Annotated in this window: 52 protein-coding genes (1 of these 52 running past the window's edge); 23 read left to right on the top strand and 29 right to left on the bottom strand. The window is 73.9% G+C overall.

Annotation, left to right across the window (positions count from 1 at the left end; all coding sequences use genetic code 11):
- Positions 1 to 473 carry the 3' portion of a VOC family protein gene (locus tag AC07DU_RS22275; protein WP_392056717.1) on the top strand. The gene continues 274 nt to the left of window position 1, outside the view, so only the last 473 of its 747 coding nucleotides appear in the window; its start codon lies off the left edge, out of view; the stop codon is at positions 471 to 473.
- A gap of 57 nt (positions 474 to 530) precedes the next feature.
- Here the strand turns inward: AC07DU_RS22275 and AC07DU_RS22270 are convergent, their stop codons facing one another.
- Genes AC07DU_RS22270 through AC07DU_RS22260 form a run of 3 tightly spaced genes read right to left on the bottom strand, consistent with a single transcriptional unit; the run spans position 531 to position 4254 of the window.
- Complete coding sequence (locus AC07DU_RS22270; RefSeq protein WP_479113084.1) at positions 531 to 2630, bottom strand: xanthine dehydrogenase family protein molybdopterin-binding subunit; 2100 nt, start codon at positions 2628 to 2630, stop codon at positions 531 to 533.
- Between the two features lie 53 nt (positions 2631 to 2683).
- The gene (locus AC07DU_RS22265) at positions 2684 to 3679 is read right to left on the bottom strand and encodes an FAD binding domain-containing protein (RefSeq protein WP_479113082.1); all 996 of its coding nucleotides are present in this window, start codon (positions 3677 to 3679) and stop codon (positions 2684 to 2686) included.
- Positions 3676 to 4254 carry a (2Fe-2S)-binding protein gene (locus AC07DU_RS22260; RefSeq protein ID WP_479113080.1) on the bottom strand — a complete coding sequence of 193 codons (579 nt, stop codon included), beginning with the start codon at positions 4252 to 4254 and terminating at the stop codon, positions 3676 to 3678. Before AC07DU_RS22260 ends, AC07DU_RS22265 begins: the two co-directional genes overlap by 4 nt.
- 163 nt (positions 4255 to 4417) lie before the next feature.
- On the opposite strand from AC07DU_RS22260, the gene AC07DU_RS22255 reads away from it, so the two are divergent.
- The gene (locus AC07DU_RS22255) at positions 4418 to 4606 is read left to right on the top strand and encodes a DUF6381 family protein (RefSeq protein WP_453285891.1); all 189 of its coding nucleotides are present in this window, start codon (positions 4418 to 4420) and stop codon (positions 4604 to 4606) included.
- Positions 4607 to 4680: 74 nt separating this feature from the next.
- On the opposite strand, the gene AC07DU_RS22250 is transcribed toward AC07DU_RS22255, so the two are convergent.
- On the bottom strand, positions 4681 to 6051 hold the full coding sequence (locus tag AC07DU_RS22250) for a M64 family metallopeptidase (RefSeq protein ID WP_479113078.1): 1371 nt from the start codon (positions 6049 to 6051) through the stop codon (positions 4681 to 4683).
- Between the two features lie 139 nt (positions 6052 to 6190).
- Here AC07DU_RS22250 and AC07DU_RS22245 point away from each other — a divergent pair, with 139 nt between their 5' ends.
- Positions 6191 to 7570: a helix-turn-helix domain-containing protein gene (locus tag AC07DU_RS22245; protein WP_479033787.1), complete on the top strand. Its 1380-nt coding sequence runs from the start codon at positions 6191 to 6193 to the stop codon at positions 7568 to 7570.
- Here the strand turns inward: AC07DU_RS22245 and AC07DU_RS22240 are convergent.
- The 4 genes from AC07DU_RS22240 to rpmB form a co-directional block, all read right to left on the bottom strand.
- Complete coding sequence (locus AC07DU_RS22240) at positions 7533 to 9056, bottom strand: MFS transporter (RefSeq protein ID WP_479113076.1); 1524 nt, start codon at positions 9054 to 9056, stop codon at positions 7533 to 7535. The two genes, AC07DU_RS22245 and AC07DU_RS22240, sit on opposite strands and share 38 nt — an antisense overlap.
- 10 nt (positions 9057 to 9066) lie before the next feature.
- Complete coding sequence (locus tag AC07DU_RS22235) at positions 9067 to 9642, bottom strand: TetR/AcrR family transcriptional regulator (RefSeq protein WP_479113074.1); 576 nt, start codon at positions 9640 to 9642, stop codon at positions 9067 to 9069.
- Positions 9643 to 9769: 127 nt separating this feature from the next.
- Positions 9770 to 10075 (bottom strand): 30S ribosomal protein S14, encoded by a 306-nt coding sequence (gene rpsN, locus AC07DU_RS22230; RefSeq protein ID WP_479113072.1) that lies wholly within the window; start codon positions 10073 to 10075, stop codon positions 9770 to 9772.
- Positions 10075 to 10311 (bottom strand): 50S ribosomal protein L28, encoded by a 237-nt coding sequence (gene rpmB / locus AC07DU_RS22225; protein WP_479113070.1) that lies wholly within the window; start codon positions 10309 to 10311, stop codon positions 10075 to 10077. The genes rpsN and rpmB overlap by 1 nt, the downstream gene beginning before the upstream one ends.
- A gap of 64 nt (positions 10312 to 10375) precedes the next feature.
- Here rpmB and rpmG point away from each other — a divergent pair, with 64 nt between their 5' ends.
- From rpmG to rpsR, 4 genes are read left to right on the top strand one after another with little or no spacing between them, the layout of a single operon-like run.
- A complete protein-coding gene (gene rpmG / locus AC07DU_RS22220; RefSeq protein ID WP_030162346.1) occupies positions 10376 to 10540 on the top strand; it encodes a 50S ribosomal protein L33 in 165 nt (54 codons plus the stop codon).
- A 41-nt stretch (positions 10541 to 10581) separates the two neighbouring features.
- Positions 10582 to 10830, top strand: coding sequence for a type B 50S ribosomal protein L31 (locus tag AC07DU_RS22215; RefSeq protein ID WP_479113068.1), 249 nt, complete (start codon positions 10582 to 10584; stop codon positions 10828 to 10830).
- Complete coding sequence (locus tag AC07DU_RS22210; RefSeq protein WP_479113066.1) at positions 10827 to 11975, top strand: CobW family GTP-binding protein; 1149 nt, start codon at positions 10827 to 10829, stop codon at positions 11973 to 11975. Before AC07DU_RS22215 ends, AC07DU_RS22210 begins: the two co-directional genes overlap by 4 nt.
- 58 nt (positions 11976 to 12033) lie before the next feature.
- Entirely contained in the window at positions 12034 to 12270 is a 237-nt protein-coding gene (gene rpsR / locus AC07DU_RS22205) for a 30S ribosomal protein S18 (RefSeq protein WP_479113064.1), read from the top strand.
- A gap of 78 nt (positions 12271 to 12348) precedes the next feature.
- Here rpsR and AC07DU_RS22200 read toward each other — a convergent pair whose 3' ends face one another.
- Together AC07DU_RS22200 and AC07DU_RS22195 are read right to left on the bottom strand one after the other, a co-directional pair.
- Positions 12349 to 12606: a DUF6158 family protein gene (locus AC07DU_RS22200; RefSeq protein ID WP_360904781.1), complete on the bottom strand. Its 258-nt coding sequence runs from the start codon at positions 12604 to 12606 to the stop codon at positions 12349 to 12351.
- An 89-nt stretch (positions 12607 to 12695) separates the two neighbouring features.
- On the bottom strand, positions 12696 to 13616 hold the full coding sequence (locus tag AC07DU_RS22195) for a LysR family transcriptional regulator (protein WP_479033768.1): 921 nt from the start codon (positions 13614 to 13616) through the stop codon (positions 12696 to 12698).
- Between the two features lie 186 nt (positions 13617 to 13802).
- Here AC07DU_RS22195 and AC07DU_RS22190 point away from each other — a divergent pair, with 186 nt between their 5' ends.
- Positions 13803 to 14333 (top strand): DUF6817 domain-containing protein, encoded by a 531-nt coding sequence (locus AC07DU_RS22190; protein ID WP_479033765.1) that lies wholly within the window; start codon positions 13803 to 13805, stop codon positions 14331 to 14333.
- Between the two features lie 13 nt (positions 14334 to 14346).
- Here the strand turns inward: AC07DU_RS22190 and AC07DU_RS22185 are convergent, their stop codons facing one another.
- The 4 genes from AC07DU_RS22185 to AC07DU_RS22170 form a co-directional block, all read right to left on the bottom strand.
- A complete protein-coding gene (locus tag AC07DU_RS22185; RefSeq protein ID WP_479113062.1) occupies positions 14347 to 17640 on the bottom strand; it encodes a TIM-barrel domain-containing protein in 3294 nt (1097 codons plus the stop codon).
- Between the two features lie 156 nt (positions 17641 to 17796).
- The gene (locus tag AC07DU_RS22180; RefSeq protein WP_479113060.1) at positions 17797 to 18006 is read right to left on the bottom strand and encodes a hypothetical protein; all 210 of its coding nucleotides are present in this window, start codon (positions 18004 to 18006) and stop codon (positions 17797 to 17799) included.
- A 143-nt stretch (positions 18007 to 18149) separates the two neighbouring features.
- Positions 18150 to 18818, bottom strand: a complete 669-nt coding sequence (locus tag AC07DU_RS22175; RefSeq protein WP_479113058.1) for a response regulator — start codon at positions 18816 to 18818, stop codon at positions 18150 to 18152.
- A complete protein-coding gene (locus AC07DU_RS22170; RefSeq protein ID WP_479113056.1) occupies positions 18815 to 20155 on the bottom strand; it encodes a sensor histidine kinase in 1341 nt (446 codons plus the stop codon). The genes AC07DU_RS22175 and AC07DU_RS22170 overlap by 4 nt, the downstream gene beginning before the upstream one ends.
- Before the next feature lie 272 nt (positions 20156 to 20427).
- Here AC07DU_RS22170 and AC07DU_RS22165 point away from each other — a divergent pair, with 272 nt between their 5' ends.
- The gene (locus tag AC07DU_RS22165) at positions 20428 to 22626 is read left to right on the top strand and encodes an MMPL family transporter (protein WP_479113054.1); all 2199 of its coding nucleotides are present in this window, start codon (positions 20428 to 20430) and stop codon (positions 22624 to 22626) included.
- 190 nt (positions 22627 to 22816) lie between these two features.
- Here AC07DU_RS22165 and AC07DU_RS22160 read toward each other — a convergent pair whose 3' ends face one another.
- A complete protein-coding gene (locus tag AC07DU_RS22160; protein ID WP_479113052.1) occupies positions 22817 to 23653 on the bottom strand; it encodes a GntR family transcriptional regulator in 837 nt (278 codons plus the stop codon).
- 129 nt (positions 23654 to 23782) lie between these two features.
- The gene (locus tag AC07DU_RS22155; protein WP_479113050.1) at positions 23783 to 25354 is read right to left on the bottom strand and encodes an IucA/IucC family protein; all 1572 of its coding nucleotides are present in this window, start codon (positions 25352 to 25354) and stop codon (positions 23783 to 23785) included.
- 116 nt (positions 25355 to 25470) lie between these two features.
- Between AC07DU_RS22155 and AC07DU_RS22150 the strand changes: the two genes are divergently transcribed.
- Together AC07DU_RS22150 and AC07DU_RS22145 are read left to right on the top strand one after the other, a co-directional pair.
- Positions 25471 to 27015, top strand: coding sequence for an IucA/IucC family protein (locus AC07DU_RS22150; protein ID WP_479113048.1), 1545 nt, complete (start codon positions 25471 to 25473; stop codon positions 27013 to 27015).
- Between the two features lie 45 nt (positions 27016 to 27060).
- Positions 27061 to 27711, top strand: a complete 651-nt coding sequence (locus AC07DU_RS22145) for a class I SAM-dependent DNA methyltransferase (RefSeq protein ID WP_479113046.1) — start codon at positions 27061 to 27063, stop codon at positions 27709 to 27711.
- A gap of 11 nt (positions 27712 to 27722) precedes the next feature.
- On the opposite strand, the gene AC07DU_RS22140 is transcribed toward AC07DU_RS22145, so the two are convergent.
- Positions 27723 to 29240, bottom strand: a complete 1518-nt coding sequence (locus AC07DU_RS22140) for a DUF2079 domain-containing protein (RefSeq protein WP_479033741.1) — start codon at positions 29238 to 29240, stop codon at positions 27723 to 27725.
- Between the two features lie 134 nt (positions 29241 to 29374).
- On the bottom strand, positions 29375 to 30601 hold the full coding sequence (locus tag AC07DU_RS22135) for a cytochrome P450 family protein (RefSeq protein WP_360905298.1): 1227 nt from the start codon (positions 30599 to 30601) through the stop codon (positions 29375 to 29377).
- A gap of 146 nt (positions 30602 to 30747) precedes the next feature.
- On the opposite strand from AC07DU_RS22135, the gene AC07DU_RS22130 reads away from it, so the two are divergent.
- Together AC07DU_RS22130 and AC07DU_RS22125 are read left to right on the top strand one after the other, a co-directional pair.
- Positions 30748 to 32301: an FAD-binding oxidoreductase gene (locus tag AC07DU_RS22130; protein WP_479113044.1), complete on the top strand. Its 1554-nt coding sequence runs from the start codon at positions 30748 to 30750 to the stop codon at positions 32299 to 32301.
- 12 nt (positions 32302 to 32313) lie between these two features.
- On the top strand, positions 32314 to 33507 hold the full coding sequence (locus AC07DU_RS22125; protein ID WP_479113042.1) for a hypothetical protein: 1194 nt from the start codon (positions 32314 to 32316) through the stop codon (positions 33505 to 33507).
- Here AC07DU_RS22125 and AC07DU_RS22120 read toward each other — a convergent pair.
- The 3 genes from AC07DU_RS22120 to AC07DU_RS22110 all read right to left on the bottom strand — a co-directional run bounded on the left by AC07DU_RS22120 (position 33461) and on the right by AC07DU_RS22110 (position 35345).
- Positions 33461 to 33853 carry a hypothetical protein gene (locus AC07DU_RS22120; protein ID WP_453370876.1) on the bottom strand — a complete coding sequence of 131 codons (393 nt, stop codon included), beginning with the start codon at positions 33851 to 33853 and terminating at the stop codon, positions 33461 to 33463. The genes AC07DU_RS22125 and AC07DU_RS22120 overlap by 47 nt on opposite strands.
- A gap of 47 nt (positions 33854 to 33900) precedes the next feature.
- Positions 33901 to 34848, bottom strand: coding sequence for an AEC family transporter (locus tag AC07DU_RS22115; RefSeq protein ID WP_360904425.1), 948 nt, complete (start codon positions 34846 to 34848; stop codon positions 33901 to 33903).
- A gap of 74 nt (positions 34849 to 34922) precedes the next feature.
- On the bottom strand, positions 34923 to 35345 hold the full coding sequence (locus tag AC07DU_RS22110) for a DUF350 domain-containing protein (protein WP_360904422.1): 423 nt from the start codon (positions 35343 to 35345) through the stop codon (positions 34923 to 34925).
- 97 nt (positions 35346 to 35442) lie between these two features.
- Here AC07DU_RS22110 and AC07DU_RS22105 point away from each other — a divergent pair, with 97 nt between their 5' ends.
- The gene (locus tag AC07DU_RS22105; RefSeq protein WP_479113040.1) at positions 35443 to 37275 is read left to right on the top strand and encodes a GNAT family N-acetyltransferase; all 1833 of its coding nucleotides are present in this window, start codon (positions 35443 to 35445) and stop codon (positions 37273 to 37275) included.
- A 51-nt stretch (positions 37276 to 37326) separates the two neighbouring features.
- On the opposite strand, the gene AC07DU_RS22100 is transcribed toward AC07DU_RS22105, so the two are convergent.
- Positions 37327 to 39339: an AMP-binding protein gene (locus AC07DU_RS22100; RefSeq protein WP_479033728.1), complete on the bottom strand. Its 2013-nt coding sequence runs from the start codon at positions 39337 to 39339 to the stop codon at positions 37327 to 37329.
- A gap of 140 nt (positions 39340 to 39479) precedes the next feature.
- Here AC07DU_RS22100 and AC07DU_RS22095 point away from each other — a divergent pair, with 140 nt between their 5' ends.
- Positions 39480 to 41381, top strand: coding sequence for an ABC transporter ATP-binding protein (locus tag AC07DU_RS22095; RefSeq protein ID WP_479113038.1), 1902 nt, complete (start codon positions 39480 to 39482; stop codon positions 41379 to 41381).
- A 7-nt stretch (positions 41382 to 41388) separates the two neighbouring features.
- A complete protein-coding gene (locus tag AC07DU_RS22090; protein WP_360904410.1) occupies positions 41389 to 41766 on the top strand; it encodes a VOC family protein in 378 nt (125 codons plus the stop codon).
- Between the two features lie 95 nt (positions 41767 to 41861).
- Here AC07DU_RS22090 and AC07DU_RS22085 read toward each other — a convergent pair whose 3' ends face one another.
- Positions 41862 to 42209 carry a hypothetical protein gene (locus AC07DU_RS22085; protein ID WP_360904407.1) on the bottom strand — a complete coding sequence of 116 codons (348 nt, stop codon included), beginning with the start codon at positions 42207 to 42209 and terminating at the stop codon, positions 41862 to 41864.
- Between the two features lie 212 nt (positions 42210 to 42421).
- On the opposite strand from AC07DU_RS22085, the gene AC07DU_RS22080 reads away from it, so the two are divergent.
- Together AC07DU_RS22080 and AC07DU_RS22075 are read left to right on the top strand one after the other, a co-directional pair.
- Positions 42422 to 43306: a sigma-70 family RNA polymerase sigma factor gene (locus AC07DU_RS22080; RefSeq protein ID WP_479113035.1), complete on the top strand. Its 885-nt coding sequence runs from the start codon at positions 42422 to 42424 to the stop codon at positions 43304 to 43306.
- 111 nt (positions 43307 to 43417) lie between these two features.
- Positions 43418 to 44005 (top strand): gluconokinase, encoded by a 588-nt coding sequence (locus tag AC07DU_RS22075; protein ID WP_479033719.1) that lies wholly within the window; start codon positions 43418 to 43420, stop codon positions 44003 to 44005.
- Between the two features lie 18 nt (positions 44006 to 44023).
- Here the strand turns inward: AC07DU_RS22075 and AC07DU_RS22070 are convergent, their stop codons facing one another.
- On the bottom strand, positions 44024 to 44983 hold the full coding sequence (locus tag AC07DU_RS22070) for a hypothetical protein (RefSeq protein ID WP_479113033.1): 960 nt from the start codon (positions 44981 to 44983) through the stop codon (positions 44024 to 44026).
- A gap of 251 nt (positions 44984 to 45234) precedes the next feature.
- Positions 45235 to 45993: a serine hydrolase domain-containing protein gene (locus AC07DU_RS22065; protein ID WP_360904539.1), complete on the bottom strand. Its 759-nt coding sequence runs from the start codon at positions 45991 to 45993 to the stop codon at positions 45235 to 45237.
- Between the two features lie 393 nt (positions 45994 to 46386).
- Between AC07DU_RS22065 and AC07DU_RS22060 the strand changes: the two genes are divergently transcribed.
- The 3 genes from AC07DU_RS22060 to AC07DU_RS22050 all read left to right on the top strand — a co-directional run bounded on the left by AC07DU_RS22060 (position 46387) and on the right by AC07DU_RS22050 (position 50261).
- Positions 46387 to 47817 carry an MFS transporter gene (locus AC07DU_RS22060; protein ID WP_479038385.1) on the top strand — a complete coding sequence of 477 codons (1431 nt, stop codon included), beginning with the start codon at positions 46387 to 46389 and terminating at the stop codon, positions 47815 to 47817.
- 79 nt (positions 47818 to 47896) lie between these two features.
- Entirely contained in the window at positions 47897 to 48532 is a 636-nt protein-coding gene (locus AC07DU_RS22055; RefSeq protein ID WP_479113031.1) for a DUF6629 family protein, read from the top strand.
- A 91-nt stretch (positions 48533 to 48623) separates the two neighbouring features.
- Complete coding sequence (locus AC07DU_RS22050) at positions 48624 to 50261, top strand: GMC oxidoreductase (protein ID WP_479113029.1); 1638 nt, start codon at positions 48624 to 48626, stop codon at positions 50259 to 50261.
- A gap of 99 nt (positions 50262 to 50360) precedes the next feature.
- Here AC07DU_RS22050 and AC07DU_RS22045 read toward each other — a convergent pair whose 3' ends face one another.
- From AC07DU_RS22045 to AC07DU_RS22030, 4 genes are read right to left on the bottom strand one after another with little or no spacing between them, the layout of a single operon-like run.
- The gene (locus AC07DU_RS22045) at positions 50361 to 50840 is read right to left on the bottom strand and encodes a carboxymuconolactone decarboxylase family protein (protein WP_479113027.1); all 480 of its coding nucleotides are present in this window, start codon (positions 50838 to 50840) and stop codon (positions 50361 to 50363) included.
- Positions 50837 to 51919 carry an NAD(P)H-dependent amine dehydrogenase family protein gene (locus tag AC07DU_RS22040; protein ID WP_479113025.1) on the bottom strand — a complete coding sequence of 361 codons (1083 nt, stop codon included), beginning with the start codon at positions 51917 to 51919 and terminating at the stop codon, positions 50837 to 50839. Before AC07DU_RS22040 ends, AC07DU_RS22045 begins: the two co-directional genes overlap by 4 nt.
- A 49-nt stretch (positions 51920 to 51968) precedes the next feature.
- Complete coding sequence (locus AC07DU_RS22035) at positions 51969 to 52103, bottom strand: DUF6126 family protein (protein ID WP_366864781.1); 135 nt, start codon at positions 52101 to 52103, stop codon at positions 51969 to 51971.
- 37 nt (positions 52104 to 52140) lie between these two features.
- Positions 52141 to 52815 (bottom strand): helix-turn-helix domain-containing protein, encoded by a 675-nt coding sequence (locus tag AC07DU_RS22030; protein WP_479038290.1) that lies wholly within the window; start codon positions 52813 to 52815, stop codon positions 52141 to 52143.
- Positions 52816 to 52919: 104 nt separating this feature from the next.
- On the opposite strand from AC07DU_RS22030, the gene AC07DU_RS22025 reads away from it, so the two are divergent.
- Positions 52920 to 53507 carry a TetR/AcrR family transcriptional regulator gene (locus AC07DU_RS22025; protein WP_479113022.1) on the top strand — a complete coding sequence of 196 codons (588 nt, stop codon included), beginning with the start codon at positions 52920 to 52922 and terminating at the stop codon, positions 53505 to 53507.
- The gene (locus tag AC07DU_RS22020; RefSeq protein ID WP_360904563.1) at positions 53504 to 53884 is read left to right on the top strand and encodes a hypothetical protein; all 381 of its coding nucleotides are present in this window, start codon (positions 53504 to 53506) and stop codon (positions 53882 to 53884) included. The genes AC07DU_RS22025 and AC07DU_RS22020 overlap by 4 nt, the downstream gene beginning before the upstream one ends.
- The last annotated feature ends 139 nt before the right edge of the window (positions 53885 to 54023 follow it).

The following is a 54023-nucleotide window of genomic DNA, read 5'->3' as shown; positions in this document are numbered from 1 at the left end:
CCCTCGTGGCGGACCCCGACGGTGCGGTGTTCGGGATCTGGGAGGGCGATGTGGCCGCGGACTGGCGGGTGGGCAAGGGCCCTGCGCCGGCCTGGCTGGAACTGCGCACCCGCAACGCCCTCGACGCGGCGATGTTCTACGGCGCGGTGCTGGAGTGGGCCACGGGCCGGGAAGGCTGCTGCGAGGTCTCCTACGAAGAGGACCAGGTCGTGCTGCGGCAGGAGGGCGAACCGGTCGCCCGCCTCAACAGCGGGCCGGTCGAGATCGCCTCGTACTCCCCGCACACCAGGCCCCGCTGGCACGTCCACTTCCGGGTTCCCAAGCTCAGGCCGGCGATAGAGGCCGCCGTCGCGCTGGGCGGGCGCACCGTCTCGGACATCACCTCCAACGCGGAGGAGCGGTGGGTGACCCTCCGCGACCCGGACGGGGCCCTGTTCACCCTCACCACCGCCCTGGGGTCGGACACCGACTGAGCCGGCACGTTCGACCCCGTTCGTGATCATTGCCTCGGCTGATCACTGCGCGGCTGATCATTCCCCCGGGCCGAGGACGGCCAGGACCCGGTCCGGTGTGAGGGGCAGCTCCCGCAGCCGGTGGCCGGTGGCGTGGCAGACGGCGTTGCCGATCGCGGCGGCCACCCCCACGATGCCGATCTCGCCGATGCCCTTGCCGCCCATCGGAGTGAGGTGTTCGTCGCGCTCGTCGATCCAGTGCGCCTCGATGGCGGGCACGTCCGCGTGCGTGGGCACGTGGTAGGCGGCCAGGTCGCTCTGGGCGAAGTCCCCGTAGGCGGGGTCGACGGCGCTGTGCTCCGTCAGGGCCATGCCGAGGCCCATGACCATGCCGCCGATGAACTGCGACCGCGCGGTCGTCGGGTTCAGGATGCGCCCGGCCGCGTACACGCCGAGCAGGCGGCGTACGCGCACCTCGCCGGTGACCGTGTCGACCTGGACGTCGGCGAAGTGTGCGCCGAAGGCGTGGCGGGCGTACGGCGGCTTCTTCTTGGCCGCCTCGGTCGTGTCGGCCACGGCCGACAGTCCCTCGGGCGGCAGCGGCCCCCGGTGGCGGGCGAGCCGGGCGGCGAGGTCGGTGCAGGCCTCGTGGACCGCCCATCCCCAGGAGGCGGTTCCCGCCGAGCCTCCGGCGAGCGGGGCCGCGGGCAGGCCGGTGTGTCCGATGGCCACCGTCACGGACGCGAGGGGCGCGCCCAGGGCGTCGGCGGCGACCTGGGCGAGGACGGTACGCGCGCCGGTCCCGAGGTCGGTCGCGTTGAGTTCGACGAGGTAGCCGCCGTCGGGGTGGGCACGGGCCCGCGCCGTGGAGGGGCCGATCCAGACGGGGTAGGTGGCGGCGGCCACGCCCACCCCGCCCAGCAGCGGCCCGTCACGGCGCGGGGTGCGCCCGGCCTCCCAGCCGAACCGGGCCGCGCCCTCCCGCAGGCACTCGACGAGGTGGCGGCTGCTGAAGGGGCGGCCGCTGTCCGGTTCGACGGCCGGCTCGTTGCGGATCCGCAGGTCCACGGGGTCCATGCCGAGCGCGTCCGCCAGCTCGTCCATGGCAGATTCCAGTGCGTACATGCCGGGGGTCTCGCCGGGGGCGCGCATCCACGAGGGGGTGGGGATGTCCAGGGCGACGACGCGGTGGCTGGTACGGAGGTCCGGCACGGCGTACATGACCCGGGCGGGTACGGCGGCCTGTTCCACGAACTCCCGGACGCGGGAGGTGTGGGTGGTGACCGCGTGGGTGAGGGCCGTGAGGGTGCCGTCGCGGCGGGCGCCCAGGGCGAGCCGGTGCAGGGTGGGGGCCCGGTGCCCGACCGTGGCGGCCATGTGGCGCCGGGGCAGGGCGAGTTTGACGGGGCGTGCGGTGTGCCGGGCGGCCATGACGGCCAGGACCACGTGGGGGCGCGGGGTGCCCTTGCAGCCGAATCCGCCGCCGACGTGTTCGGACATGACCTCGACGTGGTCCTCGGGCACGCCGAAGAGCGCGGACAGGGTCGTCCGGACGGTGCCCGCGCCCTGGCTGGAGTCGTGGACGCTCAGGCGGTCCCCTCCGGCGTCCCAGACGGCGGTGGCGGCGTGCGGCTCCATGGGGTGGTTGTGGAGCGGGGGCACGGTGTACGCGCAGTCGATCCGTACGGGTGCGGCGGCCAGCGCCGCGTCCGGGTCGCCCTGCTCGCGGACGGCCGGGTAGCCGCCGTTGACCTCTTCGGGCGTGTAGGCGCCGGGGTGGTCCTCGTACAGGACCGCGTCGTGCGGTTCGACCGCGTAGTCGATCCTCACCGCTTCGGCGGCGGCGCGGGCGCCCTCCGGGGTGTCAGCGATGGCCAGGGCCACGTACCAGCCGCGGTGCGGGACGGCGTGGTCCTGGAGCACCTGGAGGGTGGGGTCCTCCCAGGGGCCGAGCCGCGGCGCGTTGTCCGGGGTGAGGACGTCGAGCACCCCGGGCATCTCCAGGGCGGCGGCGGTGTCGACGGCGGTGACGCGGCCGCGGGGGATGGTGGCGGGGACGGGACAGGCGTAGGCGCAGCCGGGCGGGGTGTGGTCGGCGGCGTAGCGGGCGGCGCCGGTGACCTTCTGCGTGCCTTCCGCGCGGACGGTGGGGGTGCCGAGTGCCGGGTGCGCGGGCATCGCCTGCTCCTCTACGGGTTCACGGACACGGTCTACGGGGGTGTGCGGGCGGGTCACGTGCGGGAGCGGGCCAGCGCGCCGAGCACGTCGCACGCCAGGTTCCGGGCGAGTGCCACCTTGAAGGCGTTGTCGCGCAGGGGCCGGGCCCCGGCCAGTTCGGCCTCGACCGCCTGCCGGACGGCGTCGGGGGTCGGCGCGGACCCGGTGAGGGTCCGTTCGAGGGTGGTGGCGCGCCAGGGCCGGTGGGCGAGCCCGCCGAAGGCGACGGCGACCCGCCGTACGAGACCCGCGTCGGCGTCGACGTCGAGCACCACGGCGACCGAGGCCAGCGCGAAGGCGTACGAGGCCCGGTCGCGCGCCTTCCGGTACCGGGAGCGGGCGCCGGGAGCGGCGGCGGGCAGGAGCACCCCGGTGACGATCTCGCCGTCCCGGATTTCGGTGTCCCGCTCGGGGTGGTCGCCGGGCAGCCGGTGGAAGGCGGTGGCCGCCACCGTCCGGGTGCCGCCGGCCGCGTAGAGCTCGACGTCGGCGTCGTACGCGGCGAGGGCGACGGCCATGTCCGAGGGGTGGGTCGCGACGCAGTGGGGGGAGTGACCGAGTACGGCGTGGTCGCGGTGGATGCCGTCGAGCGCGGAGCAACCGGCGCCCGGCTCGCGCTTGTTGCAGGCCTTGGAGACGTCCTGGAAGTACGTGCAGCGGGTGCGCTGGAGGAGGTTGCCGCCGGTGGTGGCGACATTGCGCAGTTGCGGGGAGGCCCCGGCGAGGAGGGCCTGGGCCAGGGCCGGGTACCGGGCGCGTACGAGGGGGTGCGCGGCCACGTCGCTGGCGCGGGCCGTGGCTCCGATGCGCAGGGCCCCGCCGGGCAGCTCCTCGATGGCGTGGAGCGGGATGCGTGAGAGGTCGACGAGGGTGCCGGGGGTCTCGACGCCGAGTTTCATCAGGTCGACGAGGTTGGTGCCGCCGCCGAGGTAGCGGGAACCGGGGCGGGCGGCGTGGGCTTCGGCGGCCTCCTGGAGGGTGGTCGCCCGCACGTAGTCGAAGGGCTTCATCCGGCCACGTCCTGCACGGCCCGGACGATGGCCGGGTAGGCGCCGCAGCGGCAGAGGTTGCCGCTGAGCCGCTCCCTGATCTCCTCTTCGGTGAGGGTGACCGGGGCGCGGTGCCCGGCATCTGCAGCCGCTTCGGCTTCGGCGCCGTCAGCGGCTGCTTCCGTGGCCGCTTCGGCGAGCGCTGCGACGGCGGAGCAGAGCTGGCCCGGCGTGCAGAAGCCGCACTGGAAGGCGTCCCGTTCCACGAACGCGCGCTGGAGGGCGGCCGCGTCGCCGTCGCCGCTGTCGGCGAGTCCCTCCACGGTGGTGACCTCCGCGCCGTCCTGGGCGACCGCCAGCAGCAGGCAGCTGTTGACCCGCCGCCCGTCGAGGAGCACGGTGCAGGCCCCGCACTGGCCGTGGTCGCACCCCTTCTTGGCCCCGGTGAGGTCCAGGTGCTCCCGGAGGGCGTCGAGGAGGGTGACGCGGTGGTCCAGCCGGAGGGAGTGCCCGGTGCCGTTGACGCGCAGCGTCACGGTGGTGCCGGTGGTGCGGGCGGCGGAGGCGGCGGTCTTCGGGGGATCGGTTCGGCTCACCCCCACAGACTCGCCGAACGCGCCCGCTGCGGCATCCGCGGTCGGCCATTCGCGGGCTCTCCCGCCCCGGGGTCACGCTGGGTGACGCTTCGAGATGCGGGCGAACGGCAGTACTGGTTCGCTGAATCCGCCCGCTCTCCCCCACAGATCCAAGGAGCGATCAATGAGCGTTTCAGGCGAATCCCGCGGCCGGTCCCAGCAGATGCGCGACAAGGCGCAGGAACTGAAGGACGCGGCCGAGCGGTCCACCGACCCGGAGGAGCGCCGACGGCTGCAGGAGAAGGCCCGCCGCCTGCAGGAGCAGAGCGAGCAGGAGGGCCGCACGGACGCACGGGGCATGGACCCCATGTAGTTCGGGAGCCCCTGGCTCCGCCCCCGCCGGTGTCCGCCGCGATCCTGTCGCCGCGGACACCGGCTTCGTCGCGTCTACAGCCGGACCTGCCAGTCGACGGTGGAGCGCAGGGTCGGCAGTATCTTCGGGTCGCGCACCGACGGCGTGCGGTCCTCGGCCGTCACCGAGAGCCGGTGCGTGCGGAAGTCGAACAGCCACAGCTCCGCCACCGACACCTCGCTGCGGCCCTCGAACCGCTTCAGCTCCCTGCCGTCGAGGTACCAGCGCACCACCAGTTGCCGGCCGTCCGCCCCGGTCAGCGCCGGCACGGCGGCCTTCGCCGTGTGGCGCAGCCTCAGGGTCCTGTCGGTCGGGGTGAGCGCGGTGACGGTCCGTGCGTGCTGGTAGAAGCCGGCGATCATCGACTCGACGCCGGGCAGGTTGAAGGGCTTGCCCAGGACCCGCATCAGTGAGTTGTCGGTGGGCCGGTAGAGGCCGGTGACGTAGTAGTTGCCGCCCTCGTAGGTGCCGACCGTGCCGCCGTCGGGCGACGGTTCGCCGAGCCAGCGGTACCACTTGGCCCGCTGTGCGGCCATCCGGTCGGCGGGCAGGCCCGAGCTGTTGGACTCGGCGGGCTCGCGGCCGGTGTACTTCTCGTAGTCCGGCACGCCCGTGTAGAAGTACTCGTCGGCGAGTTTGCCCAGCGAGTGGCCCGTCTCGTGGATGGCGACCTGGCCGGACTTCGCGTGGCCGGCCGAGGCCGTCGATATCCCCTCGTAGCCGAGGGTGGGGCTGGGCTCGTTGTAGCCGGCGCCGCCGTACTTGGCGCTGTTGGCCAGGACGATGACGAGGTCGGCCTCCGGCGCCTTCGCCACGTACGTGTCGACCTTGGGCTGGTCGATGCAGAGCAGCCGCTCGATGCCGTCGCACCAGAAGTACGAGCCGAGGGCGGTGTCGCGGACGGTGGCCGGGTCGGGGTCGCCGGAGACGCCGGAGTCGTGGGAGACCGCGTCGACCGTCCAGACGTTGAACAGGTTCCGGTAGGTGGTGTACGGCTCCACGGCCGTCACCTCGCCCCATTTCTGCGCGGCGTCGGAGCGGAACCGCTCCAGTTCGCCGGCGGTGTAGCCGTCCCCGACGATGACGACGTCGAGGCGGTCGGCGGTCGGGCCGTTGTCGACCATCTTGACGACCTCGCCGTCCGCCGCCCGCTCGGCCTCGGAGAGCCGGCCCGCGCTCTTCGCGGGGCTGGCGGCGGCCGGTACCCGGGTGTGGCCGGATCCGGCGAAGCCGCCGTGCTCCGGGCCCGGTATCTCCACCTCCACCCGGTCCTTGGCCGGGGCGTCCACCGCGCGGGCGGGCCCCGCGGCCACCAGCGCGGCGGTCGCGACGACCATCGCGACGGCCCCGCGAAGGGCGGAGCGTACGGCCGGGCGCCGGACGCGGCGTCCTCTGACTGGATCCATGAAGTCCTCCCCCAGGAAAGGGAATTAAGCAGCTTGTTAAGCGCACTGAAACAGCTGCTTAAACTAGGGGGCGCGTGAGAGGTGCGCAATGGCCTGCTCCCCCTCAATACTGGGGAGTTCGAGCAACCAGGGGGATTCCATGGACGAACCGGCCCGAATCGGCCGCAGGGTTCAGCGCATGCGGGGTGAACTGGGGCTGACGCAGCGGCAGTTGGCGGAGCCCTCGTACACCTCGGCCTACATCTCCACCCTGGAGTCGGGCAAGGTGCGCCCCTCCGAGACCGCGCTGCGCTTCCTCGCCGCACGCCTGGGCACCTCGTACGAGGAGCTGGCCACGGGTCGCCCCGCCCATCTGGCCACCGAGCTGCGGCTCGCCCTCACCGACGCCCAGCAGACGCTCTCCACCGGCGCGGCCGACGAGGCCGCCACCCGCTACCGGCGCCTGCTCACCGAGGCCACTGACCTCGGGCTGACCTCCGAACAGGCGGAGGCGCGGCTCGGGCTCGGCGAATGCGCGCTGGAGGCGGGCGAACTGCCCGACGCGATCGCCCACTTCGAGGCGGCCGAGCGGCTCCTGGCCGAAGAACCGCTCCCCCGGCGCGCCCGGCCGATCCGCGGCCGCGCCGTCGCTCACCTGCTGGCCGGTGAGCTGCGCTACGCCTGCTACCTCCTCGAATCCACCATCGACGAGCTGGGCGCGAGCGGGCTGGCCGACCCCGAGGCCCTGGTGCTGCTCTACGCGGCGGTGATCGGGCCGTACATCGACATGGGGGCCCTGGGCCGCGCGGCCCACGCGGCCGAGCTCGCGCTCGCGCTGGCCCCGCAGGTCAGCGACCCGGCGCTGGTGGCGGGCATGCACCGGCAGGTGGCACGGACCTTCCTGGCCGAGGGGCGGGTGGCCGACGCCGACGCCTCCCTCGCCAAGGCCCAGGAGATCTACGGGCAGTTGCGGCTGCGGACCGATCTGGCCCACTGCCACTGGATGCGCGGCTACGTACAGGCCCAGAACGGTGAACTGGAGTCGGCGGAGCGGGAGTTGCGCACGGCCCGGGACATGCTGTCAGCCCGGCGGGCCGGGCTGTACACGGCCCAGGTGGAGGTCGAACTGGCCGACGTCCTGCGCCAGCTCGGCCGTTTCGACGAGGCCGCCCGGCTGCTCTCGGCGCTGCTGGAACTGGGAGACAGCCACGGCGCGGTGCACGCGGGCGGCGCGCACCGGCTCCTCGGCCTGATCGCCGAGGAGCACGGCGAGACCGAGTCCGCCGAGGAGCACTACGTACAGGCGCTGGCCCTGCTGGAGCGCAGCGGGGCCAGCGGCGACCTGGCCGATCTGTGCAGGCTGCTGGGTGACCTGCTGCGGCGGACGGGCCGGGTCGAGGCGGCGATGGACGCGTACCGCACGGGCCTGGGCCACCGGGCGGCGCCGGGCACCACCACGCTGGGCCCGGCGCCCGCGGCGCCCGTGTTCGGCTCCGCCCGGCTCAGTGGTTCTCGGTGGGCCGCAGATCGCGCGGAATGAGCGCCCAGGTCGTGGCCGCCGCGGCGACCGCGAGCCCGGCGGCCATGAGGAACGCCGGGGTGATCGCCAGGGTGTAGGCGTGCGAAGCCGATTCGAGCAGCGCCCGGCCGACCGCGCCGCCCAGCCGTTCGGCGGTGTGCGCGGCCTCGCCGACGGAGTCCCGCACCGCGGCGGCCGCGGGCCCGTCCAGGTCGAGGGCGGGCAGGTTGCTCCGGTAGAGCGCGGCGGCGGTGGATCCGAGGACGGCGACGCCCATGGCCGAACCGAGCTCGTAGCAGGTCTCCTCGATCGCGGCGGCGCTGGAGACCTCGGCCGCGGGAGCGGCGGAGACCAGCGTCACGGAGGCCACTGTGGTGGCAGTGCCGGCGCCGAGGCCGATGACGGTCAGGGCGGCCGCGAAGGCCGGGTAGCCGAGTTCGGCGAACTGCTGGAAGGCCCAGGGCAGGGCCATTCCGGCGGCCATGACGACCAGTCCCGCGCCGAGCACGTGGCGGATCGCGAACCGCTGCATCAGGGAGGGCGCGACCATCGAGGCGGCGATCAGCGCGAGCGGGGCCGGCAGGAGGCGCACTCCGGCCTCCAGCGGGGTGTAGCCCTCGCCGTACTGGAACCACTGGGTCACGAGGAACAGGATCGCGCCCATGCCCACCATGGGCAGGAAGATCGCGGTGGCCGCGACGCTGAAGGCGGGCTTGGCGAACAGCCGCACCTGGAGCAGCGGGTTGTCCAGGCGCAGCTGGCGGCGGACGAAGACGGTCAGTGCCACGGCGGCGACCAGCAGCAGCGCCCAGGGCAGGGGGTCGCCCACGCCGCTCTTGCCGAGCTGCTTGATGCCGCCGGCGAGGGCGAGCATGCCGACGACGGACTGTCCGACGCCCCACCAGTCCCACGCGCCGCTGCTGCGGGGGGACCGCGATTCGGGCAGGTAGCGCAGGCCGGCGACGACGAGGAGGGCGGCGACGGGAAGGTTGAGGAGGAAGGCGGAGTGCCAGCCGTAGTCCTGGACCAGCAGGCCGCCGACGACCGGCCCGAAGGCCATGCCGCCGCCGAAGACGGCCGCCCAGACGGCGAGCGCGAAGGCGCGCTCCTTGGCGTCGGTGAAGACACTGCGCAGGATCGACACGGTGGACGGCATGATGGCCGCGCCACCGACGCCGAGCAGGGCGCGGGCCGCGATCACGTGCCACGCCTCGGTGGAGAACACGGCGATGAGCGAGGCCGCCGAGAAGATGCCGAAGCCCGCCATGAGGAGCCGCTTGCGCCCCCAGCGGTCACCGAGCGCGCCCGCGGTGACCAGCAGCCCGGACAGGGCGAGGGCGTAGACGTCGATGATCCACAGCTGCTGCACGGCGCCCGGCCGCAGATCGCCGACGAGCGAGGGGAAGGCCACGTTGAGGATCGTGGTGTCCATGGAGATGAGCAGGAGACTGCCGGAGAGGATCGCCAGGACGATCCAACGGCGGGAGTCCTGCGAGGGGGTGTGCATGGGAATCCGTTCAGGGTTGAGCGGGGGGCGGGGGCGCGAGGGGCCGGGTGCCGCCGAGGAAGGACGTCAGGACCAGGTGGCCGATCTGGCGGGGCGCGAGGTGCCCGTCGCGCACGCCTTCGGCGGCCGCGTCGAGCAGGCCCCAGAGCGCGTACCAGATCCAGTACGGCGGCAGGTCGCCGCGCAGTCGTCCCAGCCGCTGACCGAGGGCGAGGAAGGCGAGTGCCCGCTGGTCCTGGCGGTCCACGCCGGCCCGGAACTCCGGGTCCGCGAGGACGGTGGCGTCCCGCGAGGTGAAGCCGTAGAGGTGCGCGGCGGGCATCAGCGCGAGCACCAGCTCTTCGAGGGCGGCGTCGAAGGCCGGCCCGTCGGCGGCCCGGTCCAGGTCGAGCGGGGCGAGGCAGCCGTCGACCACGTGGATCGCCCGGACGGCCACGGCCTTCAGCAGCGCTTCCCGGGTCGCGTAGCGGCGGCTGAGCGTGGCGCGGCTGGTCCCGATGCCGGCGGCGATCTGCACCATCGAGGCGCTGTGATCGCCGGCCAGGACGCGGGCGGCGCCGTCCAGCAGCTCTTCTTCTCGCACCACGATGAGCCTCCTTCGCGTCAAACGATACAAGATCGTCTCATGCGAGGCAAAGGTGACCCAGTACTGGAGCTCGAACGACGAGCGGCCCGCACCCCAAGGGTGCGGGCCGCTCCGAGGCGTCCGGTCGTCACCACGACGACTTGGTGACCCCCGGGAGGAAGCCGGCGTGCGCCTGTCCGCGCATCCGGATCCGGGAGAGTCCGAACCTGCGCAGGTGGCCGCGCGGGCGTCCGTCCACGCTGTCCCGGTTGCGCACCCGGGTGGCGCTGGCGTCGCGCGGCTGACGCCTGAGCTCCGCCAGCGCGCCGGCCCGTTCGGCTTCGGTCGAGGACGACAGCCGCAGGACCTCCTTGAGTTCCGCCCGCCGGGCGGCGTACCTCCGGACGATCGCCTTGCGCTTCTCGTTGCGCGCGATCTTGCTCTTCTTCGCCATCAGACCTTCACCCCGCGCGCCCGGATGCGGGCCACGGCGCTCTCGACGCCGATGGCGTCGACGGTCTTGATCGCCTTCGCGCTGAGGGTGAGGCGGACGCACCGCCCCTCGCCCGCCAGCCAGTACCTCTTGCGCTGGACGTTGGGGTCGAAGCGCCGCGAGGTGCGCCGGTGCGAGTGGGAGATGGAGTTGCCGAAGCCCGGCCGGGCGCCGGTCAGCTGACAGTGCGCGGACATGGTGGTGCCTGCCTCTCATAGGGGACCATATTGGAAATGGAAATCATTGCCATATACTAGTCACATGGCACGCAACGAAGTACGCCCGATCGTCAAACTCCGCTCCACCGCGGGCACCGGTTACACCTACGTCACCCGCAAGAACCGCCGGAACGACCCGGACCGCATGGTGCTGCGCAAGTTCGACCCGGTGGTCCGCCGGCACGTCGACTTCCGCGAAGAGCGCTGACCCTGCCCCACCGTCCGTCCCACCGCCTGAAGGACTCCGCCATGAAGCCCGGCATCCACCCCGCCTACGGCCCCGTCGTCTTCCGCGACAAGGCCGCCGACTTCGCCTTCCTCACCCGCTCGACCGCCACCAGCGACAAGACCGTCATCTGGGAGGACGGCCACACCTACCCCTTCATCGACGTCGAGATCTCCTCGCAGAGCCACCCCTTCTACACCGGCACCGCACGCGTCCTGGACACCGCCGGGCGCGTCGAGCGCTTCCAGCGCCGCTACGGGAGCAAGCCGTGACCCTGCCCGTCGTCATCGTGGGCGGTCTCCACTCGGAGGCCCGCCGGGCGGCGGTGCGGGCGCTGCTCCTCACCGTGCCCGGCAGCGTCGCCCTGCACCACGACCTCTCCACGGCGGCCGAGGGCACCGTACGGCGCACCGTGCGCGACGCCTCCCTCCTCCTCGATACGGGCGAGACCCCCCTCGTCAACGACTGCGCGTGCTGCGCGCTGCGCGAGGACCTGGTCCCGGAGCTGAGGCGGCTGGCCGCGGACGGATCGACCCGGCTCGCCGTCGTCGAACTGTGGGACTCCGTCGAACCCCGCGCGATGGCCGAGGTCATCGACGCGCACGGCGGGCAGGACCTGGAGCTCAGCAATGTGATCACCGCCGTCGACCCGGCGCTGGTGCTGCCCTACCTCGCCAACGGGGACGACCTCGCCGAGGCCGGGCTCGCCACGGCGGCCACCGACCAGCGGACGGTCGGGGACACCTGGGCGCGGCAGCTGGAGTACGCGCCCGTCCTGGCCCTCGTCGACAGCGCGGACGCGGACGACGAGGACCGTGCGCTGCTGGCCCAGCTCCACCCGACCGCTCGCCGGGTGGAGACCGGGTCCGGTGAGCTGGCCCGGATCGCCTTCGCCGGGTTCGACGCGGAGGCGGCGGCCGCCGCCCAGCACCCGGCCTGCGCGCTCCTGCCGCAGGAGGCGGACGAGGCCGGGGTCGCCACCCTGGTCTGGCACCGCCACCGCCCCTTCCACCCGGAGCGGCTCTACCACGCGCTGGAGGACCTCGTCTGCGCGGCGGCCCGCAGCCGCGGCCGTTTCTGGCTCGCCGACCGTCCCGACACCCTGCTGGCCTGGGACGCCGCGGGCGGCGCGCTCTGCGTGGAGGACAGCGGCCCGTGGCTGGCCTCGCTGCCCGACGCCGCCTGGGAGATGGTGCCTCCCGTCCGCAGGGCGGCCGCCGCCCTGGGCTGGCACCCGGAGCACGGCGACTGCTGCCAGCACCTGGTCTTCACCTCACCGGGCCTCGACCGCGACGGACTGGTCCGGCTCCTGGAGTCCTGCCTGCTGACCGATGCCGAGCTGGCCGGGGGACGCGAGGCGTGGCAGTGCCTTCCCGCCGCCTTCGACGCCCTCCTCTACCCGTGTCCTGACCCGTGAACCCATGACCCGAGAAGCCTGAGAAACCCGAGAAGCCCGAGGAACCGGAGGAATCCGCATGGCCCGCCGTCACGACACCCGCAAGCCCCTCAAGGCCCGTCCCAACCCCCTGGACGCAGCCAAGATCACACACATCGACTACAAGGACACCGACCTGCTGCGGAAGTTCGTCTCCGACCGCGGCAAGATCCGCAGCCGCCGCGTCACCCGGGTCAGTGCCCAGCAGCAGCGCCGCCTCACCGCGGCGATCAAGAACGCCCGGGAGATGGCACTGCTCCCCTACGCCGCCCGCTGACCGGACACCGAACGCCGAGGCCGATGCGACGCCGAGGGCCTGACCCCGTACGGGGCCGGGCCCTCGGCGTTCGCGCCCTCAGTCCCCGGCGCCGCGGGCACGGGCGCCCGAGCGGGTGCGGCCCGCCGTCTGCGCCCGCTGCGGGTGACGGCGTACGTACTCGTGCTCCAGCTCGTTCATCCGCTTCGTGTGGGTGACCAGGGCTTCGTCGGACCCGTGGAGCAGGGTCTCGTGGCGCGTGCGGTGGATCGCCTCCAGCTCCTTGAGCAGTCGGCCCTCCTCCAGTTTCGACGCCGACGGACCGCCGTCGTGCTCCGTCGCGGAACGTTCCGTCATGGCACACCTCCTCCGCCGGGCGGCGGGATCGCGCTCGGCCTGCGTACTCGGCCACTCCATCATCCTCCGTACGGCGCCCCGCGTCCTCGTCAGCCGACGGACCGGCCGCGCTGCTCGGCGGCGCGCGCCCTGCAGCTGCGGGCCACCGCGTCGGCGAAGACCAGGGCCGGCGGGGCGAGGGCCGCCCAGCGGCGGACCGCCCAGCCGACCGCGAGGGGCGGCAGGGCGGGGAGGGGAACGAGCCGCAGCGGGCCGTCGCCGGGGACCCGCCAGCCGGGCAGCGCGGGTACGACGGCGTGCCCCAGGCCCAGTTCGGCGAGCAGCAGGGCGGTGTCCCAGTCGGCCGCGCTGGTGTCGGAGCGGACGCGGACGCCCGCCGCGGTGAGTGCGGCGTCGAGGTGGGCGCGGGAGGCGGAGTTCTCCGGCAGCCGGATGTGGCGGATGCCGGCGAGGTCGGCGGGGTCGAGGTGGGGGCGGGCGGCGAGGGGGTCGTCGGCGCCGACCGCGAGCACCCAGGGCAGGTCCATGACGGGGCGCTGTTCGATGCCGCGGACCGGGCCGCCGATGGTGATCCAGGCGAGGTCGAGGTCGTCGGCGGCGAGGGCGTCGAAGCAGCTGCGGCTGGAGTTCTCGGTCTGGAACTCCAGGCTGACCTCGGGGTGGAGCCGACGGAAGGTGACGACGGCCTCGGACATGAAGTGCCGCACGGTGGTCGCGCCGGTCGTCACGCGCACCGACCCGCCCGTGCCCCGTACGAGGTCGGCCACCCGGCGCAGAGCGCCGTCGAGACCCGCGATGCCGTCGGCCGCGGCGGCCTGGACGATGCGTCCGGCTTCGGTGGGCACGACTCCCCGGGCGTGGCGCTCCAGGAGGCTGGCGCCGGTCTCCTTCTCCAGGCGCCGGACGTGCTGGCTGACGGCCGACTGGGTGCGGCCGAGGTCACGGGCCACCGCGCTGAGGCTGCCGGCACGGCAGACGGCCACGAACACGCGAAGATCGTCCAAGGTCATGTGTCCCAAGGTATCGCTTGGGTGTGGGGAGGAAACCCGAGGATTGACTTGGGTGTTGAGCGGGATCAAGATCGGTGCAGGGACCGGGCGGCAACTCGTCCCCGCCCTCGCCCCCGGGTCCGGACCCCGGGGCGAACGCAGGCGGGACGGGTGCCGACCCACCACCACGAGCGGAGGGGGCCCACGGTGTCGGATCGCGCCGTCGCATGGTTGCGGGAGCTCGGGGCGCAGGAGATCGCCCACCCCGGTGGCACCCTCCTCGCGCACCTCGGGCGCGTACAGGAGCTGCTCGCGTCCTGGGGAGCGCGGCCGGCGCTCCAGCGGGCGGGCCTGTGCCACGCGTTCTACGGTACGGACGGATTCCCCACCGCCCTCCTGACGCTGGAGCGCCGGGCCGAGCTGGCCGAGGTGATCGGGGAGGAGGCCGAGGGGATCGTGTACCTGTACGCGGCGTGCGACCGGGCCGCGTCGTATCCGACGCTCGCTGCTGACCGGGCGGCCTTCCGGGACCGGTTCACCGGCCGTGTCCACTCCCCCGCCCTGGCGTCGCGGCGGGACCTCGCCGAGTTGTCGGCGGCCAACGAACTGGACCTCGCGCGGATCGATCCGGCGTTCGGGCGGGCCTGCGGGCCCGGACTCTTCGCGCTGTTCGGGCGGTTGCGGGGTCTGCTGAGCGAGCCGGCCTGGCGGGAGTGCCAGGCCGTGCTCGGCGGCTGAGAGGGTCAGGGGGTCAGGGGGTGAAGGTCCAGCGCTGGGCCGCGGTGTTGTCGCAGGCGGCGCGGGTGAGGGGGGTACCGTCGGCGGTGGCGGAGCCGGCCGGGGTCAGGCACTGTCCGGCGGTGCGCAGGGTGCTCTGAGGGCCTGCCTGCCAGGTCTGGCCGGGGCTGCCGTCGCACGTGCGGATCATGACGCGGGCGGGGTCGGCGCCGTCGAGGCAGACGCCCGCGAGGCCGGTGAGGCGGCCGTCGCCCTGTAGGGTCCAGCGCTGGTTGGGGCCTCCGTGGCAGGTGTAGAGGGAGGGTTCGGTGCCGGGGGTGGTGGCACTGTGCGGCAGGTCCAGGCAGCTCGCGGAGGCGGCGTTGACGAGCGTGGCGTTCGCGGGGAGCGGGGCCGGACGGCCGGTGAGGCTGATCTCGGCGGCGCTGGTCCAGGGGCCGCGTCCGCCCGCCTCGGTCAGGGCCTTGAGGCGCAGGTAGCGGCCGGACTTGGTGGTGAGGGCGGCGGTCTTGGCCGCCGCGGTGTCGGCGAAGGTGCCGGTGGCGACGGGTGGGCCCCAGTCGGCGGTGGTGTCGGATACGTAGACCTCGTAGCCGCCGATCCGGCCGTTGACCCCGCCGTCCTGGCGCGGCAGGTAGCCGAGGCCGTCCACCGCGTAGCGGGCGCCGAGGTCGATCTGGATCTCGTGCGGGAGCGCGGTGGGCTTCGGGGAGGACCAGGCGGTGTGCCAGATCGTGGCCGGGTTCCCGTCGAAGGCGTTGACGGCGGCGCCGTTCTCGGCGCTCGTCTCCTGGCTGTCGGCGAAGGCCAGGGACCAGGCCGCGGGAGAGATCGGGGTGGAGGAGGGCAGGGCCTCGGCCGCGGGCACGCTGGTGCCGGTGGCAGAGACGGTGAACGCGCCCGCCTGCGGACCCGTCTTGACCCAGAGCACTCCGGAGCGGTCCGCCGGGTCGAAGAACCAGCCGGACGCGGCCGAGTCGTAGGCGGCCTTGGAGGTCAGGCGCGTCACGGCGGACCCGCCCGCCGTGAGGCTGGTGGGCGCGGAGGCCACGTGGAGGGTGAACTCGTAACCGCGCGAGGCCGGCTTGCCCGTGTAGCTGCCGGTGTGGGCGCCCACGTTCACGGTGACCGTGCCGGTACCGGCCGTCGGCGCGGTGACGTCGACCTGCTGGCGGGCGTAGGCGCCGGACTGGTAGGCGCGGGTGAGGCCGTCGTCCTCGTAGAGGTTGAAGGAGGAGTTTCCGCGCGGGTGGATGTCGTAGGTGAGCGTCGAGACGGGCTTCTCCCCCGTGTAGTTCATCTGCGGCCACATCGGCACGATGCCGCCGCCCTTGACGAAGAGGGGCAGGGTGTCGAGCGGCGCCTGGTAGCCGTTCAGCCGGCCCGGCCCCGCGTACGTCTTGCCCGTCCAGTAGTCCGTCCAGGTCCCGGCGGGGAGGTAGATGTCGTCCCGGACCGAGGTGTCGGAGACGACGGGTGCGACGAGGAAGGAGTCGCCGGCCATGAACTGGCCGCTGGTGAGGTTGCCGCGGGCCACCGGGTCGTCGGGGTACTCCAGGACCATGGCGCGGGTGCTGGGGACGCCGCTCTCGTGGGCGACGCGGCTCATCGTGTAGAGGTACGGCATCAGCCGCATCTTGAGCTGGAGGTACTTGCGGTTGATGGAGAGGTACGGCTCGGCGAACCGCCAGGGCTGCTTGTCCTGGTAGCCGGGGGCCGGGTTGGTCGCGCCCCAGCCGGACATCGTCATGAAGGCGGGGGTGAAGGCCTTCCACTGGAGGTCGCGGGTGTAGGTCTTGGGGCTGCCGCCGAAGATCCCGTCGATGTCGCCGGAGGCGTAGTTGAGGCCGGAGAGCCCGGCTCCGGCGATGGCGGGGACGTGCCAGCGCATGTCGTCCCAGGTGCCGTAGGTGTCCCCCGTCCAGACGACGGCGTTGCGCTGGGTGCCGGCCCAGCCGTCGACGGTCCACACGTAGCGGCGGGCGTCCGAGTTCTTCTCGATCCCGTCGACGGCCTGCTGTACGCCGTTGAAGGCGTACTTGTAGCCGCTGCCGATCCACGCCACGTCCGTCTTGACCCCGCGGCTGCCGGCCGTGGCCACCTCGTCCGCGATGGAGCCGAGACCGGTGGAGGTCCACAGGCCGGTCTGGAAACCCTTGGACTTCAGTGCGTCCACCGTCGACTTGAGGGGCGCGGTGTAGCCGCAGCCGTAGCCGTCGTTGGGCAGGAACCAGCCCGAGGGCATGTCGGCGGCGCGGGCGTCGGCCGCGTAGCCGACGACGTCGGGGGTGGTCTGGTGGCGCAGCCGGTTGTGATCACCCTGGTAGTCGGGGTTGGAGGCGTTGAAGCAGTCGGCGTTGCCGAGTTCGAAGCCCCACATCGGCGCCATGAACGGCTTTCCGCTGACGTCGGTGTAGGCGTCGAGTACGGATTTGAGGGAGTCGCCGGTGAAGTACCAGGCGTCGAAGCGCTTCTCGTCGTGGGTGAGGGTGGTGGGGGCGTTGAATCCGTACGAGCCCGGGGCCCAGGTGTTGCGCATGACGCCGTAGCCGTTGGTGGACATGTAGAAGGGTGCGGGGCTGGCGTTGGTGTTCTCGCGCCACTTGTTGTCGACGGCGATCGGGACGGTCTTGCCGCGCAGCGCCCATTCGCCCAGGCGCAGGCCGGTGCCGTAGAACTGCTCCTCCGCGCCGCGGGCCAGGTACTGGGTGGTCTGGCTGTTGCTCCAGCTGGTGGGCTGGGTCTCCTGCCAGACGGGGGTGGTGTTGTCGGCGCGGTAGACGGAGAACTGGAGGGGCGATTTGTTGACCCTGATGGAGAGGGAGCCGGTGGTGATCCGGTAGTAGGCGCCCGCGTCGGAGTACGTGGTGGCCACGGGGCCGAAGTCGGTGGTGGGGGCGAGGTCGGAGCCGGCCGGGTCGTTGGTGAAGGCCCCGTCGGGCGAGAGCCAGATGCGGAAGATGTCGGCGCGGGCGACGACCACGCGGGCCTTCGCTCCGCTGGAGGCCGTGACGGTGAAGGTGTTCCGGGACTGGGCGAAGCCGGTGACGTTGCCCGCGGTGGCCGTGGGCCCGGCGGGGGCCGCCGCGGCGGGCAGGGCGAGCGGTCCGGCCGCGGCCAGGCCGGCGACGGCGAGGGCCGCGGCGAGCAGGGCGGCGCCCGGGCGGCGACGCCCCGGCGCCGGGCCGCGCCGGGTTCGGCGGGCCGGGCGGGGCGCGCTGGGCTGGTGGGGCGCGCTGGCCTGGTGGGCCGGGCCGGCTAAGGCCCCCTGTGCTCCCTGGCTCCTGCGGATGCTTGGCAGTCTCATGGGGCAGCTCCTCGTGCGGTCCGGTCACGGACACAGCTCTTTGGCATGCTCCTGGCAAGATAGCGCTCCGCCGGGCCGCATTGAAGGATTCTGCTCGAAGTCAGCGGCCACCACGCATCTTTGAACATGAGGAGGCTGTGCACGCGCACGAACACCTCAGGACGGGGTGACCTCCAGGACCGGCGCCGCCGAGGAGGACCAGCGGTGGCCGCAGGGGTCGGAGAGCAGGACCACCGGCCGGCCCGGGCACTGGCGCCAGGAGATGCGGGCCGGTACGTCGTCGCACACCGGGCAGCAGGGCAGCGGGCCGGGCTGCGGCGGGCACTCGGGGGCGGCCGCGAGCGGCGTGGAGTGCGGATCGCGCATGGGGGCTCCCTGGTCGTGCGGCTGGACTCATCGCACTGTGCCACGGACCGGCCCCGGTCCGCACGGGCGAATCATCCAGTGTTCTGGCTGGTCACAGGTGCGGTCACCAGGAGCATCCCGGCCCTCTTAGGGGCACTTGGTGATCAACCGCTCCCGCAGCCGACCTCGACCAGGCCCGATTCGTAGGCCGCGATCACCGCCTGCGCGCGGTCACGGACGCCCAGCTTGCCGAAGATGCCGGTGATGTGGTTCTTGACCGTGGAGACGCTGATGTCCAGGTCCAGGGCGATCTCCGCGTTGCCCCGGCCGGTGGCCATGAGCCGCCAGATCTCCAGTTCGCGCGGCGTGAGCTCGGCCGGGGTCCGCGCGGTGGCCGGCCGCGGCCGGGCGGGGGTCCGTACGTACGTGGACAGGAGCCGGGTGAGCAGCCGGGGCGCGACGGCGGCCTCGCCGGTGTGGACGATGCGGACCGCGGCGCCCAGTTCCTCCGGAGAGATGTCCTTGGGCAGGAAGCCGTACGCCCCGGCGCGCAGGGCGGCGACCACGTACTCGTCCATGTCGAAGGTGCTGAGGGCCAGGACACGGGTCTCGGGGAGCGTCAGCGCCAGTTCCTCGGTGGCCTTGACCCCATCGAGGACCGGCATGCGGATGTCCATGACGACCACGTCGGGCCGTAGCCGCTGAGCGAGGGCGACCGCCTGCGCCCCGTCCTCGGCCTCCCCCACGACCTCGAACTCCGGGTCGGGGCTCAGGATGAGCGCCAGCCCTCGCCGTACCAGCGGCTGGTCGTCCGCGATCAGTACACGGATCATCGGTGCCGTTCCTCCCTCTCGCCGTCTCCCGGGCCCGCAGCCGGGACGGGGAGGCGGGCCGCCACCCGGAACCCCCCGCCGTCCACGGCGGCGGCCTCCAGGGTCCCGCCCTGCAGGGCGACGCGCTCGTGCATTCCGATCAGACCGTACCCGGAGCGCTGCGCGGACCGTGCGGCCGGTACCTGCGCTCCCGCCCCGTCGTCGCGCACCTCCACGGCCACCTCGTCCCGGTGGTAGGTGACGCGTACGTGGGCCCTCGCCTGCCCGGCGTGCTTGCGGGTGTTGGTCAGGGCCTCCTGCACGATCCGGAAGAGCGTCAGGCCCACGCTCGGCGGGAGCGGGCGGACCGGCCCGTCCACGGTGAACTCGGTCTCCGTCCCGGCCAGCCGGGACTCGGTGATGATCCGGTCGAGGTCGCCGGCTCCCGGCTGGGGAGCCGGCGGGGTCTGCTCCGGCTCCTCCCCGGCGCGCAGCACGTCGAGGAGTTGGCGCATCTCGCGCAGGGCCATGCGCCCGGAGCCCTCCAGGGTCATGAGGGCCTCCCGCGCCACCTCCGGGTGGGCCAGGTTGGCCCGCGCTCCGCCGGCCATCAGCTGCATGGTGGTGATGTGGTGGGCGACGATGTCGTGCAGTTCCCGGGCGATCCGGCGGCGCTCCTCGGCCACCGCCCGGTCGGCGAGCAGCCTCCGGTGGACCTCTGCCTCCCGCTGCCTGCGGTTCACCGCCTCGGCCGTGCCGACGACGATGAGGCAGGCGATCGCGTTCCCGGCCAGGCCCCACCAGCCGAACGGCAGGGGCGAGCCGCTCTGGCCGGCCGAGACGAGCGGTACCACGGCGAGCGCCGCCCCCACGGCCACCGCGCGGCGGCGGAACCTGGCCACCGAGTAGAGGGCCACCGTCACGGCGAGGCTGAAGTGCGGCGACTGCGGCGTGCTCAGGTTCAGCACCACGCCCAGCGCCAGTACGGTGGCCAGGACGGTCACCGGACGCACGCGCCGGGCGAGCAGCGTCATGGCCGCGACCACCAGCACCACGACCGCGGTCACACTGAGGACGCCCCCCTCGGTCACGAGGCCCAGGGAGAAACCGACGAGGTCGATGGCGGCGGCCCCGACCGCCACGAGCGCGTCGTTGCGCGTCCACTCCAGCCGGGCCGCGCCCGGGCCGTGGTCCGGGCTCCGGCCGCCCCGGCCGTCCACGCCGTCCACGCCCCGGTCCACGCCCCGGTTCTCGGCTCGGGTGGCGGCCCGGTCCATGCCCGTGCCCGGCTCGGCCACCCCTTCGGGCACTCCTTCAGCCACTCGTTCGGCGCCGTCCCGTGCCGTGCCCACAGCCATTGCGTCGGTCCTCCCCTGTCGGCCGCATCCCTGCTGGCGCCGGGCTCACGCGGCCGATCGCTCCGGTGACCCATTCTGGCACCGGCCGCCTGCCGTGCCAGTGGCCCCTGGGCTGGACCTCGACCAGGACCCGGGTCCTGGTCGGGTGCCGCGGCCGGACCCTGGTCCCGAGTCCGGCTCCTCCCCTGACCTGACGCTTTCCCCGCCCGCTCCTGATGGTCTGGAGACCGGTCGGGAACCCCCGGCCGGCACCGCACAGACCGGAGGAACCAGTGATCCGCGCCCTGACCGGATTCTCGACGCGAAGTCCGTGGAAGGTCATCGCCCTGTGGGCGGTCCTCGGCATCGCCCTGGCCATGGTGGGGCAGGCGTTCGTGTTCCGCGCCAGCCAACCCGGCAACGGCGGCTTCCTGCCCTCGAGTTACGACTCGGCCGCCGCGCTGGAGATCGCCGAGGAGCGGTTCGGGGTGAAGCCGGACGCCAACCTGCTGACCGTGCTGGTGGCCCGGTCCGACGCGGCGCCGCTCAGCGCCGCCGACGAGCAGCGCATCGACGCGCAGGCCGCCCAGCTCGCCCGGCGCAAGGTCACGATGCCCGAGGAGAAGGACCCGGCCCCCTTCGCGCAGGACCATTCCCAGGTGCCCGCGGTCAGTCCGGCCATGACGGCGCCCGACCGCTCCTTCCGGCTGCTGTCCGTCGAACTGACCGGCAATCCGGCCGATCCCGGGGTGCAGTCCACCTACAAGGCCTTCCGGGACTCCGCGCGGGACCTCTTCGCCCAGGACGGGCTGCGCACCGGCTTCACCGGCGGGATCGCCGACCGCGTGGACACGGCGGACGCCGAGGAGACCAGGTCGGCCATCGTCGGCGGTCTGATGCTCGCGGTCATCGTCCTGCTGCACGTGCTGGTCTTCCGCAGCGTCCTGGCGGCCCTGCTGCCGCTGCTCGCGGTCACCGTCATCGGCGGGGCCGCGGCCGGCGCCGTGGTGGGCGCCGCACTGCTGACCGGGACCGGGCTGGCTGATTCCACACCTGGGTTGATCAGCGTGGTGTTGATGGGCATCGGCATCGACTACTTCCTCTTCCTCCTCTTCCGCTTCCGCGAGCAGTTGCGCCAGCACCCGCAGCAGTCCGGGCGCGAGGCGGCCGCCGAGGTCGCCGGGCGCGTGGGTACGGCCATCACCTCCGCGGCGCTGACCATCGTCGCCGCGTTCGCCACGCTCGGCGTGGCCTCCTTCGGCCAGTTCCGGGTGCTCGGGCCGGCCATCGCCCTGGCCGTACTGGTGATGCTGCTGGGCAGCCTGACCCTGATGCCGGCCCTGCTGGCGGTCGCCGGACGCAAGATGTTCTGGCCCTCCCGCGGCCTGAAGCGGGAGCCCCGTCCCGGCGCCGCCGCACGGATGGGCGACCGCGTGGCGCGGCGGCCCATGACGCTGGTCCTCGCCTCCGTGGCCCTGCTCGGCGCACTGACGACCGGGCTCCTGGGGATGCGCATGGACTACGGGCAGAGCGGCGCGGGCGGGGAACGCACCGCCGCCGTCGCCACCGCCGGCGAGATAGCCCGGGCCCTGCCGGCCGGGGTGTCGGACCCGACCACTGTCTTCGTCACCGCCTCGGACGGCGCCGAGCTCACCACCGAGCGGCTCGGCGGGCTGTCGGGGGCACTGGCCGGCGTCGGCGGCGTGGGGCAGGTCGCGGACACCGTGCTCAGCGAGGACCGGCGGGCGGCGCGGATCGACCTGTTCCTGACGGCCGACCCGCAGGGCAAGGAGGCCCGCGACCTGGTCACCGGCCCGGTCCGGGCGGTGGTCGGCGCTCAGACGCCCGCCGGCCTGGAGGCCCACGTGGGCGGCACCCCGGCGCTCTTCGCCGACATCTCGGCCGCCGTGGACAAGGACCTGAAGGTGGTCTTCCCGGTGGCGGCGGCGCTGATCGCGCTGATCCTGCTCGCGCTGCTGCGCAGCCTCCTCGCGCCGGCCGTCCTGCTGGCCGCGGTCGGGCTGGGCTTCGCCGCGACGCTCGGTGCCTCGACCCTCGTCTTCCAGCGGGCGCTGGACCGGCCGGGAGTGGACTTCACGCTGCCGCTGGTGCTGTTCCTGTTCGTGGTCGCACTGGGCACCGACTACAACATCCTGATGGCCGACCGGATCCGGGAGGAGATGGAGCGGCCCGGTCCGGCCCGCGTCGCGGTGGGCCGCGCCGTGCGGCACACGGCGCCCGCCATCGCCACGGCGGGGCTGGTCCTGGCCGCGTCCTTCGGCAGCCTGGCCGTCACCCCGGCCGCTTCCACGCAGCAGATCGGCTTCGCGACGGCCCTCGGGATCATGCTCTCCGCCTTCGTCCTGTCGATCGTGCTGGTGCCCGCGCTGGCCGCCCTCCTGGGCCGGTCCCTCTGGTGGCCGGTGCGGCCGCGCCGCTCCGCCCACGCGGCCGGTTCCGAGCAGACCCCCGACCGGGTCCTGGTCCACTAGGTCGTCTCTTTCGGATCTTGTCGGTCAAGCCCGCGTCGCCCGGTGCCGTGCATCGCAAGGCGGAGGGGCGCCCGTGTACGGGACGTACTCGGGCGCCCCGACAACGCGGCGAGGTGCGGTGCCGGGCGGCGCGGGCCCGGCAAGATCCGGAAGAGACGGCCTAACGGCGGTGACCACCGGGCGCCGCGTCCTACGTGACGCGGAAACCGGTGGTCGCCCGGTCGCGGCGGTCGCGGGGGTCGCGGTGGAAGGTCAGGCGGTCCCAGGTGGGGAAGGCCAGGTCGGTGACGCTCAGCAGGAGGCCCGAGGCGTCGTGCAGGGTGCGGCGCACCGTCGGGCCGCTGGCCGGGGAGGCGGCCGGGGGGTGGAGGGTACGGGTCATCGTGAGGGTCTCGGCGACCCGGCCGGCCGCCGCGGCCCGGTCGAGCCAGCGGTGCAGGCGGTCCAGGTCCTCGTCGCGGACCGCCTGCGCCGCCCGGCCGCGGTAGCCCGCCAGTTCGGGGCTCCGCGCGACGGCGCCCGGGCTGAAGTACGTCACGGCGTGCTGGAGCGTCTCCCCCGCCGGGCCGCGTTCGCGGTGGTGCAGGACGAGGGTGCGGTCCCCGCCGCCCATGCCGAGCAGTGCGGCGAGCGAGGGCGGCACGCTCACCAGCGTCAGCCAGTCCTGGGAGAGGATGGCCCCGTGGGAGCCGGGCCCGACGGTCCCTGCCGCGGGAGGCTCGGGCCTTTCGAACGCCTCGGGCCGCTCGGGCCCCTCGGGCAGCTCGACGGCGGGCGCGAGGGCGGGCGTGAGGGCGGGGCGGCTGCCCCGGCGGCCCGTCACGACGAGGCCGTCCTCGCGCAGGTGCTGGAGGGCGGCCCTGATGGTCTGCCGGTTGACCTGGTAACGGGCGGCCAGGCTGCGTTCGGAGGGCAGCCGGCCGCCGGGGGTGCGCGCGGCGCGCTCGAGATCGCGGCGCAGCGCTGCGGCGATCCGCTGGTACTTGGGCATGGCGGCCGGGCCGCCGCCCCGCGAAGGGGAGGGCATGGCTTCTCCTCTGACGGGTGGTCAAGGACTGCGCGGTCTGCCCGACCAACGTAGCATTGGTCTATACCTGTAGGTGGGCGGGGCGGGACACCCGACCGAGCTTGGCCGATTTCCGTACCCCGCCGGGCTTCATTCCCGCAGCGGGTTCGGGAGGGGCAGATAGCGGGCGTCCGCGCCGCCCGCCCGCGTCCAGCGCAGCAGCAGGTTGGTCTTGGCCGGCAGGCTGGGAGCGGCGAGCAGCTCCGCGATCTCGGGCAGCCCGCGCGTGGCCTCGTAGCGGAGGAACTCCTCCCGTACGGCCGGCCACAGCAGCCCCGAGACGTCCGGATGCCGGTCGGCCAGCGCCCCTGCCATCTCCGCGAGGTGGTTGACGACCAGGCAGTAGACCAGCCGCTGCCAGGCGTCCGCGCGCGACAGGTCCGGGAGGAGCTTGACCCCCTCCGCGTCCCGGAACACGGCCTGCACCGGCATGCCCGCCGCGTCGACGGCGACCAGGGTGTTCTGGAGGTGGGCCTCCAGCACGATGCCGTGCCGGTCGAACAGCTCCAGTACGGGCGGCACCACGTGGCGCAGGTACGCGCGCCACCAGGCGGCCGGGTCCGCGGCGGCTCCCGGGGGGCTCCCGGCGAACCCCTCGGCGAGCGCGGCGGCCAGCAGCGGGGTGGCCCCCGGGCGGACGTGCGCGTGCAGGCCGTCGCGGACCAGGACGGCGAGCTCCTCGAAGGCGAAGGCCGCGGTGCGGTAGCCGCGGTCGGCGAGCCAGGCCGCGCCCGAGCCCGTCCGGCGCAGCGCGGCGAATCCGGCTTCGACGACCGCGTCGGTACGGCGCAGCCGCAGCAGGTCGTGCCGCCACAGCCGGCGCACGTCGTTGGTGATCCGGACGTCGAGGCTGAACTTCACGAACAGGTCGGCCGCCGGATCGGGTACGTACAGGGTCCGGACCGAGGCGGTGGGCCACACCGCGCGCCGGCTCCGGCCGAGCCGCAGCAGGCGCCCGTCGGCGAAGGCCTCGCGCACGGCGGGCCGCTCGCCCACCAGGTCCAGCTGCCAGGGGTGGGCGGGCAGCAGCCGGTATCCGGCGGGCGCGCGGGGCCCGTCGAGGGCCGCGGCGAGGGAGTCGATGGCCTCGGAGGCGGCCGGGCCACCCTCCTCCGCCGTCTGGTCCTCGCGCAGGGCGAGGAAGAGCAGCGGGAAGCGGGCATGGGCCTCCGGCGCGTACGGCAGCCAGCTCCCGGCCGGGGCCCCGCCGCGGGCCTTGGGAGCGGGGTGGTGCGGATGGCCCATCACGAGGGACTGCTCGGAGAGGAGGTACGGGTCCCCCGGGGGCTCGGCCGAGGCGCGGGCGGACAGCAGCGCGGCGACCGTGTCGCGGCTGTCGGTGATCTCCACCGGCAACTCGTCGTTGGAGACTCCGGTGAAGCGACCGAGTTCGTCGGCGACGAGTTTGACCAGCTCGGTGTGGCTGAGCGGACGCCAGCCGACCGCGGTGCGCAGTTCGGGGCCCACGGGCCGGCGCCCGCCGCGCACCCGCAGCAGCCGCCCGCTGCCGCGCAGCCGGTGGACGGCCGCGTCACCCTGCTCTGCGCCGGACTCCGGGGGCTCGGGGGGCTCGGCGGGCTCCGCCGCCTCGCGCAGCAGGCAGTTCAGGAGCGGGGTCGCGGCGTAGGCGTCGGCGGCGGCGTTGAGGTCCACTGATTCCATTCGGTCCGTCCGGTGCGCCGGAGGGTCCGCGAGGCGTAACCCCCAGCCGTGATCTTCAGTATCCGCAATGATTGTTTGATCATCCAGTAAGCGATATCCGATGTCGGAGCCGCAGCATGCACTTTCCCGCCACCCCGGCCGAGGACGCCGTCGCCGCCGAACTGGCCGGTGTCCGGCCCGCCCTCGGGCCCGCCTACGCCGCCGCGCTCGACGGCGCCCGCGCCGCCGTGCTGACCCGGCTGTGGCGGGCGCTGGCCTTCGAACCACTGGAGTGGATCGTGGACCGCGAGCGGGGGCCCGGCGGGCTGGTGCTGCGGCTGGCCGGGGGCGCACGGCTGGAGGGCCCGCCGCCGGATCCGTACGCGACCGGGGCGTACGTGACCGAGCTGCTGCTCGACGGCAGGCCCTTCCGGCAGGCCGCGCGGCTGGTGCGGGCGCTGGGGGTGGCGCACGGGGAGGCGTTCGCCGCCGAGCTGGACGCCAGTACGGCCTCCCTCGCCCTCTCCCGGGCCGGTCAGACGCCCGCCGGGGCGGGCCCCGCCGGGCCGGGCGCGGCCGCGCGGACCACCTGGCAGTGGGAGCAGCAGGTGGTCGACGGGCATCCGTACCACCCGAACTGCCGCTCCCGGCCCGGTTTCTCGGTGGCCGAGCAGCTGGCGTACGCGCCCGAGCACCGGCCGGTGGTCGACCTGGGGCTGATCGCCGTACGGGACGAGGAGTGCCTGGTCACGGGCGACTGGCCGGCCGAACTGCGCGAGGCCGGGCGGATCCTGGTGCCGGTGCACCCGTGGCAGGCGGAGCACGTACTGGGGCGCCCGCGGGTGCGAGCCGGTTTCGCCGCTCACCCGCTGATGGCGCTGCGCACGCTGGCGCCCACCGACGGCGGGCCGCACGTCAAGACGGCGCTGAGCGCCCGGCTGACCTCCTCCGTACGGGACATCTCCGGCTACTCCGTCGAGACGGCGGCGGCCGTCTCCGCCTTCGCCCAGGACCTGTCGGAGCGGCTCGACGGGCGGCTGCACATCACCCGCACCCTGGGCGCGGCGAGCGCGCACAGCCCGGACCTCGCGGCCGTGCTGCGCGAGCCGCCGGAGGCCTACGCGAACGCGGCCGCCGGCGAACAGGTGCTCCCCGTGGCGGCCCTGGCCCTCTTCGCGCCGGCGCGCTCGGCGGGCTGGCGGGCCGACTTCGCCCGTCTCGCGCTCTCGGTGTGCCTGCGGGTGCTGGAGATGGGGGTGGCCCTGGAGGCCCACGGCCAGAACCTCCTCGTGGTCCTCTCCGCCACCGGTGCGCCGCTGCGGCTGGTCTACCGCGACCTCGCCGACATCCGGATCAGTCCGGCCCGGCTCGTGCGCCGCGGCCTGCCGGTGCCACCGCTGTCCGGCAGGCTGGTCACGGACGACGTGACCCTGCTGCGGCGCAAGCTGTTCGGCTCCCTGGTGACGGGGGCGCTCGGCGCCACGGCGGGCTCGGACGGCGCCTTCACGCAGGCTCTCGCCGACGCGGCGCCCTCCCTGCCGGCCACCGCCGACACCCAGGCCCTGCTGACCGGGCCGCTGCCCACCAAAGCGCTCACGCTGATGCGGCTGAGCCCCGGCACCCCGGGAGACCAGTGGGCGGAACTGCCCAATCCGCTGGCCGGTTCGCGGGCGGTCCGCTGACGGGAGGATGAGCGGAGGGGTCCGCGCGGGCTACTGTCCAGGGGCATGACAGAGACCTCGTACCTGCACGCCGTGCGCGCGTCCTACGACGCCGTCGCCGTCGACTACGCCCGCCTGGTCGGCCCCGGCCTGGCCGGGAAGCCGCTGGACCGGGCCATGCTGGCCGCGTTCGCCGAGTACGTGCACGGGGGCGAGGTCCGCGGCCGGGCGGTCGCCGACCTGGGCTGCGGCCCGGGCCGGCTGACGGCGCATCTGGACGGCCTCGGCGTACGGACGTTCGGCGTCGACCTGTCACCGGCGATGGTGGCGGTGGCCCGCCGGACGTATCCGGGGCTGCGGTTCGAGGTGGGCTCGATGGCGGCGCTGGACGTGGCCGACGGGGTCCTGGGCGGGGTCCTCGCCTGGTACTCCACCGTGCACACCCCGCCCTCGGAACTCGGCCAGGTGTTCGCGGAGTGCGCGCGGGTCCTGGCGCCGGGCGGCTACTTCCTGATCGCCTTCGAGGCGGGCGACGCGCGGATCCGGCTGGACCACGCGTACGGGCATCCGGTCGAACTCGACGTGTACGGGACCCCGCCGGACCTGATCGCCGAACTGCTGGCCGCGGCAGGACTGGCCGAGGTCTCCCGCCTGCTGCGCGAGCCGGACCCCGGCGAGAGTTTCCCGCAGGGCCTCCTGCTGGCCCGCAGGGGCTAGTGCGGTCCCCCCTACGGGCGCGTGGTGGAGACCGGTGCCCCGCCTTCCGTGCGCCTCAGCAAGACGAAACCGTCCCGCTCGGCAGCGGTGCGGTAGCCCCGGAGGCGGGCCGTGTCGAGGGCGATGAGTTCCTGTGCGACCGACAGGGGCCAGCGGTGGGCCGGCGCGACCTTGGTGTCCACCATGATCCACTCGGGGTCGGGGCGGCTCTCCCCCCAGCCGTGGACACTGACGCTGGTGCGGTCGACGAGGTGGGGCCCCAGGTTGTTCGACGCCTGGACCGTGGCTCCGTCCGGGATCTCGGCCATCACCGTGCGCGCCACCGCGAGACGGGGATCGCTCTGCCAGACCTGCGGTTGGAAGAGCTGCCACAAGGGGAAGTTCGGCAACAGCAACAGGGTGACCGCCGCGGAACCCGCCAGGTAGCGGTACAGGCTGGGGCCGTGCGCGCCCCGCCGGGACAGGGCGTCGACGAACGCCGCGAAGACGATCGGCATGATCGGCAGCGCGTAATGGTAGGCGGTGCCCCAGTGGGCCGGGTAGTCCGAGGCGAGGCGCCACAACACCGTGGGCAGGGCGATCAGCAGGAGCGGCGAGCGCAGCGCGAGGAACAGGGTGGGCGCCAGCATGAGGATGAGGGTCGTGACCTTCTCCTGCGGGGTGATGAGACCGAGCGTCCCCTGCTGCAGCAGGTCCAACAGGCCGCCTCCCGACCCGCCGTCCCCCCCACCGGGATGGTGGGAGGCGTAGTAGCCGTCGAACCCGCCCGGGTGGAAGGAGGCCAGCACCAGCACGGCGAGCGCCGACGCGGCCAGCCCGGCCGCGGCCGTGACCAGGCCCAGCCTGCGGCCGCCCCGCCCGCCGCGCCACGCGATGATGAGGCCGATCACGGCCACCGTGAGGCCGAGGTCCTCCTTCACCAGCACGAGCGGCAGCGCCCAGTACGCCGCGGCGCGCAGTCGGCCGTTGCCGAGCGCGGTCAGGGAGAAGGCGAGCAGCGGAACGGCGAAGGCCCATTCGTGGAAGTCGTAGGCCACGCCGCTCGCGATGCCCCACGAGACGCCGTACGCGACGCCGATGACCACGGCGGCCGCGGGGCCCAGTGTCCTGCGGGCCCAGAAGGCCAGCGGCAGCACGCCCGCGGCGATCAGTGCGGCCTGCGCGACGAGCAGCAGTTTCACCGACGGCCACAGCCAGTACAGGGGTGCCAGAACGGCCAGGACGGGAGAGAAGTGGTCACCCAGAACGGGGAAGTCCGGCCCCTTGACCTCCGAGACGGGCAGGTGCCCCTCCGCGTAGGACCGCACGACCTGGACGAAGATCCCCAGGTCGAAGGAGTGCGAGAGCAGGTGCTCGTGGATCCGCAGGGACACGGCCGTGTAGGCGAGGAACAGCGCCCCCGCCATGGCCCAGATCCACCAGGCGGCCTCCGGGCGGCCCCCCACGGGCGGCTGCTGCGCCGCCCGGTCCTCCTCGGTACCGGACTGTTGCGGCGGGAGCGTGGCGGCGTTACCGGTGGGTGCGTGCATGACGCCTCAAGATGCCAGCAGCTCCACTTCCCGGATGCGGGGTCGGCGCCCGCGTGCGGGGTTTCCTTCGAATGGCGGACGCCACCGGTCCCCCGCACGGCCCCCGGCCGCGCGGGCGCGTGCCCGCCCCCGTCTCACCAGCGCAGCGGCAGTCGGGTGACGCCCCGCATCAGCGTGCCCGACAGCCAGACGCCCGGGTCCGCGTCCGGGTCTTCGGCGAGGTCGGGGAAGCGCTCCAGCAGGCCCCGGATCGCGATGCGGCCCTCCATGCGGGCCAGCGGGGCCCCGAGGCAGAAGTGGATGCCGTGGCCGAAGGCCACGTGGCTGGGGCCGGCGCGGCGGATGTCGAAGACCTCGGGCCGGGGCTCCGCGAAGCGTGCCGGATCGCGGTCGGCCGCGGCGAGGGCGACCAGGACGGAGGAGCCGGCCGGGATGCGGACGCCGCCGATCTCCAGGTCCGTGCGCGCGAAGCGGTACGTGGCGTGCTGGACCGGGCCGTCGTAGCGGAGCATCTCCTCCACCGCGCCGTCGATCAGCCCGTCGGGGTCGGCCCGCAGCGCGGCGAGCTGGTCGGGGTGGGCGAGCAGGGCCCGTACGCCGTTGCCGATCAGGTTCACGGTGGTCTCGTGGCCCGCGACCAGCAGCAGGAAGGCCATCCCGATCAGCTCGTCCGGGGAGAGCTGATCGCCGTCCTCGATGTCGGCCCCTCCGCTGCCGTCAGGGCCGTCGGGGAGGGTGCGGATCAGGGCGCTGAGCAGGTCCTCGCCGGGGTCCTTGGCCTTGGCCTCGACGAGTTCGCGCAGGTAGGCGGTCATCTGCTGCACTGCGCGGCCGTCCGCGCCGCCGCCCTCCGCCGGGGCGACGATCTCGCCGGACCAGAAGCGGAACCGCTCGCGGTCCAGGTTCGGGACGCCCAGGAGTTCGCAGATGACGGTCATCGGCAGCGGGAAGGCGAGCGACCGGATCAGGTCGGCCCGGCGGTCGGGCCGCGCCGCCATCGCGTCGAGCAGCTCGTCGGTGATCCGCTGGACGCGGGGGCGCAGGGACTCGACCCGGCGGGCGGTGAACTCGCGGGCCACCAGGCGCCGCAGCCGCGTGTGATGGGGCGGGTCGGCTTCCAGCATGTTGGTGGCGGCGGCGTGGTCCGGTGTGTGGCCGAACAGTTCGGAGCCGAGCCAGTTCTTCGACAGGTCGGGGTGGCTCAGGGCCTGGCGGGCCTCGTCGTGGCCGACGACCAGCCACGTCCGGGCGCCGTCGAGCACCACGCGGTGGACGGGGCCCATCTCGCGTAATGCGGCGTAGAAGGGGTACGGGTCGGCGTTGAAATCTGCGGTGTGCGCAGCGAGATCCACGAGAGACATGCGGGCAGGGTACGTCCGCCGTCCGCCCGGGCGAACCGGTTATCCGACGAACCGAAGCGTTTCGGCTATGGGCCGTTCGGGCGGCAACCCGGTGTGTGTGGGCCCGCCTTCGGCGCGAACGGGCCGGGCGGTGGCAGGAAGGGGGGATGAGCCTCCCACGCCGCCGGGTCCTGGCCGGCGCCGCGGCCGCCGTGCTGGCCACCGCCGGGGCGGCGCGCCGCGGGCCCGACTACGGCGCGCTCGCCCGCGCGATCGACGGGCGCGTGGTGCTCCCCGTGGACCGGGACTATCCCGAGGCCCGACGGCTGTTCCAGCCCCGCTACGACGCCGTCGCGCCGGGCGCGGTGGCCTATCCCGCGCACGCGGCGGACGTGGCCGTCTGCCTGGACTTCGCCCGCCGCTCGGCCGTGGCGGTGGTCCCGCGCGGTGGTGGGCACAGCTACGCCGGCTGGTCCACCCGCGCCGCCGCGCTGGTCCTCGACACGGGAGCCATGGCAGCCGTGTCGGTCGACGGGGACGGTGTACGGATCGGCGCGGGGGCCCGGCTCGGTGACGTGAACGCCTCCCTCGCCGCGCGGGGTCTGGCCGTCCCGACCGGGCTGTGCCCCTCCGTCGGCATCGCGGGGCTCACCCTCGGCGGTGGCCTGGGGCTGGCGGCGCGCGCGTACGGCACCGCCTCCGACCGGCTCACCGGGGCGCGGGTGGTCACCCCCGACGGGACCGTCCGCGAGGTCGGGGCCGAGCGCGATCCGGACCTGTACTGGGCGCTGCGCGGGGGTGGCGGCGGCCAGTTCGGCGTGGTCACCGAGCTCCGCTTCCGGACGCATCCGGCCGGCGACGGCGCCTTCGCCGAACTGCGGTGGCCCGGCGCCGACTCGGCGGACGTGCTGCGCGGCTGGCAGCGCTGGCTGGCGCGGCTGCCGGACCCGTTCTGGAGCCAGGTGGAGTTCACGGCCGGCGCCGGCCCCGGCCCGGGCCCCGGAAGCGACTCCGCCGCCGACGAGGACGCCGACTCCGCCGCACCGGCGGTGCGGGTGGTGTGCCTCGACGGCCGCCCGGAGCTGGAGCGGCAGTTGACCCGGCTGGCGGACCTGGTCGGCCGGGCGCCGCGGGACAGCTGGATCGCCGTGCGGAGCTACGGGGACACCGTGCGGGCCATGTCGGGCTGTCTCGAACTGAGCGCCGCGCAGTGCCGCCTGCCGGGCACCCTGCCCGGCCGGGACCCGCAGGGCGGCCTCACCCGGCACTCGTACGCCGCCCGCTCGGACTTCTGGACGGGCGACGGACTGCCGGACGCGGCGATCGGCGCGGTCCTGGACGCCGTCCGGCGCTACGCCTCCACCGTCCCCCGGGGCGGCTTCGGGGTGGTGCAGTTCGACGGGGTCTGCGGGGGCGCGGTCAACCGGGTCGCGGCCGGCGACACCGCCTTCGTGCACCGCGACAGCGCCTTCCTGGCCCAGTACCTCGCCTACTGGCCCGAAACCGCGCGGGCCGCCGAAGTGGCCGTGCACCAAGGCTGGCTCGACGGGCTCTGGCAGGACCTGCGCCCGTGGGCGAGCGGCCGCGCGTACCAGAACTACACCGATCCGAAGCTCACCGGCTGGCGCGAGGCCTACCACGGCCCGAACCTCGCCCGGCTGCAAGAGGTCCGTCGTACCTACGATCCGGACCGGCTCTTCCGTTTCCCTCAAGGCCTCTAGAGGAGCTCTCGCATGCGACGTACGTTGACGATGGCCGCGGTGGCGGTCGCCCTGCTGGTGTCCGCAGGGCCGCTGCCCCGGGCGCAGGCCGGGAGCGCCGCCCCGCTGGCCGTCGGCCGCTGGTCCGCGCGCGAGGCGGCGGCCTTCTGGACCGCCGAGCGGATGGCATCCGCCGTGCCGCTGCCTGCGGGCGCACCGCAACCGCCCGCGCCGGTCGAACCGGGGCAGGACCCGGCCCCGGCCCCGGATCCGGCTGCGGCTGGGGCTGCGGATCCGGATCCGGCCCCCCTCGCGACGCCCACGCCGGCCGGGGTGGAGCTCCCGGCGCCGTCCGCCACCCTTTCGCCGAGCCCGTCGGCCCCGTCCGCGAGCCCCTCTCCGACCCCGTCAGTCCCTTCCGCGACCCCCTCCGCCCTCGCGCCCCCGGCTCCGCGTCCCCTCGCGCCCCCTCGTACGCGCCCGGTGCGGGTCCCCGCCACCGACCCCGGCATCGGGCAGGACTTCGACGGCGTCCCGGTCGTCGGCCGGATGTTCGTCGTCAAGGGCGGCGGCGCCTACTTCTGCACCGCGAGCGTGGTCGCCTCCCCCGGCCGCAACCTGGTGCTCAGCGCGGCGCACTGCCTGCTCGGCTCGGACACCCGGCAAGTGGCCTTCGTACCGCAGTACACGCGCGCCAACCCGCAGCCGTACGGCATGTTCCCGGTCCTGCGCGATGCGGGCGGGCACTCCAAGATCTGGATCGACCCGCGCTACCGCTCCCGGGGCGCCGACCGGGCCGCCACCCTCGACGTGGCCTTCGCGCAGGTGGGTCCGGGCCGCGACGGTTTCCTGGTGCAGGACGTGGTCGGCGCGAACCGCCTGGTCACCGGCTCCGGTTACGCCCACGCGCGGGTCGCGCTGATCGGTTATCCGGCCTCCGCCGCCCGGCCGCGCCTGTGCGTGAACCGGACGACGAAGTTCACCAGCGTCGACCCGCAGATCCCGGGATCGTTCCTGCGCATCCACTGCACCGGCTATCCGGGCGGCACCAGCGGCGGCCCGTTCCTCGTGCGCTTCGACGCACGGACCGGCACCGGGGACGTGGTGGGGGTCATCGGCGGCTGGAAGACCGGCGGGGACACCGCCGACACCTCCTACAGCTCTTACTTCGGCCTGTCCATCAGGAAGTTGTACGAGAAGGCGGTTGCCGGGGCGAAGGTGCGGTGAGGGCCCGCGCCCAGCGGGTCCTGCGCGGGTTCCCGACCGTACGGGGGGTGGCCGGGAGCCCCTCGCCGGTCAGCCCGTCGGCGGGTGCGAGCCCGAGTCGGCGGCGCAGGTCGGCGAGGGCGGCGTGGACGGGCGCGAGGACGACTTCGGCGCCGGGGCCGGCGGACGCGAGGGCGTGCGCGGTGGTCTCGATCGCCTCGGCGGCGTCCTCGGCCGCGGTCCGGCTCCACCCTCCCGGCGCGCCGGGCCCCCAGGGCGCGACGGTGTCGTAGAGGTGGCAGGCGGCATCGGCCACGGCGTCGGCCCGTTCCCCGACGCCCGGCGCCGCGATGGTCGGCAGTTCCATGCCGGGTCAACGAGCCGATGCCGCCCGGAGGCACGACCGGGAGGTGCTCACGAGGCGACCACCTGCAGCCACACGGGCAGCAGGAGCAGGGAGACGACCGAGCTCTTGATGACGATGGACGCGGAGAGGTCGACGCCCACGTCGTAGCGCTGGGCGAAGATGAACAGGTTCTGCGGGGTGGGCATCGCGGCGATCAGCACGAGGTACGCCAGCCACTCGCCCCGCACGCCGAAGAGCATCCCGCACACCGCCCAGGTCAGCAGCGGGAAGGCCAGGCACTTGAAGCCGATGAGGGCCATCTCCTCGCGCGTGGTGCCCCGGACGTCCAGGCCAAGGCCGCCGAGGTGGAGGCCGAGCGCGAACAGGGCCACCGGGGAGGCGCTGTCGCCGACGAAGGCCGCGCCGTCCAGGACCACGGCGGGGACGTGCACCGAGAGGAGGTTGAGCAGGATGCCCGCGTTGCAGGCGAGGACCAGCGGGGTGGCGAGCGAGGCGCCGACGGCGCGCGAGAGGCGTCGTCCCGGACCGCCCGCGGCGGCGCCCGCGCGGCCCAGTTCCATGAGGGCGATGACCACGAGGGACAGCACGCAGACCTGGAACAGGAGGATCGGGAAGATCGGGGCGGCCGTGCCGAACACGGTGATGAAGACGGGGACGGCGAAGTAGGCGGTGTTCACCTGGACTCCGGCCATGACGCGCAGCGCGACGGCGCGGGGCTCGCGGATGCCGTGGGCGACGGCGCCCGCGGCGACCGCGGCCACCGCGAGGGCGGCCGCTCCGGCGTAGCCGCCGATCGCCCGCCAGTCGAAGAGGGCGGCGAGGTCACTGGTGTAGATGTTGCCGAAGAGGTAGCAGGGGACCGCGAAGAGGAAGGCGTAGTCGGAGAAGGCCTTGGACGCCTCGGCCGGGACGATCTTGCGGCGGGCGAGCAGGACCCCGCCGCCGAAGGCCAGCAGCACCGGTACGAGCTTCTCCAGCGCGGCTGCCCCGCCCATGTTCCCGTCCCCCGTGATCGACTGCCGGGCAGCCTACCCGTACGCCCTTCGCGCCCCTGAGCGGGTGCTCCGTGTCAGGCGATCGAGGCGGCGACGATCGCGGCCACGGCGAGGTTGCAGGAGGCCGAGACCCAGACCGCCGGGTGGGGCTCCGGGTCCACGACGATGGCGCCGAGCTTGCCGGGGGTGACCAGATCGAGCACCAGGAAGGCCAGCGCCATCAGGATCAGGCCGAGCACACCGAAGGCCGCCGTCGACATCAGGCCCTTGCCGAAGTCCTCGTAGGTGGTCCAGATCGAGGTGAAGACGATCCCGCCGATGCCCAGGAGCGCGGAGCTGAGCAGGACGGCCGCGTTGCGGTTGCGCTCCTCCCAGATCTGCTTCGGAAGCTTCCCGGGCGTCAGCACGTCCACGAGGACGATGCCGAGGATCAGCAGCACGAGGCCGAGCGCGCCGTAGGCACTGGTACGGCCAAGTCCGTTGACGATGTCGCTCATTGAGAAGCCTGTCTCCGCGTGGGTAGGAAAGGATGTGCCCTGGGGGCTGGCCGAATCTATCGCACGGCCCGGGAGCCGACCATGGGGAGGACGGCGCATGGTGAAGGTCAGGGCCGCGCGGGCGGACGAGGCCGAGGGTCTGACCGCGCTGGTCATGCGGTCGAAGGCGTACTGGGGGTACGACGCCGGATTCCTGGCCGCATGCGCCGGGGAACTGCGGATCCGGCCGGACGACGTGACGGCCCGCCGGATCGTGGTGGCCGAGGACGGACGCGGATCGGTGCTCGGGCTCGCCTCCCTGGAGGGGGCTCCCCCGCGGGCGGCCCTCGGGCTGCTGTTCGTCGAACCGGCCGTCATCGGGCAGGGGGTGGGGCGGCTGCTGTACCGGGACGCGCTGCGCCGGGCCGTGGAGCTCGGGGTCCGGGAGCTGGTGATCGACGCCGATCCGCACGCGGCCGGTTTCTACCGGGCCATGGGGGCGGTCGGCGCGTCGGACGGCCGCGCCGACGGCTCCGGTGACAACGGCTCCTGCCGGGGGACCGAGCAGGGAACCGAACCGGGACCGGACCGCCTGGTGCGGTTCCAGGTGGCGCCCGCCCCGCTCGCCGGCTGGGCGCGGGCGTGGACCGGTGGCGGACGGGCGGTCCACCTGGGCAATGTCGCCGAGTTCAACGCGCAGTTCGCGGACGCCTCCCTGGACCGGGAGCAGCGGGACGCGCACCACTACGCCTGCCTGGCCGCCTTCTACAGCCCCGACCCGGCGGCCCTGGTGCTGCCCCGGTCGGTGCCGCGGGGCTGGAGCGAGCTGGTCGGGCGCCAACTGGGCTGGTCGGGGGTCGAGGTGTACGACGGCCTCGCGGAGGGTCCCGGTGGTCCCGGTCTGTCCGATGCCGTACGGGCCCGCCCGGCGCTGGCCGCGCTGCTGACCGGGGCCGGGCTGCCCCTCGTACCGTGGGGGCTGACACGGCCGTTCGGGCGGCTGACCGGCCGCGCGTGGCAGGCCCGGGAGCTGCGGTACGAGTCGAAGTCCGCGGCGCACGGGCTCTTCGGGCGGATCCTGGCGGGCGGCGGGCATCCCGGGATCGTGCTTCCCGCCCAGTGGCGGGCCGACACTCGCAGGGCCGCGATCCGGCTCCTGTCCTCTCGGGCCGAGGCGGGCGAGAGCAGCGTTCTCAAATCGGAGCACGGTGTCGGTGGTTCGGGCACCACGGTGCTCACGCCCGCACGGGTCCGGGCCGCGGGCGGGGCCCGCGCCGTGGTGCGGCGGCTGCCGCGGGGGCCGCTGCTGGTGGAGGAGTACGTGAGCGGCCCGGGGCCGGACGGTGGCCCGCGGGACCTGACCTACGACGGGTTCGTGGACGGTGCGGGCCGCCCCCACGAGGTCGGCGGCGCGGTCATGGACGTCAAGGACGGCTGCTACGCGGGGGCCACGGTGGGCCCCGGGGTGGTGCCCGCCTGGGCGGAGAAACCCCTGGCCGCCTTCGGTGCGGCGGTGGGCCGGGAGCTGGCGGCCTGCGGATACCGGGGCTGGTTCGACGTGGACTTCGTCGCCGACGGCGCGGGCCGCCTCGCCCCGACCGAGACGAACCTGCGCCTGACCGGCCCTTCGATCGCCTTCATGGTGGCAGCCCGGCTCGACGCGCTGCGGGGCGCCGGCCACCTCGTACGGATCGCCGACCGGGTGGAGCTCGGTGCGCGGCTGCCCGAGGCGCAGCTGGACGAGCTGTGCGCGGGCCTCGTGCGGGGCTGCTCGGCGCTCGGCGCGGTGTTCGTGCCGGCGATCCCGACGGGCGCCTTCGAGCCGGCGCCCTGGCTGGGCGTACTGGTGGCCGCGCGCAGCACCGAGGTGCTGGACGCGGCCGAGGCGCTGGTGCGGGCAGGGGCCCTGGCGGTAGGAACGGTGTTCGGGCCGCCCGCGGCGAGGCCTTGAGCCGCGGCCGGCACGGCACGGCCCGGGCCGTGTCAGTCGTCGAAGGCCGTGTCAGTCGTCGAAGTCGAAGGGGCTGGGCGGTTTGGCGGTGACGTAGGCGGCGACGATGCCGGCCGCGATCATCAGGGGGATGTTGAAGGTGTAGACGAGCGCGGCCTGCCGTGACCAGTCCTGTTTGGCCGCGAGGCGGTAGAGGTTGTCCTGCGGCCACCACGCCATCAACAGGTAGGCCACCGAAAGGTGCGCGGCGGCCGTGAGGGCGCGGCCCCGGCCGCGCCGGGGCATCCGGGCACGGCCGGCGACCAGGAACACCACACCGACGCCGAAGGCCACGCACTCGAAGAGGTAGAGGACGAAGAAGAGGAACGCCCAGGGCTGCGGCACCCCGGTGAGGTCGGTCGATCCGGGCCAGAAGACGTTCGTGAGGATCAAGGCGACGAAGCCCAGCCCGATGCCGCCGCAACCACCGGCCACCGGCGCCGGGAAGGGACCCGTCGGCCCGGCCGCGCGCACCCCCGCCTTGCTGCCGGTGACGCGCTGCGCGGGAGCGCCGCCCAGGACGGGCAGGGGCAGGGCGGCGCGGTCCTCCTGCCCCGCCCGGTTGCGGGGCAGGGCCCGCAGCGGGACCAGCCTGAGCGGGATGTCCTCCCTGGCGAGCTTCCCCGCGAGGTACGCACGCAGTTCCTCGACGTCCGGGAGCCCGGCGCCCGGGGGCCACGCGGGGGCGCCGGGGCGCGGGGTCACGTAGGCGACGAGCCGCCGCGGCCCGCGCGTGCCGTCGACCCTTCGGAGGATCACCGCGCCGATGCCCTCGTGGCCCCGGATGAGGGATTCGACGGGGTACGGGTCGAGCGAGCGCCCGTCCGGCAGGGTGATCCGGTCGCGGATCCGGCCCCGGTACTCCAGCAGCCCGTCCTCGCGCAGCAGCCCGAGGTCCCCGGTGGGTACCGCGTCGCCGCCGCCGGGCGGGCTGAGGTGGATCTGCCCCTCGCGCACCTCGACGCGGCAGCCGGGGAAGGGCGTGCCGAGCAGGGAGCGTTCCTCGGGGCCGTCGAGGGGGCGCGGGAGCTGCGGCAGTTCGAACCAGGTGCCGGTGCCGGCGGTCTCGGCGAGGCCGTAGACGTTGAGCACCCGCACACCGGGCCGCAGCGCGGTCTGGAGGGCCGCCAGTTCGTCGACGTGGAACCGGTCCCCGCAGACGGCGATCAGCCGCAGTGACCCGAGCCCGTCGCCGCTCGCACGGCCGGTTCTCGGGGCTGGCACCCGCGGCTGCGGCTCGGGGGTCGCCAGGTGGACGGTGTCGGCGGGGCCCGCGTGGAGGACGGTGACCCGTTGGGCTTCGACGGCCGCCGCGATCGCCTCGCCCTGCCACGGTGAGCCTGCGGGCAGCACGAGCGCTCCGCCCGAGCACAGGGCGCGCGTCCAGCCCGCGGCGAAGGCCGTGACGTCCGGTCCCGCCGTGATCAGGTGCCGGTCCTGCGGGGTCAGCCGGGCCACCTCGGCCCAGCTCTCGTACGCGCCGAGCAGCAGGGAGTGGGTCACGGGAACGGCGCGCGGCTCGGCCGCCCCGGTGAACAGGATCGCCGCGGTGCCGCTGGGCCGGGCGTCCGGCGCCCCGGCGGGGTGGCCGGCCGCGCCGGCGCCCTGCGCGCCGAGCCGGATCACGCGCCGGCCGCTGCCGTCGTCCAGGGCGGCCTCGTGGGTGGCGTGGGTGAGCAGGACGTGGGGCTCGGCGGCGGCGAGCTGCCGCTGCCCGGTGCGGGGGTGCTCGACGTCGACGACGGCATAGGTGCCGCCGGCTTTGAGGACGGCGAGGAGGGCTACGACCAGTTCGGTCTGCTGGAGGGTACCGACGGCGACCCGGCCGCCCGGGGGCAGGCCGGAGGCGAGCAGGTGGTGCGCGAGCCGGTTGGCCCGCGCGTCGAGCTGCCCGTAGGTCAGGACCTTCGGGCCCGCGACGAGGGCGTCGGCCTCGGGCGTGTCGCGGGCCCACTGCTCGAAGCGGTGCAGGACGGTGTCGGTGGTGGCCTTGCCGAAGCGTACGGACTCGGATCCCTGCGTCATGGACCGATGATGGCACCGGGCACCGACAGCGGCCAGGAATCGGTAATTTCGGCGTGGGGGACGGGAGTTGCCCGCCCTGAAGGGGTGGTGCGGACGCGTTCCTTGACCTCGACCAAGGTTGAGGTCCTAACGTTCGGACCATGGACATGGAAGTCACCGCCTGGACATCGCTGCACAGCGCGATGAACGCCCAGCAGGACCGGCGCCCGCTCTCCCGCGCGAGCCTGCGCCGCATCGCCGCCTTCGCCCGCCCGCACCGCCGCGGGCTCACCCTCTTCCTGCTGCTGAGCGTGGTGACCGCGCTGCTGGCGGTGGCCACCCCGGTGCTCGCCAGCCGGATCGTCGACGCCATCGTGGCCGGACGGGAGAGCGGCGCGGTCACCCGTCTCGCCCTCCTCATCGCGTTGATCGCGGTGGTGGAGGCGGGGCTCGGCCTGCTGACCCGCAGGCTCTCGGCCACCCTCGGCGAGGGGCTGATCCTGGACCTGCGGACGGCGGTGTTCGACCACGTGCAGCGGATGCCGGTCGCCTTCTTCACCCGGACCCGGACCGGGGCCCTGGTCAGCCGCCTCAACAACGACGTGATCGGCGCCCAGCGGGCGTTCAGCAACACCCTGTCGGGGGTGGTCGCCAACACCGTCACCCTGCTGCTGACCCTCGCCGTCATGCTGAGCATCTCCTGGCAGATCACCCTGCTGGCGCTGGTACTGCTGCCGGTGTTCGTTCTGCCGGCCCGCCGGATGGGGGCGCGGATGGCGGCGATGCAGCGGGAGGCCTCGGCCCTCAACGCCGCGATGGGCACCCAGATGACCGAGCGGTTCTCCGCTCCCGGCGCGACCCTCGTCAAACTGTTCGGCCGACCCGCCGACGAGTCCGCCGAGTTCGCCTCCCGGGCGGCGCGGGTGCGTGACATCGGCATCCGTACGGCCATGGCCCAGTCGGCCTTCATCACGGCCCTCACCCTGGTCTCGGCGCTGGCCCTCGCCCTCGTCTACGGGCTCGGCGGGTACTACGCCCTGCGCGGGACCCTCGACGCCGGTTCCGTCGTCGCCCTCGCCCTCCTCCTGACCCGGCTGTACGCCCCGCTCACCGCGCTCGCGGGCGCCCGCGTCGAGGTGATGAGCGCCATGGTGAGCTTCGAGCGGGTCTTCGAGATCCTCGACCTCGAGCCGCTCATCGCGCAGAAGCCGGACGCCCGACGGGTCCCGGAGGGTCCGGTGGCCGTGGAGTTCGACCGGGTCTCCTTCGGCTACCCCGCCGCCGACAAGGTCTCGCTCGCCTCCCTGGAGGAGGTGGCCACCCTCGACGTCCGGGGCGGCACGCAGGTCCTGCACGAGGTGTCCTTCCGCGCCGAACCCGGCCAGATGATCGCCCTGGTGGGCTCGTCCGGCGCCGGCAAGTCCACCATCGCGCAACTGCTGCCGCGGCTGTACGACGCCGACGCGGGCGCCGTCCGGCTGGGCGGGATCGACGTACGGGACCTCACGGCCGACTCGATCCGCGAAACGCTCGGCATGGTCACCCAGGACGGGCACCTCTTCCACGAGTCGGTGCGCGCGAACCTGCTGCTGGCGCGGCCCGAGGCCACCGAGGAGGAGATCTGGGAGGCCCTGCGGCGTTCGCGCCTGGACGGGCTGGTCGCCTCCCTGCCGGACGGGCTGGACACGGTCGTCGGGGAGCGCGGGTACCGGCTGTCGGGCGGGGAGCGCCAGCGCCTGACCATCGCGCGGCTGCTGCTGGCGCGGCAGCGGGTGGTCATCCTCGACGAGGCCACCGCCCACCTGGACTCCACCTCGGAGGCGGCGGTGCAGGAGGCCCTGGGCGAGGCGCTGGCGGGCCGGACCGCCGTGGTGATCGCGCACCGGCTGTCGACCGTGCAGGCGGCGGACCTGATCCTCGTGGTCGAGGACGGCCGGATCGTGGAACGCGGTGTGCACGCCGAGCTGCTGGCGGCGGGCGGCCGTTACGAGGAGCTGTACCGCACGCAGTTCGCGGCGGCCGGCGCGGCTTCGGGCGGCGCCGTACCGGCCCCTGGCGCATGATGCTGTGATGGACATCAAGCTGGAACTGGTCGCGGTGCCCGTGACCGATGTGGACCGGGCCAAGGCCTTCTACGAGAAGCTCGGCTTCCACGCCGACCACGACGTCGTGGTGAGCGAGGACATCCGTTTCGTCCAGCTGACCCCGCCGGGGTCGGCCTGCTCGATCGCGATCGGCAAGGGGCTCACCCGGATGACCCCGGGCTCGCTGGACAACATGCAGGTCGTCGTGAGCGACATCGAGGAGGCGTACGCCGACCTCAGGGGCCGGGGCGTGGAGGTGACGGAGATCCAGGACATGCCGTGGGGGTCCTTCGTCTACTTCTCCGACCCGGACGGCAACGGCTGGGCGGTCCAGCAGACGACCCCGCGCACGGCGGCCGGCTGACCTCAAGGCGCCGGCCCGGCCTCGCGCGGTGCGCGCGGGGCCGGGCCGCCTGTGGCTGTGGCTGTGGCTGTGGCTGTACTTGAGCCCGCGGGCGCTCAGCTCTCCGCGGCGGCGTGGTGGTGGTCGAGCTCCCACGCGTGGTGCTTGAACTCGTGGCGGAAGTCGGCGTGGTCCTCCCACTGGCGGGCGATGCCGCGCAGGACGTCCCAGTTGTGCTCCACCGACTGGTCGATGACGCGCCGCATCGCGGGATCGGCCGCCGCCCGCTGGTCCAGGAGGCCCTTGATGGCCGAGGCCTCCAGGACGGAGTTGCGCAGGGCGCGCAGCGCACGGGAGGTGTCGTCCATCGCGAAGCCGTATTCGCTGCCGGTCTCCGCGTCGAACAGCGGGGTGAGCCGTGCCTCGATGAACGCGGTGATCCGCTCGAAGTGCTGCACATCCATCAAGGACTCCTTCTCATGCCGGACCACCACGTGTCCCCGGCGTCTCCACTGCGTTTCCCGTTCACTTCATTATCCAGCAGCGCCCGCGACCGGCGAAAACGGACGGAGCCAGTCCATGGGCATCGCCGGAACCGGTACCAACTCCCCGCGAGCGACCGCGTTTTCACGGTGATCTATGTTGAGATCCACGGTGAGGTGGGAACGGGGGACCGGTGGACGAGAACGCGCGGCTGGCGGAGCGATTCGAGGAGCACCGCTCACATCTGCGAGCGGTGTCCTACCGCATGCTCGGCTCACTCAGCGAGGCCGAGGACGCCGTACAGGAGGCCTGGCTGCGCCTGGCCCGCTCCGACATCAGCGACGTCGAGAACCTCGGCGGATGGCTGACCACGGTCGTCTCGCGCGTGTGCCTGAACATGCTGCGCTCGCGCGCGTCGCGGCGCGAGGACTCCATGGACGCCTATCCCGCCGACCCGGCCGTCAGCCGTGAGGACGCGGTCGACCCCGAACAGGAAGCGGTACTGGCCGACTCGGTCGGGCTGGCGCTGCTGGTGGTGCTCGACACGCTGGCGCCGGCCGAGCGGCTCGCGTTCGTCCTGCACGACCTGTTCGCCGTGCCCTTCGACGAGATCGCCCCCCTGATCGAGAAGTCCCCGGCCGCGACCCGCCAGCTCGCGAGCCGCGCCCGCCGCAGGGTCAAGGGCGCCCCGGCGGTGCCCGACGCCGATCTGACGCTCCAGCGGCGCGTCGTGGACGCCTTCCTGGCCGCCACCCGCGGCGGGAACTTCGACGATCTGGTCACGCTGCTCCATCCCGACGTGGTGCTCCGGGCCGACCCGGCCGTCGGCCCCACCCCGCGGCCCGTGGTCATCAGCGGCTCCGTCACCGTGGCCCGGGGCGCGATGGCCGCGATGCAGCGGGCGCAGTCCACTCAGCCCGCGCTGGTCGACGGCGTGGTCGGTCTCGCGATGGCGCCGCTGGGACGTCTGTTCCTGGTCCTGGCCTTCACCATCACGCAGGGCCTGATCACCGAGATCGACGTCGTCGCGGAACCGGAGCGCCTGGCCGGGATCGATCTCGCCGTTCTCGACGCGTGAGGAGCGGCGGGACAGGGGAGGGGGAGCCTTGAACGCGGACGCGTCGATGCGCTTCAGTGGTGGCACACGGTCCGGTGCCGGCGGGGACGGCGAGGTGACAGCGAGGTGGACGTGAGCACCCGACGGGTGATTGTGGTGATGGGCGTGGCCGGCACGGGCAAGACGACCGTGGGCCGGCTGCTCGCGGAAGCGCTCGGCGTCCCGTACGCGGAGGGCGATGCCTTCCACCCGGCGGCCAACGTCGCCAAGATGTCGGCCGGCACCCCGCTGGACGACGCGGACCGGTGGCCGTGGCTGGACGCGATCGGCGAGTGGATCCACAGCCTCGCCGGGCTGAGGGGCGCAGTGGTCGCCGCCTCCTCGCTCAAGCGCACCTACCGCGACCGGCTGCGCACCGCGGACCCCGGGGCCGTGTTCGTTCACCTCAGCGGTGAACGCCCCCTGATCGAGGAGCGGATGGCGGCCCGCAAGGGCCACTTCATGCCCCGCGCCCTGCTGGAATCGCAGTTCGCCGCGCTGGAACCGCTCCAGGACGACGAAGCCGGCGTCGTCGTCGACGTGTCCGGCTCCCCCGAGGAGATCACCGGACGGGCCTTGGCCGCCCTGACCGCGCTGACCGACCCGGCCGAGCCGACCGAGCCGTCCGGCCCGGCCGAGCCGACCGCCCAGCGCCACCTGGCCGCGCCCGAGCGGAACTGAGCGAGGCATCCCCGGACGTCACCGGGCCCGGCTCACCGCGGCCGGTCCCCCGCCGAGCTGGGCGGCGGCCAGGGCGAGGCCGCGCGCCGCCGCCGTGCAGCGGTCGGCGAGCGCCGCGACCTCGGCGCGCGGGGCGTCTCCCGCCAGTGCGGAGGCCGCCGCGCGCATCCCGGCCGCGTGCGTGCCCAGCGCGGCCGCGTGACCGAGCAGGCCGTCGGCGGGTGGCCGGGGCGCCGGGCCGGGCGGCAGGGCAGTGAACCTCCGGCGTGTGGGGGCGCGTCTCACCGGGGGCAGTTCGGGCCGCCCTACGGGGCGTGCGGGCAGGGCCGGGCCGCGGTCGCAGAAGGCCCGGAACGCGGCGCCGAGCCCGAGGAGCGGTTGGGCGGTCTCGGCCCGGCCGGTGGCGACCTGCCAGCCGGCGTGGTCGTTGAAGGGGTTGCCGTCCGTGAGGGCGTTCCAGGCGAGGATGTCGGCGAAGGACGGGGCCAGCAGGGCGAAGGCGTGGCCGGCGCCCCGGTCTCGCATGAGGGACCGGAACAGCCGGACGGCCTCGGCCTGGCGGCCCGCCGCGGCGGCCCGCAGGACGGCCGCCGCGGCGGGGTCCTGGAGGAGTTCGGGACGGCACGCGTCCGCGGCCCGGATCCGGGCCTTGAGTCCGCAGACGGCGATGCTGACCGCGAGGCTCTCGCGGCTCGTCAGGATTCCGGCGAGCCGGCCGGCCCCGGCCACGCCCCGGCCCCGTGGGGGCCAGCCGAGACCCTCCGGGTCGGTGAGGGTGCGCAGCAGGGTGCGCCAGCCGAGCCGGGTGCGGCCTCCCCGGGCGAAGGCGGCCGCGGGCAGGCGGGCGCCGAGGGCCAGCGCCGAGGCGTAACGGGCGGCCTCGCCGACCGCGGCGGCGGCCTCGGCAAGTGCGCGGCACGGGGCGTCGAGCGGGTCGACGTCCGGGTCGGTGAACGCGGAGGTCGCGGCGTCGGGCATGGGATCCTCGTGTGGTTCGACGGGGGGCGAGACAACAACGGTCTGTGACATCGGGATCACCGTACGTCCCGGCCCCCGGCCGCGCGCCCCGAGCTACCCCGAGGGGTCCATTGGGACCGGCAGCGGCGCGGCGTCCGGTCGGGCCGTGGGCGCCTTGCCCCGCTGCCCGGCACCGGGTGGACGCGGGGCCCGCCTGCTCCACCGGGTGGTGGCCTCCCGGGACGGCATCCGGGATGTCACTCAACCGGCCGTCATGGAGCGCTGGTCGGCGCGAAAAGCGCCTCGCGGAAGGCGGTGCGCAGGGAGGCGGTGCGCAGGGAGGTGGGGGCGGCGGCCGGGAGGAGCAGCGCCCAGCGGTGGTGGCGCAGCGAGATCCAGAGGGCCGGGCCGCCCTCCTGCGGGGCGTGGTGGCACCAGACGCCGTGCGGTGCGGGGTGCCACAGGAGACCGCGGGCGGGGGTGAGTTCGCCGGTGCGGATGCGGAGGGACTCCGTGACCCACGTGCGGGTGAGGGCGGCGGAGCCGGCCGCGTCCGCCGGGGAGAGGAGGTGGCGCTGGAAGCGGACCAGGTCGGCGAGGGGCGCGCGGAGGGTGCCGTCGGCGAAGCGGGTACCGGTCATGCCGAGGGGGCGCCAGACGCGGGTGGCGGCGAGTTCGGCGAGGGTGCCGTCGCCCAAGTGCTCGGCGAGGCGGGTCAGGGCCGCGGTCCCGTCGGTGCGGGTGAGCAGGTGGTGGGCCGTGGCCGCGCGGGAGGCGTCCGCGGCGGCGTCGCCCCCGTAGGAGGCCAGCGGGGTGTGCAGCCGCAGTGCACCCTCCTCCACGAGGCTTCCGATGACGGGCCAGAGCGCGAGGACGGGGGCGAGCCCGCCGACGTCGAAGGCCGCGTCCACGTCCTTCGGGGGCGACCACGCGTGCACCCCGTCCGGGCCGCCGACGGCCCAGACCGCCCCCGGGTCGGCACTGCCCACAAGGGCCCTGATGTCCTCGGCCTGGTCGCTCAGGAGCGTCATGGTCGCCCAGGATAACGAGCCCGCGCCCGCTCCCCCGGCGCGTCGGCTCCCGGTCGCGCCCCCGCCACCCGAATGCCGGTCCCGTCCGCCGTGGCCGGGGCGCTCGGGTGCGTCGCCGTGCGCGTGACCGCCCCGGGCGTCCGCCCAGTGGCCTTTCCCGGCCGGGCGGGCCAGCCTGAAGGCATGACCGCGCCCGCCGAGCCACCCCCCGGACAGCCGACCGGACCCCCGACCGGAAGACCCCCGACCGAACCGCCGACCGGGCCGCCTGCGCGACCAGCCGCGGGCCCGCCCTCCGACCTCTCCGCAGGACCGCCCGCGACACAGCCCGCGGACGGGGCCGCCGACGCGCCCGCGCCCAGCGTTCCGCTCGGGTCCGCACGCGGCCGGTGGATCCTGGTGGCCACCGTGCTCGGGTCGGGCATGGCCCTGCTGGACTCGACGGTGGTCAATGTCGCGCTGCCGCGCATCGGTCTCGATCTCGGCGCCGATCTGGCGGTGCTCCAGTGGACGGTCAACGCCTATCTGCTGACGCTGGCCGGGCTGATCCTGGTCGGCGGGGCGCTCGGCGACCGCTTCGGGCGACGCCGGATCTTCGTCCTGGGCGTGGTGTGGTTCGCGGTGGGTTCGCTGCTGTGCGGAATCGCGCCGAACGCCGGGGTACTGGTGGCCGCCCGCGCCCTGCAGGGCATCGGCGGCGCGCTGCTGACACCCGGCTCCCTCGCGCTGATCCAGGGCTCGATCCGGGCCGAGGACCGGGGCCGGGCGGTGGGTCTGTGGTCGGGTCTGGGCGGGGTGGGCGCGGCCGTGGGACCGTTCCTCGGCGGCTGGCTGGTGGACGGGCCGGGCTGGCGCTGGGTGTTCCTGCTGAACGTGCCGGTGGCCGCGCTGTGTGTCCCGATGGCGCTGCGGCACGTACCGGAGTCACGGGATCCGCAGGCGCACGGGCGGTTCGACGTCCTCGGGGCGGCGCTGGGTGCGGCCGCCCTCGCGCTGCTCACCTACGCGCTGATCGAGGCGCGGTCCGCGACCGGGCCCGTGCTCGGCGCGGCGGTGGGCGGCGGCCTGGTGCTGGCCGTCGCGTTCGTGTACGTCGAGCGGCGACGGGCCGATCCCATGGTGCCGCCGGCCATTTTCGCGTCGCGCCAGTTCACCGCCGTCAACCTGGTCACCCTGTGCGTGTACGCGGCCCTCGGTGGGTTCTTCTTCCTCGTCGTGCTCCAGCTCCAGGTCGTGGCCGGATACTCCGCGCTCGCCGCGGGCGCCGCGATGCTGCCGACCACCGCGCTGATGCTGCTGCTGTCGGCCCGCTCCGGGGAGCTCGGGGAGCGGATCGGGCCGCGGATCCCGCTCACCGTGGGGCCGCTGTTGTGCGCGGCGGGGACGCTGCTGATGCTGCGGGTGGGGCCGGAGGCCTCGTACGGGGCGGACGTGCTGCCCGCGATGTTCGTGATGGGCATGGGGTTGGTGACCTTGGTGGCTCCGCTGACGGAGACCGTACTGGCCTCGGTGGACCCGGGCCGGGCGGGGCTGGCCAGCGGCATCAACAACGCCGCCGCGCGCGCCGCCGGCCTGCTCGCGGTGGCGGCGCTGCCGCTGCTGGCCGGGATGGGGCCCGAGTCGTACCGCTCGGCGACCCAGTTCGACAGCGCCTTCGGGGTGGCCATGGTCTGGTGCGCGGGGGTGTTCGCGGTCGGCGCCGTCGTGGCCTGGGCGACCGTACGGACGCCCGGGGCCGGGGTGGCGCACCACCAGTGCCGCACGCAGTGCTCGGTGACGGCGCCGGCGCTCGAACCTCCGCCGGCCGCGCCGGAGAAGAGGTGATCGCCCTGAGGGCCCGGGACCGCCGGCGGGGCGGCGCCCGCCGCGCGACGGTGCGGCACCCGGCGCCCGGCTGATCCCCGTGTGCTGGAGCGCGACGGCCGATCTCACGGCGGGCACGGTCATCACCGCCGTCGGACTGGTGTGCGTGGCGCGCGTGGTGCGCGCGCGGCGGCCCCGCAATCTGCCGGTCGCCGCGCTGCCGCTGCTGCTGGGCGCGCACCAACTGGTGGAGGCCGCCGTCTGGAGCTCGGGCGGCGGCTGCTCACCGGCCACCACGGCCTGGGCCGTCATCGCCCTGCCGCTGCTGGCGCTGTGGGTTCCGGTGGGCGTGCTGCTCGCGGTGGCGCCGGGGATCCGGCGGCGGCTGTGGGGGCCGGTGGCCGTCGGCGTCGCCACGGCCGCGGTGCTCTCGTACTGTCTGGCGACGCGGCCGGTGACCGCCGAGATCCGGGGGCGCACCCTCGGCTACGGCGTGAATGTTCCGTGGATGCCGGCGGTTCTGACGGGCTATCTCCTCGCGACGCTGGGCGCCCTGATGCTCGCCGGGGACCGGCGTCTGCGGCTGCTCGGCGCGGTGCTGGCCGGCGGGGCGCTGGCCTGCTCAGCGCTGTGGCGGCTGGAATTCGCCTCGACCTGGTGCGCCTTCGCCGCGGTCGCCTCCGTGCTGGTACTGGGTTGGGTCCATCACCGGGACCCCGGCCCTTCTGTCAGGTGATCGACCGAAAGTTACCTAGACGCATGTAGTGACTTCACACGCGGGCAGCAGTAGAACTCGTTCCCATTCACCCCACGAACGAGGAGCTCGCATGAGCGAAAAAGCCCTGCCCGGAAGAGGTTCCCACGGCATTTCACGTCGCGGGTTCCTCGGAGCAACAGGTTTCACTCTGGGAGCCATGGCCCTGGCGCCCCGCGTCACCCCCGCCCGGGCGGCCGTGGGCTCCGCCGCGATCGGTGACGGCGCCCACGTGCCGGCCCTGGTCATCGGCACCGGTTACGGCGGCTCCGTCGCGGCCCTGCGCCTCGCGCAGGCGGGCGTGGACGTGCAGATGGTCGAGATGGGCATGTCCTGGGACACACCGGGCTCGGACGGCAAGATCTTCCCGAAGGTGACCAGCCCGGACTACCGCTCCTTCTGGCTCCGGACCAGGACCAAGGCGCCGCTGAGCAACTTCCTCGGCTTTCCGATCGACAAGGACGTCCCCCGGTACACGGGGATCCTCGACGCCGAGGACTTCGCCGGAATCACCGTCTACCAGGGCCGCGGGGTCGGCGGGGGCTCGCTGGTCAACGGAGGCATGGCGGTCACGCCCAAGCGCGCGAACTTCCAGTCCGTCCTGCCCTCGGTGGACGCCGACGAGATGTACGGCACCTACTACCCGAGGGCCAACGCCGGGCTCGGGGTCGGCATGATCGACCCGGTCTGGTTCGAGACCGCCGACTGCTACCAGTTCTCCCGCGTGGGACGCAAGCACGCCCAGCGTTCCGGCTTCGCCTGGACCTTCGTGCCCGACGTGTACGACTGGGACTACATGAAGCGGGAGGCGGCCGGCACCGCCACGAAGTCGGCCCTGGGCGGGGAGATCCTCTACGGCAACAACCACGGGAAGAAGTCGCTGCTCCAGACCTACCTCGCCCGGGCGGCGGCCACCGGCAAGGTCACCATTTCGGCCCTCCACAAGGTCACTTCGGTCTCCCCCGCCGCCGCGGGCGGCTACACCGTCAGCATCGAGCAGATCAACACCACCGGCGACATCGTGGCGACCAAGAACGTCACCGCGGACCGCGTCTTCTTCGCGGCCGGCAGCGTCGGCACGAGCAAGCTCCTGGTCAAACTGAAGGCCACCGGGGCCCTGCCGAACCTCAACAGCGAGGTGGGCAGGGGCTGGGGCGATAACGGCAACGTCATGTGCGGCCGCGCGAACCACATGTGGGACCCGACCGGCAAGCTCCAGTCGACCATCCCGTGCTCCGGCATCGACAACTGGGACGCGGGCGGCGCGTTCGCCGAGGTGGCCCCGCTCCCCACCGGGATCGAGACATACGCCTCGTTCTACCTGTCGATCACCAAGAACCCCAACCGCGCCGAGTTCACCTGGAACGCCGCGACGGGCAGGGCCGACCTCAGCTGGCAGACCGCCTGGAAGCAGCCGTCGATCACCATGGCCAAGACCATCTTCGACAAGATCAACGCGAAGGAGGGGACGATCTACCGGACCGACCTGTTCGGCGGCAACAGGATCTGGCACGACACCCTCACCTACCACCCCCTCGGCGGCGCGGTCCTGAACAAGGCCACCGACAACTACGGGCGCCTGCACGGCTACACCGGCCTGTACGTCATCGACGGTGCGCTCATCCCGGGCAACACCAGCGTGAACCCGTTCGTCACCATCACGGCGCTCGCCGAACGGAACATCGAGAAGATCATCGCCACCGACCTCTAGGCCGTCGCTTCCGGATCCTGCCGTGCCGCGCACAGCCGAAGCCGGGGCCGACCGGACGCACCGAGCGGCCCCGGACCCAGACCGGGACGGGCGACCCCGTCAGTGGCCGGGCAGCGCGCACACGCTGTCGAGGCCGAGCACGTGGTTGAGCCGGCCGAAGGCCAGCCAGGAGCCGATGCTCATCGTCAGCTCCACGATCTCCAGCTGGCTGTAGCGCGCGGTCATCCGGTCCCAGAACTCGTCGTCGAGCCCGTGGTGGTCGAGGGTGTACCGCTCGGCGTACTCCGCCGCCAGCCGGGTGCGGTCGTCGAAGGCATCGGTGGTGCGCCACTGGGTGACGGCCTCGGAGAACTCCTCCTCGACCTTCTCCCCCTCCCGTTCGGTGCGCCAGTCCAGGCAGAAGACGCAGCCGTTGATCTGCGCCACCCGCAGCCGGGCCGCCTCGAACTCGCGCAGCCCCAGGGTGGTGTGGGCGTACACCGATAGCGAGAAGTTCGCCGCGGCCATCCCGATACCGGGGACCATGTCACCCCACACGTACTCGATCGGGTGCTGGCCTTCGGGGACGTCGATCCTCATGAGTGCTTCCTTCCGAGTCTGCCGACGGCGGCGCGCAGCGGGACGTCGAGCGCGTCGTAGAGTCCGGGCTCCGCCTCGGTGAGCCAGTCGATGGCGCCGACGAGGCGTCCGACGGCGGTGGCGTTGCCACCGGCCGAGCGGTTGTCCCCGTCGTCGGTGGCCTCGATGGTGACCTCGATGCGCGGACGGCCTTCGATGACCACCCGGTGGGCGCCGTCGCCGCCGTCGGGCGGTACGGGCCAGTCCGGTGCGCACGAGGCGTGGATGCGGGTGACGTGCTCGATGACGATGCGCGGCTCACCCCCGACGACGCCCTGGACCTCGAAGCGGATCGCGCCCTGGGTCCCGGCCTCGAACTCGCCCATGGTCGGGGTGGTCACCGTGGTGTCGAGCGCGCGGCGCTGCGAGGTCTCGCGGATCTCGTCGAGCTCGACCCCCAGGGCCCGGGCCATCATGCGTATCTGCCCGCCCCACACCATGGTCGGGACGGAGGGCATGAGCATCATCGGCTCGTGGTCCATGGGCTGGCCCATGCCCACGAGGTGGCGGACGGAGTCCGGCTGGTCGTAGGTGGAGTAGTCGAAGATCTCCTGGCAGCGGATCACGTCGATGGTGGTGCCCAGTCCGCTGAGCAGGAGGGGGAGTACGTCGTTGCCCCAGCCGGGGTCGACGCCGGAGGCGAAGAGCGAGCCGCCGCCCTCCGCGATGGCGGCGAGGACCGGGTCACGGAACTCCGGCGGGGCGTTGCGGTGGTCGTACAGGGGGTAGAGGGCGGGGCTGACGACGACCGCGCCGGACCGGATCGCACGGGTGATGTCGGCGAGGGCGTCGTCGGGCCGGACGTCCCCGGACGCGGCGTACACCACGGCCTGGGGGCGTGCGGCCAGTACGGCCTCGATGTCGTCGGTGGCCGGGACCCCCAACGGCTGGCCGAGTCCGCCGAGTTCGCCCGCGTCGCGGCCGATCTTGGCGGGATGGTGGACGATGACTGCGGCGAGCCGCAGGGCGGGATGGGCCTCGACGGCGCGGATGGCCAGACGGCCGACGTTGCCGGTACCCCAGACAACCGTGGAAATCATGCGCGGAGGGTAGCCACAGCGCCTTCAACTTCCTAGGCCCCGAAGGACCTCACTGGTTCTTGGCGCCCAGGACGAAGAGGAGGTAGACGAAGAAGGCGAAGAGGTGGCCGACGAACAGGTAGGCGACCAGCCGGATCACCAGGCCGCGCGGGAACTTCGACTCGATGCGTGCCCGCAGGGTCACGGGGTTCTCTCCTTGGGACATCACTACGGCTCCTGGCCTATCGGTGGTGCGTGGACGTGGGGGTCCCGCCGAGGCACAGCCCCGCGAGGCTGCTCTGCAGCAGGGTGTGGACGAACAGCAGGTCGGCTCCGCCCGTGGAGGCCGCCGCGATCCGGTGCGGGGTGAGCGAGTCGAAGTGCGCGCTGTCCCCGGGCTCCAGCAGGTGCTCGGCCTCCCCCAGGTGCAGCCGCAGCCGCCCCTGCAGGACGTACAGCCATTCCTCACCGGGGTGTACGCGGACGAGCTCGCCCTGGCTTCGGCCGTGGGGGACGTGCACGCGCAGCGCCTGCATCCCGCGCCCGGAGCCGCCTGCCTGCCAGTACGTCCACCCGTCGGCCTCGCGGGCGCCCGGACCCCCGGCCCGTACGATGGGATCGGCGGCGGCGGGGGTTTCGCCGAGCAGCTCGGAGACCGTCGTACCGTAGGTGCGGGCGAGGCCGAGCAGCAGGGGCAGCGAGGGCTGGCGGCGGCCGGTCTCCAGCCGGGACAGGTGGGCGGGCGAGAGCCTGGCCCGGGCGGCGGCGGCTTCCAGTGTGAGTCCGGCGCGACGGCGCAGTTCCCGCAGTTGCGGGGCCACGGCGGGCAGTTCTTCGTGCGCGTCTTCAGGACCGGGAGCGGGACCCGGACCGGAGTCCGGGCCGGGGTCGGTACCGGGGGCAGGGCCGGGATTCATGCCCCGATTGAGCCAGAGCTTTGCCTTTCTGGCAATTCACCTTACCTCTAAGGCAAAAGACTGAGGGCTGTTTACCAAACGGGTCGACCCGTATAGTAAATCGCATGAGCTCCTCTCCGTCCTCCAGAGGACGTCCCAGGGATCCCCGCTCGCACGAGGCGATCGTCAGCGCGGCCGCCGAGCTGGTGAGCGAGGTCGGCTACGCCGCCACGTCGATCGGGGCGGTGGCCGCCCGTGCCGGGGTCGGCAAGGACACCGTCTACCGGCGGTGGCGGGGCAAGCCGGAGTTGGTCTTCGAGGCCGTGTTCACGAGCACCGACCACGAGCCGGTCCCGGACACCGGAACGCTGGCCGGTGACGCGACCGCACTGCTGCGGGGCCTGGTCGACGAGTTCCGCGCCCCGGCCGCCGCGGCGGCGCTCCCGGGGCTGCTCGCGGACTTCGCCGCCGATCCGGCGCTGAAGGCACGCATCCGCAGCGACTTCCTGGCCCCCTCCAAGGAGCGCCTGCTGATCGTCTTCGAGCGGGCCGTGGCCCGCGGGGAGATCGCGGCCGACACCCCCGTGGACCTGGTCCTGGACGCGCTGGCAGGAGCCGTGTTCTTCCACGTCGGTCTGGTCGGAGTACAGCCCGACCCCCAGCTGGCCGACCGGCTGGCTGCTGTCATGGTCAAAGGAATCGAGATCCGATGAACGGCTGGCTTCTGGCTGCGGGCATCACGGCGTTCGGTGTGGCTGCGACGCACATCGCCGCCGGTCACCGGGACGTGGTGCGCCCGCTGCTGTCCTGCGCACTCGCGGACGAACCCAAGCGCGTCCTGCACGCCGTGTGGCACATGGTGAGCGTCGACCTGGTGCTCTCCGCGGCCGCCTTGGTCTACCTCGCGCTCGCGGGCGGCACGTCGGCGACCGGCCCGATGGCGTGGTTCGTGGCCGCGCACTTCCTCGCGTACTCCGCCGCCTTCCTGGTCGTCACGTTCGCGGTCGGCTGGTCGAAGCCACTGCTCCGGCTGCCGCAGTGGATCCTCCTCCTGCCGGTCGCGGTCCTGGCGGCGGCGGGCGCCGCGTAGCGACAGCCCCTCGCCAGCCCCCGCGGCGCACCCGCCGCAGCCGGTAGGCCGTCTCTTCCGGATCTTGTCGGGTGAGCCCGGGTCGTCCGGTGCGGTGCATCGCAAGGCGGAGGGGCGCCCGTGTACGGGACGTACTCGG

The sequence above is a fragment of the Streptomyces sp. NPDC045695 genome (assembly GCF_056432025.1).
Note: the sequence above shows the minus strand (reverse complement) of the source record. Positions and strands in the feature narration are given on the sequence as shown.

Excerpts from the sequence above, each read along its gene's own strand:
- AC07DU_RS22270 (WP_479113084.1), bottom strand. The coding sequence starts at position 2,630 with ATGCCCGCGCACCCGGCACTCGGCACCCCCACCGTCCGCGCGGAAGGC.
- AC07DU_RS22265 (WP_479113082.1), bottom strand. The coding sequence starts at position 3,679 with ATGAAGCCCTTCGACTACGTGCGGGCGACCACCCTCCAGGAGGCCGCC.
- AC07DU_RS22255 (WP_453285891.1), top strand. The coding sequence starts at position 4,418 with ATGAGCGTTTCAGGCGAATCCCGCGGCCGGTCCCAGCAGATGCGCGAC.
- AC07DU_RS22250 (WP_479113078.1), bottom strand. The coding sequence starts at position 6,051 with ATGGATCCAGTCAGAGGACGCCGCGTCCGGCGCCCGGCCGTACGCTCC.
- AC07DU_RS22245 (WP_479033787.1), top strand. The coding sequence starts at position 6,191 with ATGGACGAACCGGCCCGAATCGGCCGCAGGGTTCAGCGCATGCGGGGT.
- AC07DU_RS22240 (WP_479113076.1), bottom strand. The coding sequence starts at position 9,056 with ATGCACACCCCCTCGCAGGACTCCCGCCGTTGGATCGTCCTGGCGATC.
- rpsN (WP_479113072.1), bottom strand. The coding sequence starts at position 10,075 with ATGGCGAAGAAGAGCAAGATCGCGCGCAACGAGAAGCGCAAGGCGATC.
- rpmB (WP_479113070.1), bottom strand. The coding sequence starts at position 10,311 with ATGTCCGCGCACTGTCAGCTGACCGGCGCCCGGCCGGGCTTCGGCAAC.
- rpmG (WP_030162346.1), top strand. The coding sequence starts at position 10,376 with ATGGCACGCAACGAAGTACGCCCGATCGTCAAACTCCGCTCCACCGCG.
- AC07DU_RS22215 (WP_479113068.1), top strand. The coding sequence starts at position 10,582 with ATGAAGCCCGGCATCCACCCCGCCTACGGCCCCGTCGTCTTCCGCGAC.
- rpsR (WP_479113064.1), top strand. The coding sequence starts at position 12,034 with ATGGCCCGCCGTCACGACACCCGCAAGCCCCTCAAGGCCCGTCCCAAC.
- AC07DU_RS22200 (WP_360904781.1), bottom strand. The coding sequence starts at position 12,606 with ATGACGGAACGTTCCGCGACGGAGCACGACGGCGGTCCGTCGGCGTCG.
- AC07DU_RS22195 (WP_479033768.1), bottom strand. The coding sequence starts at position 13,616 with ATGACCTTGGACGATCTTCGCGTGTTCGTGGCCGTCTGCCGTGCCGGC.
- AC07DU_RS22185 (WP_479113062.1), bottom strand. The coding sequence starts at position 17,640 with ATGAGACTGCCAAGCATCCGCAGGAGCCAGGGAGCACAGGGGGCCTTA.
- AC07DU_RS22180 (WP_479113060.1), bottom strand. The coding sequence starts at position 18,006 with ATGCGCGATCCGCACTCCACGCCGCTCGCGGCCGCCCCCGAGTGCCCG.
- AC07DU_RS22175 (WP_479113058.1), bottom strand. The coding sequence starts at position 18,818 with ATGATCCGTGTACTGATCGCGGACGACCAGCCGCTGGTACGGCGAGGG.
- AC07DU_RS22170 (WP_479113056.1), bottom strand. The coding sequence starts at position 20,155 with ATGGCTGTGGGCACGGCACGGGACGGCGCCGAACGAGTGGCTGAAGGA.
- AC07DU_RS22160 (WP_479113052.1), bottom strand. The coding sequence starts at position 23,653 with ATGCCCTCCCCTTCGCGGGGCGGCGGCCCGGCCGCCATGCCCAAGTAC.
- AC07DU_RS22155 (WP_479113050.1), bottom strand. The coding sequence starts at position 25,354 with ATGGAATCAGTGGACCTCAACGCCGCCGCCGACGCCTACGCCGCGACC.
- AC07DU_RS22150 (WP_479113048.1), top strand. The coding sequence starts at position 25,471 with ATGCACTTTCCCGCCACCCCGGCCGAGGACGCCGTCGCCGCCGAACTG.
- AC07DU_RS22145 (WP_479113046.1), top strand. The coding sequence starts at position 27,061 with ATGACAGAGACCTCGTACCTGCACGCCGTGCGCGCGTCCTACGACGCC.
- AC07DU_RS22140 (WP_479033741.1), bottom strand. The coding sequence starts at position 29,240 with ATGCACGCACCCACCGGTAACGCCGCCACGCTCCCGCCGCAACAGTCC.
- AC07DU_RS22135 (WP_360905298.1), bottom strand. The coding sequence starts at position 30,601 with ATGTCTCTCGTGGATCTCGCTGCGCACACCGCAGATTTCAACGCCGAC.
- AC07DU_RS22130 (WP_479113044.1), top strand. The coding sequence starts at position 30,748 with ATGAGCCTCCCACGCCGCCGGGTCCTGGCCGGCGCCGCGGCCGCCGTG.
- AC07DU_RS22125 (WP_479113042.1), top strand. The coding sequence starts at position 32,314 with ATGCGACGTACGTTGACGATGGCCGCGGTGGCGGTCGCCCTGCTGGTG.
- AC07DU_RS22120 (WP_453370876.1), bottom strand. The coding sequence starts at position 33,853 with ATGGAACTGCCGACCATCGCGGCGCCGGGCGTCGGGGAACGGGCCGAC.
- AC07DU_RS22115 (WP_360904425.1), bottom strand. The coding sequence starts at position 34,848 with ATGGGCGGGGCAGCCGCGCTGGAGAAGCTCGTACCGGTGCTGCTGGCC.
- AC07DU_RS22110 (WP_360904422.1), bottom strand. The coding sequence starts at position 35,345 with ATGAGCGACATCGTCAACGGACTTGGCCGTACCAGTGCCTACGGCGCG.
- AC07DU_RS22105 (WP_479113040.1), top strand. The coding sequence starts at position 35,443 with ATGGTGAAGGTCAGGGCCGCGCGGGCGGACGAGGCCGAGGGTCTGACC.
- AC07DU_RS22100 (WP_479033728.1), bottom strand. The coding sequence starts at position 39,339 with ATGACGCAGGGATCCGAGTCCGTACGCTTCGGCAAGGCCACCACCGAC.
- AC07DU_RS22095 (WP_479113038.1), top strand. The coding sequence starts at position 39,480 with ATGGACATGGAAGTCACCGCCTGGACATCGCTGCACAGCGCGATGAAC.
- AC07DU_RS22090 (WP_360904410.1), top strand. The coding sequence starts at position 41,389 with ATGGACATCAAGCTGGAACTGGTCGCGGTGCCCGTGACCGATGTGGAC.
- AC07DU_RS22085 (WP_360904407.1), bottom strand. The coding sequence starts at position 42,209 with ATGGATGTGCAGCACTTCGAGCGGATCACCGCGTTCATCGAGGCACGG.
- AC07DU_RS22070 (WP_479113033.1), bottom strand. The coding sequence starts at position 44,983 with ATGCCCGACGCCGCGACCTCCGCGTTCACCGACCCGGACGTCGACCCG.
- AC07DU_RS22065 (WP_360904539.1), bottom strand. The coding sequence starts at position 45,993 with ATGACGCTCCTGAGCGACCAGGCCGAGGACATCAGGGCCCTTGTGGGC.
- AC07DU_RS22050 (WP_479113029.1), top strand. The coding sequence starts at position 48,624 with ATGAGCGAAAAAGCCCTGCCCGGAAGAGGTTCCCACGGCATTTCACGT.
- AC07DU_RS22045 (WP_479113027.1), bottom strand. The coding sequence starts at position 50,840 with ATGAGGATCGACGTCCCCGAAGGCCAGCACCCGATCGAGTACGTGTGG.
- AC07DU_RS22040 (WP_479113025.1), bottom strand. The coding sequence starts at position 51,919 with ATGATTTCCACGGTTGTCTGGGGTACCGGCAACGTCGGCCGTCTGGCC.
- AC07DU_RS22030 (WP_479038290.1), bottom strand. The coding sequence starts at position 52,815 with ATGAATCCCGGCCCTGCCCCCGGTACCGACCCCGGCCCGGACTCCGGT.
- AC07DU_RS22025 (WP_479113022.1), top strand. The coding sequence starts at position 52,920 with ATGAGCTCCTCTCCGTCCTCCAGAGGACGTCCCAGGGATCCCCGCTCG.
- AC07DU_RS22020 (WP_360904563.1), top strand. The coding sequence starts at position 53,504 with ATGAACGGCTGGCTTCTGGCTGCGGGCATCACGGCGTTCGGTGTGGCT.